A 56,524-nucleotide genomic window follows, 5' to 3' on the forward strand; every position below is an offset into this window, starting at 1 on the left:
CAGCGCCACCAGCGCAAGCGACAGACCAAAGTAGACGGGGGCGAGCAACCAGCGAGACGCGTACATTACGTTTTCGAGAAAGCGTTCCATATATTCCTGTCATGTAGCAAAACCGGGGAACAGTATATCTCAACATGGCAACATCAGATCAACATCCCTTAAACTTCCCCGGGGGTGATCCACGGGCGCTGATACTCGGGCCACACCAGCGCCACCAGCGACGGATAGGCTTCAAGGCTAAATTCCCGGAAGCACTGTCGCAGATTGAGGACATCCAGATCGGAATGCGGCACTTTTTCACCATTCAGGCAGCGTTTCTTTATCGTGTCGTAGTATTTATACACGGCGGAATTGAGATCGCTACAGCGACGCTGGGCATCAAATAGCCCGGGGGTTTCATTCAATTGCGCCATTGTCATTCGCTTTACCGTGGCGTGCAGGAAATCAATATATTCATGATTAACCCGCCAGTACCATACCGGCGTAATGGCATTCATCAGCGTGGAAAAATGATCTTCCCCCTCGTCTTTGGTTAACGGCGGGAGTGGAACGTCGGGAGAATGTTCTTCGGCACCGCGCGGCTTATTAAACTCGCGTATTAAAAAAAGTATGACCCCGGTGAGCAATAGCAGAGTAATAACAGAATAAAAAATACTGTTCATAAAATGGCTCCATTTTTTTTGATTTTAAAATTACCCCATGTTATTGTCAACGCGACCTGTCAATAAGAATAATTATACACCTGATAATAAAGGATAATGTGACATGCTTCCCGAGCATCTTGTCCCGCCGCGTTTTCATCTGTCTGCGTCAGGCCAGACGGAAGGATCCGCAGAAAACGCTAATAATTTCACTCAGGGAAAGAAAAACCTTCGCGATTACGAAGCCGATATTTTAATTAGCGCGGCATCTACCGGGCAATCTAAAAATATGCTGCTCGAAGAACACGATCGCCATTTTAAAGAACGCCTGTGTCGGGTGGCAAAAATTGAAACCTTTGCCCGTGTGATTAATACCTTACAGGCGGAAGGTGACATTGATGCCCAGACCTTAAGTAAAATATTGGCTGACACCACCAACCATATTAATGAAAATGGCAACGAAATTTGGCTTAATTTAATTACGCGAGAAAAATCTTCCCCGATTTTTTATTCTCTGGATGATGAACAATGATCAAAGATGTTGAAGATAACAATGTCTATCTGGCTTTGGACGATAATAAAAGCGATCAATTTGCCTTAAAGCAGAATCTTGCGGCACTGGTCGCGCATAAGAATGCGCTGCTGGAAAACGTGGCGCAGGAAGCGACGTCCATTCCTGCGGCGCTGGTTCGGTTGAAGTGGCAGAACCGTCGGGAAATGTACGCGCTGCAAATTAAGGAAGAAATTTACGGCGCGGTGATAAATGCCCTTATTCGGCAACGCCCTGAATTACATGACAAAATCATGAGGCGTCTGGAAAGCCACTGGCAACAACTGCTGGATCGCGAAACGGCGACGCTGCGCCTGACGCGTAAGCTTGCCGAAGGTCGCTACCGCACGCTGAATATCACCAGCGTCGCGCTGGATGAACAACTCGTCGTAAAGAAAACGTAGCCTGTCCGGGCGATCAGGATCGTCCTGGTTCCCCCCGCTTTCCCGCATAGCGTCTACCCTTAAGGTATGATTAACCTGAAGGGAGAAATGGCATGTCGACTCTACAAGACCCCACCACACAGTACTACACCGGTGAATATCCCCAACAGAAACAGCCCGCGCCAGGCGTACAGGCGAAAATGACCCCAGTGCCTGACTGTGGCGAAAAAAGCTACGTGGGCAGCGGTCGCCTTAAAGATCGTAAGGCACTGGTGACAGGGGGCGACTCCGGCATAGGACGGGCTGCCGCCATTGCTTACGCGCGTGAAGGCGCAGACGTGGCGATAAACTATCTGCCAGCGGAAGAAGAGGACGCGCAACAGGTTAAAGCCCTTATTGAAGAGAGCGGGCGCAAAGCGGTGCTTATTCCCGGCGATCTGAGCGATGAATCCTTTGCCCGCTCGCTGGTACATAAGGCGCGCGAGGCGCTGGGGGGTCTGGATACGCTGGCGCTGGTCGCCGGTAAACAGGTGGCGATTCCTGAAATTAAGGACCTGACAAGTGAACAGTTCCAGAAAACCTTTGCGGTGAACGTGTTTGCGCTGTTCTGGATCACGCAAGAGGCCATCCCGTTGCTGCCGAAAGGCGCCAGCATTATCACCACCTCGTCAATTCAGGCGTATCAGCCAAGCCCGCATCTGCTGGACTATGCGTCGACTAAGGCGGCGATCCTCAACTACAGCCGGGGTCTGGCGAAACAGGTCGCCGGGAAAGGGATCCGGGTAAACGTTGTCGCGCCCGGCCCTATCTGGACCGCACTGCAAATCTCGGGCGGTCAGACGCAGGATAAAATTCCGCAGTTTGGTCGGCAGACGCCCATGAAGCGCGCTGGTCAGCCCGCGGAACTGGCGCCGGTCTATGTCTATCTGGCGAGTCAGGAATCAAGCTATGTGACCGCAGAAGTACACGGCGTGTGCGGCGGTGAGCATTTAGGCTAGTAGAGTACGGTAAACCATTGGCCTGATACGCGACGCGCCATCAGGCCATAAAAAAGCCGGGTAGCGGCTTTGCCTTACCCGGCCTACTTCTTCAGTCAGCGAAAAGCGCCGGTTATTTCGCCTTCGCGACCTCTTCCCCGACCAGGCCAATCTTCAGATACCCCGCCTGATGCAGCGTATCCATGACCTTCATCATGGTTTCGTAGTTCACGGTTTTGTCCGCGCGGAAGAAAATCGTGGTGTCCTTCTTCCCTTCCGTCAGGGCGTTAAGCTCCGCAATCATACTTTCTTCGGTCACCGGATCGTTACCGATAAACATGCTGTTGTCGGCTTTCACTGACAGATACACCGGTTTTTCCGGACGCGGCTGCGGCGTGCTGGAAGATGCGGGCAGATTCACCTTCACATCCACCGTCGCCAGCGGGGCCGCCACCATAAAGATGATCAGCAGCACCAGCATGACGTCGATAAACGGCGTCACGTTGATTTCATGCATTTCACCGTTATCGTCCAGGTTTTCGTTAAGACGCATTGCCATGAAACGTTATCCTACACGTAATTTCTGCGCGGTACGTACCGGATGCGCGGAGGCGCTTGCATCCAGGTCCAGGTCGCGGCTTTGCAGCAGCAGCACCTGCGCGGCGATATCGCCGAGCGTTGCTTTCAGACCGCCAATCTGACGGGCGAAAATGTTATAGATGACGACGGCTGGAATCGCAGCAACCAGACCAATCGCGGTCGCCAGCAGCGCTTCAGCGATACCCGGCGCGACCACAGCAAGGTTAGTGGTTTGCGTTTGGGCGATACCGATGAAACTGTTCATGATACCCCATACGGTACCGAACAAACCGACAAACGGGGAGATCGCCCCGATGGTCGCCAGGTAACCATTTCCGCGTCCCATCTGACGTCCTGCCGCCGCAACGCGACGCTCAAGGCGAAAACCGGTACGCTCTTTGATCCCTTCGTTGTCTTCGCTGCCTTCAGACAGCTCCAGCTCGTTCTGCGCTTCGTTGAGCAACTGGGTACTCAGGCTTTTCGCGCCGAACTTAGCGGCAATATCGCTTGCCTGATCCAGAGAGCGGGCTTCCGCCAGCAGTTGCTGTTCACGCTTCAGGCGACGCTTCTGGGAGAAGAAATCCACGCTTTTACTGAAGAAGATAGCCCAGGTGACCACTGACGCCAGAATCAGACCAATCATCACGCACTTCACTACGATATCGGCGTGCTGATACATACCCCAGACGGAGAGATCCGTCTGCATCAAATTATTACCCACTCTGTATCTCCAGGACGCAAATCACAAAATCTGAGCATAATAATATCAAAACGACGTCGAATTGATAGTCGTTCTCATTACTATTTACATAGTGCCGCACCTTTGGTTTCTTTTCCTTGCGCTTACGCAGTAAAACATCACGAGCGGAGAATTTGGGAAAATATTGTGCTTTATATAAGAGGACGGGATGCGCATTTTGTCATTCGTGGTAGTTTAGACATCCAGACGTATAAAAACAGGAAAAACTGACATGGCAGATAAGCAACTGGAGACCCGACTGGTCAGCGCGGGACGCCGTAAGAAGTACACTCTCGGCTCCGTCAACAGCGTGATTCAGCGCGCCTCATCGCTGGTCTTCGACACCGTTGAAGCCAAAAAACACGCCACCCGTAACCGTGCAAACGGCGAACTGTTTTACGGACGTCGCGGCACGCTCACGCATTTCTCACTCCAGGAAGCGATGTGTGAACTGGAAGGCGGCGCCGGATGCGCGCTGTTTCCCTGCGGCGCTGCGGCGGTCGCCAATACCATTCTGGCGTTTGTGGAACAAGGCGATCATGTGCTGATGACCAACACCGCCTATGAACCGAGTCAGGATTTCTGCCGCAAAATCCTCGGCAAACTTGGCGTGACCACCAGTTGGTTCGATCCTCTCGTCGGCGCGGATATCGCAAAGCATATTCAGCCCAACACCAAAGTGGTGTTTCTGGAGTCGCCCGGCTCCATTACGATGGAAGTGCATGATGTTCCGGCGATCGTCAGCGCGGTAAGACGCGTCGCGCCGGAGGCCATCATTATGATCGATAATACCTGGGCGGCGGGGATCCTGTTCAACGCGCTCGACTTCGGCATCGACATCTCTATACAGGCCGCGACAAAGTATCTGGTTGGTCATTCAGACGCGATGATCGGCACGGCGGTCGCTAATGCCCGCTGCTGGGATCAACTGCGTGAAAACGCCTATCTGATGGGACAAATGGTCGACGCCGACACCGCTTATATCACCAGTCGCGGACTGCGCACGCTCGGCGTGCGTCTGCGTCAGCACCATGAAAGTAGCCTCAGGGTTGCCGAGTGGCTGGCCGCGCACCCCCAGGTGGCGCGAGTGAATCACCCGGCCCTGCCCGGGAGCAAAGGTCATGAATACTGGAAACGAGACTTTACGGGCAGCAGCGGGCTGTTCTCGTTTGTGCTGAACAAAAAGCTGACCAACGAAGAACTCTCCGCCTATCTCGATCACTTTAGTCTGTTCAGCATGGCCTACTCGTGGGGCGGCTTTGAGTCGTTGATTCTGGCGAACCAGCCGGAACAGATTGCGGAGATCCGCCCGCAAGGCAACGTCGATTTCGACGGCACGCTCATCCGTTTGCATATTGGTTTAGAGAATGTTGACGATCTGATTGCAGATTTAGCCGCCGGTTTCTCCCGCATCGTATAATATTGACGCCAATGGACATGAATGCAGACACATCGACCGAAATTGTCTGCATTTGTTGCGCCTCGGATCAAGGCATCCGGGCCTGTAAGGGAGTATAATGGGTAAATTAAGCGCCCATTCCGTTCGGCTCAGGGGCGTAAACGCTGTTCCACAGGAAAGTCCATGTCTGTCATTCAAGATATTATCGCTGCGCTCTGGCAACACGATTTTGCGGCGCTGGCGGATCCCCATATTGTTAGCGTCGTCTACTTTGTGATGTTCGCCACGCTGTTTTTAGAAAATGGCCTGTTACCGGCCTCATTCTTGCCTGGCGACAGTTTGCTGCTGCTGGCGGGCGCGCTGGTTGCGCAAGGGGTGATGAGCTTTGTCCCGACGCTGTTCATACTGACGACCGCCGCCAGCCTGGGCTGTTGGCTGAGCTATATTCAGGGACGCTGGCTGGGCAATACCAAAACGGTAAAAGGCTGGCTGGCGCAGTTGCCGGCGAAATATCACCAACGCGCGACCTGCATGTTCGACCGCCACGGCCTGCTGGCGCTGCTGGCTGGCCGTTTTCTGGCCTTCGTGCGTACCCTGCTGCCAACCATGGCGGGCATTTCCGGGCTTTCCAATCGCCGCTTCCAGTTCTTTAACTGGCTGAGCGGGCTGCTATGGGTCGGCGTGGTCACCAGCTTTGGCTACGCGCTGAGCATGATCCCGTTTGTGAAGCGTCACGAAGACCAGGTGATGACTTTTTTAATGATCCTGCCGATCGTCCTGTTAGCAGCGGGTTTACTGGGCACGCTGGTCGTGGTGATCAAAAAGAAATACTGCAACGCCTGAATGCTGAATGCCGGATAGCGCTTCGCTTATCCGGCGTGGAACAGGCAGGTTAACTTCCTTGTAAAGTGCGGATCCGCGCCGCATCTTCTCCCGGCGTGACGCCGAAGTAGCGCTTAAACTCGCGGCTGAACTGCGACGCGCTTTCATAACCCACCCGCATCGCCGCCGCGCTGGCCTTCATACCGTCATGAAGAATCATCATCCGGGCCTTATGCAGCCGATACGTTTTCAGGTACTGCAACGGTGATGTGCTGGTCACCGACTTAAAGTTATGGTGAAACGCCGACACGCTCATATTGGCCTCCGCCGCCAGTTGCTCGACGTTCAGGCTCTCGGTGTATTTGTTCTCAATGCGCTTTATCACCCGGCTGATCAGGCTGAAATGGGTTTGTCGGCTCACCAGCGCCAACAGCGCGCCGCCACGTGGTCCGGTCAGCACGTGATACAGGATCTCACGGATAATCTGTTTCCCTAAAATACGCGCGTCGAGCGGTCGCTCCATCACGTCCAGCAGGCGTTCCGCCGCGCACAGGATCTCATCAGACAGCGTTGCAGAGTTAATCCCGCTTGCCGCCATCGACGGCTGAAAACGTTCATCCTCGCCGATGTCCATCAGCAGTTCCTGTAGCTGCAGCATGTCGACGTTAATGCGAATGCCAGCCAGCGGCACCTCCGGCGTCGCATAGGTTTCACATTCAAACGGCAACGGCACCGTCAGCAGCAGATATTCATTAGCGTCATAACGGAAAACGCGCTCGTTGATATAACCAATTTTATGGCCCGAAAAGAGAAATATGATGCCGGGATCGTACATCACCGGCGTGCGCGGCCCCGGCTCAGTGCCGTACAGCAGGCGGATGTCCGGCAACCGCTCCCCCTGGTTTTTCTCACTATCTTTCAGATGTTTAATTTTATCTGTCAGCAACAGACAAATCTCTTCACGGTTCATGACGGCTTATTTTCGCAACGAGTATCGATGAATTGATTGTGCGCAAATTTAGTGTTTTTCTCCAGCGTTCTGGAGGAATAGGCAAAACATTGGCAGAAATGAGCATTGAGAGGCAGCGTGGGGACGCCCACAATGTTTCCATCAGGCAGACCGACGCCTGCCCTCTTTTTACCCACATAAGGGAACGAGCAATGAATAACTTTAATCTGCATACCCCAACCCGCATTCTGTTTGGTAAAGGCGCGATTGCCGACCTGCGCGATCAAATCCCACAGGACGCGCGTGTCATGATCACCTATGGCGGCGGCAGCGTGAAAAAGACTGGCGTGCTGGCTCAGGTTCAGGATGCGCTGAAAGGCATGGACGTGCGTGAGTTTGGCGGCATTGAGCCAAACCCGTCTTATGAAACCCTGATGAACGCGGTGAAAATCGCCCGCGAAGACAAGGTTACCTTCCTGCTGGCGGTGGGCGGCGGTTCGGTGCTTGACGGCACCAAATTTATTGCCGCAGCGGCACACTATCCGACAGACATTGACCCGTGGCGCATTCTGCAAACCAGCGGCAGCGAGATTAAAAGCGCCATCCCGATGGGCTCCGTGCTGACGCTACCCGCCACCGGTTCTGAATCCAACAAAGGCGCGGTGATTTCGCGCAAAACTACCGGTGACAAACAGGCGTTTCATTCCGAACACGTGCAGCCAGTCTTCGCCGTACTGGATCCGGTATACACCTACACCCTGCCGCCGCGCCAGGTGGCGAACGGCGTAGTTGATGCCTTTGTCCATACCGTTGAGCAATACGTGACTTATCCGATTGACGCCAAAATTCAGGATCGCTTTGCGGAAGGCATCCTGCTGACGCTGATCGAAGACGGTCCGAAAGCGCTGAAAGAGCCGGAAAACTACGATGTGCGCGCCAACGTGATGTGGGCGGCGACGCAGGCGCTGAATGGTTTGATTGGCGCAGGCGTACCGCAGGACTGGGCCACCCATATGCTCGGTCACGAACTGACGGCGATGCACGGTCTCGATCACGCCCAGACGCTGGCGGTGGTGCTGCCCGCGCTGTGGAATGAAAAACGCGACACCAAACGCGCCAAACTGCTGCAGTATGCTGAACGCGTGTGGAACATCCGCGAAGGGTCTGACGCTGAACGTATTGATGCCGCTATTGCGGCGACGCGCAACTTCTTCGAGCAGCTTGGCGTACCGACACGCCTTTCCGGCTACGGCCTGGACGGCAGTTCTATCCCGGCGCTGCTGGCGAAGTTAGAAGAGCACGGTATGACGCAACTCGGTGAAAATAAAGACATTACACTTGACGTCAGCCGCCGTATTTACGAAGCCGCGCGCTAAGCTTTTTTCGCCTCTGCCTTTCGTTTTTGGACATTTCGTCCAGACTTAAGTCACACCGCATCACCGGAGGCTTCCTCCGGTGATGAGCACATGAAGGAGGAAAAATGGCAAACCAAACCGTAATTAAGCTTCAGGATGGCAATGTAATGCCCCAGTTGGGGTTAGGCGTATGGAAAGCCGGTAACGACGAGGTCGTCTCCGCCATTCATAAAGCACTGGACGTCGGCTACCGCTCAATAGACACCGCCGCCGCATACAAAAATGAAGACGGCGTGGGCAAAGCATTAGCCAGCGCTGGCGTTCCTCGCGATGAACTGTTCATCACCACCAAGCTGTGGAATGACGATCAAAAACGTCCGCGTGAAGCCCTGCAGGAGAGTCTGGAAAAACTTCAGCTCGACTACCTTGATCTGTATCTGATGCACTGGCCGGTTCCGGCAATCGATCATTACGTTGACGCCTGGCAGGGTATGATCGATCTGCAAAAAGAGGGGTTAATCAAGAGCATCGGCGTCTGCAACTTCCAGGTCAATCATCTGCAACGACTGATCGATGAAACGGGCGTCACGCCGGTGATCAACCAGATCGAGCTGCACCCGCTGATGCAACAGCGCCAGCTTCACGCCTGGAATGCGACGCATAAAATCCAGACGGAATCCTGGAGTCCGCTGGCGCAGGGCGGCGAAGGCGTTTTCGATCAGAAAATCATTCGCGATCTCGCAGACAAGTACGGTAAAACCCCGGCGCAGATTGTTATCCGCTGGCATCTGGACAACGGCCTGGTGGTGATCCCGAAATCGGTCACCCCGTCGCGTATTGCCGAAAACTTTGACGTCTGGGATTTCCGCCTTGATAAAGACGAACTGGGCGAAATTGCCAAACTGGAGCAAGGCAAGCGGCTCGGTCCCGACCCGGATCAGTTCGGCGGCTAATTTTCCTTCCCAGCCCGGTATTCTGCCGGGCTTTTTCTGCGCCTATGACCCGAACGAGCAGGCCATCTCACCGGGTGTATCCGGGACTCTGCAAACAACCTTTAACACGTCGCCCTCAAGCTCGAACGGCCCACCGACGCCCCCGCCGGTCTCCGCTTCGTATGCCTTACCGTTGGCATTCACCTGCAGCGAGGTAGCGTAAAACCAGTCCATTGGGCCTATCGGCAGAAAAAAGGCCCATTCGTGTTGGGGCGGAAAGGCAAAACGCCCCTCTTTATCTGATAAGGTCGTCACCGGCTTCTCAGCATGGCTCGCCAGTACGACTGTTGCACCGCTAACTGGCTTGCCGGCGCTGTCGATCAGCCGTCCTTCCACTTCCGGCTGCGTCTGGCGATGTATCATGCAACCAGATTGCAGCAAGGCGATCGCAATTATCCCTGCCAGCATCCCTGCTTTCATCTCTGCGTCTCCGCCCTATGGGCCACGGTTTTCCTGGCCCGACAAACGCGCGTCATCGGGCACTCAGATTAACGCCCCGCGACCTTGCCGCGTTTTTTGTTCGCCGCCGGGGTCTGACGCTGATGCGACACTGGCGTATGCTTGGTCAACGCCGGACGAGTATGCCGGTTCTGACGACGCGCCTCGCGCATCTCTTCGATCGTTGGCGCCGGAACCAGACATTCGCGACGCCCGCCGATCAGATGCTTTTTGCCCATCTCTTCCAGCGCCTGACGGATTAACGGCCAGTTAGCCGGATCGTGATAGCGCAGCAGCGCTTTATGCAGACGGCGCTGCTTATCCCCCTTCGGCACCACCACATCTTCACTCTTATAGCCAATTTTACCCAGCGGGTTTTTGCCGGTGTAATACATGGTCGTCGAGTTAGCGAGCGGCGACGGATAGAAGTTCTGCACCTGATCGAGACGGAAGCGATGTTTCTTCAGCCACAGCGCCAGATTCACCATATCTTCATCGCGCGTACCGGGGTGTGCAGAAATAAAGTACGGGATCAGATACTGTTCTTTGCCCGCCTGTTTCGAATAGAGATCGAACAGCTCTTTGAAGCGGTCATAGCTGCCCATGCCCGGCTTCATCATCTTCGACAACGGTCCTTCTTCGGTATGCTCCGGCGCAATCTTCAGATAGCCGCCAACGTGATGGGTCGCCAGCTCCTTGATATAGCGCGGATCTTCCACCGCAATGTCATAACGCACGCCGGAGGCGATAAGGATCTTCTTGATGCCTTTCAGATCGCGGGCGCGGCGATACAGATTGATTGTCGGCTCGTGATTGGTGTCCATATGCGGACAAATATCCGGATAAACGCACGACAGACGGCGGCAGGTCTGCTCCGCGCGCGGCGACTTACAGCGCAGCATGTACATGTTGGCCGTCGGCCCGCCGAGATCGGAGATCACGCCGGTAAATCCCGGCACGGTGTCGCGGATCGCTTCAATCTCATTGATGATTGAATCTTCAGAGCGGCTCTGAATGATGCGCCCTTCGTGTTCTGTAATTGAACAGAAAGAACAGCCGCCGAAGCAGCCGCGCATGATGTTGATGGAAAAGCGGATCATCTCATAGGCCGGAATGCGGCTGTTGCCGTAGGCCGGATGCGGCACACGTTTGTACGGCAGCGCAAATACGCTGTCCATCTCTTCGGTCGAGAGAGGAATAGCCGGCGGGTTGATCCAGATATAACGATCGCCATGCTTTTGCATCAGCGCGCGCGCGCAACCCGGGTTGGTTTCATGGTGCAGAATGCGCGAGGCGTGAGCGTAGAGGACTTTGTCACCCTTCACTTTTTCAAAGGAGGGCAGCAGCACGTAGGTTTTTTCCCACGGCTTCGGGCGCGGCGGCTGCACGGTGACGGCTTTCGCCTCCTGCTTTTTCGGCGCGACCGGCTTATTGTCCGCACACGGCAGGTCTTCTCCGTACGGATGCGGAATTGGGTCGATTTTTCCCGGCGTGTCGAGACGGGTCGAGTCGACACCGCTCCAGCCCGGCAGCGCTTCTTTTACCATAATCGCGGTATTACGCACATCGCGGATCTGGTCGATGGTTTCGCCCATTGCCAGACGATGCGCCACTTCCACCAGCGGACGCTCGCCGTTGCCAAACATCAGCATGTCGGCTTTGGCGTCCACCAGCACCGAACGGCGTACGGTATCAGACCAGTAGTCATAATGGGCGGTACGGCGCAGGCTGGCCTCGATGCCGCCGAGGATCACTGGCACCTCTTTCCACGCCTCTTTACAGCGCTGGGTGTAGACCAGCGTGGCCCGGTCCGGACGCTTACCCGCCACATTATCTGGCGTATAGGCGTCGTCATGGCGCAGACGGCGATCGGCGGTGTAGCGGTTGATCATCGAGTCCATGTTGCCCGCGGTCACGCCGAAGAACAGATTCGGTTTGCCCAGACGCATAAAGTCGTCTTTGCTGTTCCAGTCCGGTTGGGCGATGATGCCCACGCGGAAGCCCTGCGCTTCCAGCATACGGCCACAAATCGCCATGCCGAAGCTCGGGTGGTCGACATACGCGTCGCCCGTCACCAAAATAATGTCGCAGCTATCCCAGCCAAGTTGATCCATTTCGTCGCGAGACATCGGCAAAAAAGGGGCTGGACCAAAGCAGGCCGCCCAGTACTGAGGCCAGGAGAAGAGATCTCTGTCTGGCTGGATCAGGGATATTGCGCTCATATTGCTTCCAAAAAATGGTAAAAAAATAATCAAAGGCCGGGGATTATAAGCCGGAACGAAAGAGAAATCGAAAGGTATTCACTCGCCCGGAAGGGCGAGTGGGTGACGCGTCACGGCGCCGGGTTGACCAGAATCTGGCCGATAGAGCCGCGATCGGCCATCTCCAAGGTCTGGCTGTTAAAGTAGAACGGGAAATGCGCCCAGGACGGCTGGCCGTAGTACACCAGCAGCTCAACCTGACCGTCTACCCAGACGGTATCTTTCCAGCCGCGATCTTCCGGGAACGGCATCGCGCCGTTAACGTTACGCACCAGGAAAGAGACGCCTTCAATGTGGAACGACTGCGGCATGTCGGCGCGCACCGTCCAACGCTCCCAGGTGCCCTGCTGCGCGGTGATATCAATGCGGTTTACATCCCACAGTTGACCGTTAATCCCCGGATCGTCTCCCAGGCTGATATCGCGGCTGCGAATCGGCGCGCCGCCCAGGATTTCCGTCGGCAGCAGGCGCATCGGCAGGCTGTCGGTGACCAGCGGCAGCAGCCCGGTCGGGCGCAGCGTTAACACCAGCGTGGACACCAGAATACTGGACGGCTCGAAGAAACCGCGGATCCGGTCGACGATGCTTGCCGCTTCGCCGCAGGTGATCGACACTTCATCACCGTTGGTCATGTCGACAAGAATCTCACGGCGCTCGCCCGGCGCCAGCGATAGCTGTTTCACCGACACCGGCGCGGGCAAAAATCCCTGATCGCCAGAGATAACGTGCAGCGCGCGCCCATCGCTCATTTGCAGCTGATAGCGGCGCGCGTTGGAGGCGTTCAGCAAGCGCAAACGTACCCAACCGCGAGAAACGTCTACGTATGGGCTTTGCGCGCCATTCACCAGCAGCGTATCGCCGATGAAACCGCCGCTTCCCGGTTCACTGTATTCCGGCGTACCGAAGTTATCCAGCCGCTTATCCTGAATGATGATCGGAAAATCATCCACCCCGTAATGATTGGGGATAGGCAGCGTTTTACTGACCTCATCTTCCACCAGCCACATACCGGCCAGGCCGTTGTAAACCTGCTGAGCGGTACGGTTTGGCGTATTGGCGTGATACCACAGCGTGGCGGCGTTCTGACGAACAGGCAACACGGGCGCCCAGTCGGCATTCGGCGACATCATCCGCGCCGGCCCTCCCATCAACGGTCCTGGCACCTGTAATCCGGCGATGGTCATAGAGACGTTTTCGGTCAGACGGTTACTGTAGATAAGCTTAACGTCATCGCCTTTCCAGACGCGGATCGTCGGGCCAAGATAGCGTCCGTTAATACCCCATACCGGCGCGCGCGTCCCCTGGGTAAAAGACCAGTGGGTACGCTGTAAGGTCATAAATAACGGCTGACCGCGGCGGGACTCCAGCAGCGGCGGAACGGGCAGCGGCTGTTGCTGACCGGCAGCATTTGCCCTCAGCGGAACTGCACCTGCGCACAGTGCGATCCCCGATGCCTGAATGAACTGACGCCGACTGAGTGACATATAAGCTCCCTGTAAAACTGGCTAAACGACGGGCAGAAAAAGGAGGCCTGTTCTCTGCAAAATAACGCGTGCTTAATTAAACTTTTCCGGCAGCTTCCCGCCCGGCGACTTCTTTATCGAGTTCTGCAATCTTTTGTTCCATCAGCGAACGGCAATGGGCGGCCAGCTCGCGAACCTGGTCTTTACCGTACTGGCTCACATCCACCGGCGGCAGCATCTCGACAATCACCAGACCATTCTTCAGACGATTGAGGTTAATCTTATTTGAGGTATTCGAAACGCACACCGGAATAATCGGTACGCCTGCGGCAATGGCGGCGTGAAACGCGCCCGTTTTAAACGGCAGCAGCCCACGACCGCGGCTACGGGTCCCTTCCGGGAACATCCAGATAGAAATACGGCGCTTTTTGAAATGGTTCACCACTTCGGCAATCGTGCCGTGGGCTTTGGCACGGTTGTTACGGTCAATCAACAGGTTACCCGTCAGCCAGTAAAGCTGGCCGAAAAACGGGATCCACAGCAGGCTCTTTTTTCCCACCGTAACGGTTGGCGGCTGCACAATATTCGCTGCGGTCACCATATCGTAATTATTCTGGTGATTCGCAATATAGATGGCGTTGCCGTAGCTTTCGGCATCGGCAGGTTTGCGGCATTCGACTTTCAGGCCAAACACCGGCGCCAGGCGACCAAACATATGCCCGAATGTCGCGACGTGTTTTGGATTACGCGGGCTGAAAAGGCAGTAAATCGATCCAAAAACACAAACCAGAATGGAGTAAATAACGGTAATAATAAAACGAAAAATAAATAGCATAACAACCTCTGAAGGCCTAAGAGCCCGGGATTCTACGTCACCTGCTATCAGGTTAGGGTATTGTTGATGTGGCTCTCTGGAAAACTGTATTGTTAATCGCTATTCACGAATAAACAACGGTTTTACGGGAAATTTTAATGTACATCCGGCCCAGCGGCAGCGTTAAAACCGCAGGCCGGAAAAGTATTAACAACGCCATCCGCTACGACGGACGGGCCTGACGGCGACGCATTGCGTCTTTTCAGGCCCGACCGCGTTTCAGGCGTTAAAAAACCTCTTACTCTTCGCTGTCGCCCTGGCTTGCGCGACGCGGCGAATCAATCTCAACGTGATCGATACGCTGGAGACCGCGCATCAGCGTACCGCGACGACCGCGCTCGCCGGTCACCTTCTGCAACTCTTCCGGACGCAGCTTGATTTTGCGCTTCCCGACATGAATGGTCAGAGTGCTTTGCGGCGGTAGTACGTAGAGGTGCGCCAGACCGTCGTCCCCTTTCGCCGCTTCCGCCGACGGGATGTTGATGATCTTATTGCCTTTACCTTTGGACAACTGCGGCAGATCGCTCACCGGGAACATCAGCATCCGTCCGGCCTGGGTGATCGCCAACAGCATATCGCTTTCGTCGCTGATCACCACCGGCGGCATAACGTGAGCGTTTTCCGGCAGCGTAATCAACGCTTTACCGGCACGGTTGCGCGCCACCAGATCGTTAAAGGTGCAGACAAAACCGTAGCCCGCGTTCGATGCCATTAGCAGCTTCTGATCGTCGCCTTCCATCAGCATGTGCTCTACGGTCGCGCCCGGCGGCAGCGTCAGCTTACCGGTCAACGGCTCGCCCTGACCGCGCGCCGACGGCAGCGTAATCGGATCAATGGCGTAGCTTCGCCCGGTTGTGTCGATAAACACCACCGGCTGGTTGCTCTTGCCCTTCACGTCCGATTTGTAGCTGTCGCCCGCTTTATAGTTCAACCCCTGGGCGTCGATGTCATGACCTTTGGCGCTACGCACCCAACCCATCTGCGAAAGTACGATAGTTACCGGCTCGGACGGCAGCATATCGTGCTCGCTCATCGCCTTCGCTTCTTCGCGCTCGTGCAGCGGCGAACGACGATCGTCGCCGTAAGCGTCTGAATCCGCCTGCAGCTCTTTTTTCAGCAGCGTATTCATCTTCCGCTCAGAAGCGAGGATCCCCTGTAACTGATCGCGCTCTTTCTCCAGTTCGTCCTGCTCGCCGCGGATCTTCATCTCTTCCAGTTTGGCGAGATGACGCAGTTTCAGCTCAAGGATCGCTTCGGCCTGGGTTTCGCTGATGCCAAAGCGCGACATCAGCGCTGGCTTCGGCTCATCTTCCGTACGGATGATCTCGATCACTTCGTCGATATTGAGAAACGCCACCAGCAAACCTTCGAGGATATGCAGGCGCTTCAGGACTTTCTCCAGACGATAGTTCAGGCGGCGACGCACGGTATCACGGCGGAACGCCAGCCACTCGGTAAGGATCTCCAGCAGGTTTTTCACCGCCGGGCGACCGTCCAGACCGATCATGTTCAGGTTAATGCGGTAGCTTTTTTCCAGATCGGTGGTGGCGAACAGGTGGTTCATCACCTGCTCCATATCCACGCGATTAGAGCGCGGCACGACCACCAGTCGGGTTGGGTTTTCGTGATCCGACTCGTCGCGCAGGTCATCGACCATCGGCAGCTTTTTATTGCGCATCTGGGCGGCGATTTGCTCCAGCACCTTGGCGCCGGAAACCTGATGCGGCAGCGCGGTAATCACCACCGCGCCGTCTTCTTTGGTCCACACCGCGCGCATACGTACCGAACCGCGGCCATTTTCGTAAATTTTACGAATTTCAGCGCGGGATGTGATGATTTCCGCTTCGGTCGGGAAGTCCGGCCCCTGAACGATATCCAGCAGTTGATCCAGCGTGGTCTTTGGCTGCTCGATCAGGGTAATCGCCGCTTTCGCTACTTCGCGCAGGTTATGCGGCGGGATATCCGTCGCCATGCCGACGGCGATGCCGGTGGTGCCGTTCAGCAGGATGTTCGGCAGACGCGCAGGCAGCATTTTGGGCTCCTGCATCGTGCCGTCAAAGTTTGGCACCCAGTCGGCGGTCCCCTGTCCCAGTTCGCTCAGTAAGACTTCGGCATACTTCGACAGACGCGATTCGGTATAACGCATCGCCGCAAAGGATTTCGGATCGTCCGGCGCGCCCCAGTTCCCCTGACCGTCAACCAGCGGGTAACGGTAAGAAAACGGCTGCGCCATTAGCACCATGGCTTCATAACAGGCGCTGTCGCCATGCGGATGGTATTTACCCAGCACGTCGCCGACGGTACGGGCGGATTTTTTAAATTTGGCGCTGGCATTCAGCCCCAGCTCGGACATCGCGTACACGATGCGACGCTGTACGGGTTTCAGACCATCACCAATAAACGGCAACGCACGGTCCATGATGACGTACATGGAGTAATTCAGATAAGCGTTTTCCGTAAATTCATGCAGCGCAAGGCGCTCTGCCATATCGCTCATTAATCGTGATTCCTCAACTGTAAGCCCGCCAGATACCCGGTATCTTTTCAGGCAATATTGCCGCAGATACTACCTTATCTGGCGCGTTGAGTCACAAAGAAAAGGGCCGCGAAAGCGGCCCTGATGGGGATTATTTGCTGACTTTCCTGATTTGCTTCACGTCAATTTCAACGGAATTCCAGTCTTTATCCACTTCACCCTGAATTTCGACGGTATCCTGCGGGGTGACGGTCAGGCCGTTCCAGCGTTTATCGTCAATATCAACGTTGATGGTGCCGGTGGCGTCCTTGAACAGATAGAGGTCATCGGAAACACGCTCAACGATGTTCCCGCGCAGGGTAACCCAGGTATCGTCACGCAGCGATTTTGCGCTTTCTACGGTTGCGCTACTGCCGTTCGGTCCGACGAAGCCACCGCCCTGCGTCTGCGTTTGTGTGGCCGATGGACCGGAAAAACCGCCCTGCTGAGCTGCCAGAACCGGTGCGGAGCTGAGTGCCAGAACGGCAAAGATAGCTGCTAATTTTTTCACGATCGTTTCTCCCTTTCATGTCATTTCATGTCCATTACATAAGTTAATCCTTAACAAGTTCTTAAGCCAAAAAAAAGACATTTTTTTACTGTACATCGCGGGCGACCTCGGGGTTTACTTGCCGTGATGAAGGCGGATCCAGGGAAGAAAAGATGCGGATTTTACTGGTTGAAGACGACGCGCTGATTGGCGACGGCATCAAAGCGGGGTTGAGTAAAATGGGGTTTAGCGTCGACTGGTTTACCGAAGGGCGCCAGGGAAAAGAGGCGCTTTACAGCGCGCCTTACGACGCGGTCATTCTCGACCTGTCGCTGCCAGGTATGGACGGGCGCGATATTCTGCGCGACTGGCGCGAACAGGGTAAACGCGAACCGGTACTGATTCTGACCGCGCGCGATGCGCTGGCGGAGCGGGTTGAAGGTTTACGCCTCGGCGCGGACGATTATCTCTGCAAGCCCTTTGCGCTGATTGAGGTCGCCGCCAGGCTGGAAGCGCTTATGCGCCGCGCCAGCGGGCAGGCCAGCAGCGAACTCCACCACGGTCAGGTGACGCTGGATCCCGGCGGTCTGACCGCCACGCTGGCGGGGGAAAACTTAGCGCTCAAGCCAAAAGAGTTCGCGCTGCTGGAATTGCTGATGCGTAATAAAGGCCGGGTGCTGCCGCGAAAACGTATCGAAGAAAAACTGTATAACTGGGACGAAGAGGTCACCAGCAACGCCGTTGAGGTTCACGTTCATCATCTGCGCCGTAAGTTGGGTAGCGATTTCATTCGCACCGTGCACGGCATCGGTTACACGCTCGGTGAGGCATAACGGTGACAAAACGGCTCAGCCTGCGGGTCAGGCTCACACTCATCTTTTTGATACTGGCGGCGGTGACCTGGGGAGCATCGAGTTTCGTCGCCTGGAAACAGACCACCGACAATGTGGACGAGCTGTTTGACACGCAGTTGATGCTGTTCGCCAAACGGCTGATTACGCTGGACATTGATGAACTTAAGGCCTCCGAGCGGATGGCCCATACGCCAAAGACATTTAAACACGGCCATATCGACGATGACGTTCTGGTGTTCGCCGTTTACACCCTCGACGGCAAAATGGTGCTGCACGATGGCGACAACGGTCAGTACATCCCCTACAGCTACCGCCGGGAAGGGTTTGACAATGGACGACTGATCGGCGACGACGATCTCTGGCGTTTTGTCTGGCTGACGTCCGCCGACGGTAATTACCGCATTGTGGTGGGTCAGGAGTGGGAATACCGCGAAGACATGGCGCTGGCGATCGTCAGCGCGCAGCTCATCCCCTGGCTTATCGCCCTGCCGCTGATGCTGCTGCTGTTGATTATGCTACTGCATCGCGAACTGAAACCGCTGAAAAAGATGGCCCGGACGTTAGGTTTACGCGACCCGGAATCCAACGAGCCGCTCAGTTCACAGGGCGTACCAAGCGAAGTGCGTCCGCTGATCGACTCGCTGAACCAGCTTTTTACCCGCACGCACGACATGATGATGCGCGAGCGGCGCTTCACCTCGGACGCGGCCCATGAGCTGCGCAGTCCGCTGGCAGCGTTGCAGGTGCAAACCGAAGTGGCGCAACTGTCTGACGATGACCCGCAGGCGCGGAAAAAGGCGCTACTCCAGTTGCATACTGGCATCGACCGCGCAACCCGCCTGGTCGATCAGCTCCTGACGCTTTCCCGGCTCGACTCGCTGGATAATCTGCAGGACGTCACCACGCTTGCGCTTGATGACGTCCTGCAGTCTGCGGTGATGGACATTTACCATCCGGCGCAACAGGCGAATATCGATGTGCGCCTGCACCTCGTCGCGCACGATGTAAAGCGCACAGGTCAGCCGCTACTGCTCAGCCTGCTGGTGCGCAATCTGCTGGATAACGCCATTCGCTACAGTCCGCAGGGCAGTATTGTCCAGGTCACGCTGCGGCATAATGGTTTTTCCGTCAAAGACAACGGCCCTGGCGTTACGCCAGAGGCGCTGGACCACATTGGCAAGCGCTTTTACCGCCCCCCGGGGCAGCGCGTTACCGGCAGCGGCCTGGGCTTATCGATTGTCCGCCGCATCGCCACGCTGCACGGCATGACGGTGGCGTTTGGCAATGCACCCGACGGTGGGTTCGAAGCCACGGTGAACTGGCGATAGCGGATTGTTGCGTCAGAAGCAAAAGACTTTGCACATTTTGCTCATTTCACCGCGCCGTTTTGCGGCGTAAAATGGCCCTCAAACGCATTTTCCAGAGGGTAAAAAATGAGCAACATTCTGATCGTCAACGGCGCGAAAAAATTCGCCCACTCTAATGGTCAACTTAACGACACCCTGACCGAAGTCGCGGACGGCACGCTGCGCGACCTCGGGCATGATGTTCGCATCGTTCGCGCTGACGGCGAGTACGATGTAAAAGAAGAAGTGCAGAACTTCGTCTGGGCTGACGTGGTGATCTGGCAGATGCCGGGCTGGTGGATGGGCGCGCCGTGGACGGTAAAAAAATATATCGATGATGTGTTCACCGAAGGCCACGGTACGCTGTACGCCAGCGATGGCCGTACCCGCTCCGACGCATCGAAGAAATACGGTTCCGGCGGTCTGATTCAGGGCACCAAATACATGCTCTCTCTGACCTGGAACGCCCCGATGGAAGCCTTTACCGAGAAAGATCAGTTCTTCCACGGCGTGGGCGTTGACGGCGTGTATCTGCCGTTCCACAAAGCGAACCAGTTCCTGGGCATGACGCCGCTGCCGACTTATATCGCTAATGACGTCATTAAAATGCCGGATGTTCCGCGTCACATTGCAGAATATCGCGAGCATCTGAACGCAATTTTTGGTTAACTAGTCGTCTGGAATTAGAAGGAGTTAACCATGCTTACAGTTATTGCTGAAATTCGCACCCGTCCGGGTCAACATCACCGCCAGGCAGTACTGGATCAGTTTGCGAAAATCGTTCCTACCGTCCTGAAGGAAGAAGGCTGCCACGGCTATGCGCCGATGGTGGATCACGCCGCGGGCGTGAGTTTTCAGACCACTGCGCCTGACTCAATCGTGATGATTGAGCAGTGGGAAAGCATCGCGCATCTTGAAGCGCACCTGCAAACCCCGCATATGAAAGCCTATAGCGAAGCGGTAAAAGGCGACGTGCTGGAGATGAATATCCGTATTCTCGAATCCGGCATTTAAGCGTCTCCTGCGTCACGCCGGGTCGACACACCATCGCGACCCGGCGATTTTTTTACGGCAGCGCCCTTTTCAGTCTGCGCACCGCTTCTTCCAGTTCATTCTTCGTTGGCGTGGCAAAAGAGAGTCGCAGCGTGCGCTTGTCCGGGTTATCGCTATAGAAAAACTCCCCCGGAACATACACGACCTTTTCCTCCAGCGTACGGGAAAGCCAGGCCGTGGTGTCGACGTCGTAACGGAAGGTCCCCCACAGGAACATCCCCCCCTGCGGCATATGGAAAGTAATATGTTCGCCCAGTTCACTGCGCATCATATCGGCGAGGAAATAGCACTTCTCACGATAAGCCTGACGGATCACCGTAATCTGCTCTGCTAAGCGTCCCAGCGACAGATAGCTGGCCGCCAACGCCTGTGAGTGCGCGCTGGTATGCAGATCGGTCGCCTGCTTCACGATAGTCGCCTTCTGCCCCATCCATTCCGGCAACACCACCCAGCCCACGCGCAGCCCCGGCGCCAGAATTTTGGAGAAGGTCGACGTATAAATGACCTGCTCCGGGCAACCGGCTTGCGCCGCATGCTGGAAGAGGGTTGTGTAGGACTGGCCGGTAAAGTTGATTTCACCGTAAGGATCGTCTTCGATAATCACAAAGTTGTGCTGTTTCGCCAGTTGCACCAGCTTCTGGCGACGGTCATCGCTCAGCACCACTCCGCCCGGATTGCCAAAGGTAGGAACGACATACAGGGCTTTGATGGTATGGCGCTGCAACAACTGCTCCAGCTCGTCAACGATCATGCCGTCTTTGTCTGTACCGACAGAGAGGATATTCGCCTGCGACAGCTGCAATACCTGTAGAGCGGCAAGGTAGGTCGGGCGCTCAACCACCACTTTATCGCCCGGATTAATCAACGTTCTGACCAGAATATCCAGCGACTGTTGAGACCCGTTGGTGATCAGAATTCGCTCCGGCGCGGCATGAATCCCGCGCCCCAGGCAAAGCTGGCTGATGGCCTCACGCAGCGGAGGATATCCCTCGCTCAGACCGTACTGAAACGCGTCCAGAAACTGCGTCGCCATCATTTTTTGGGTGGCGAGTTCAAGACCGGTTTTGTCGAACAGTTCAGGACTGGGAATTCCGCCGCCGAGGGAAATGACGCCGGGCATTTTGCTATGTTTTAATAATTCGCGGATCGCCGACGGTTTTAACGCGTCGACGTTTCGGGCGAGATGTGTGTTGTTCATTCTGTTTCCTTATCACGTAGTTCGGCGTCCATCCCCGGTATCAGCTATCCACCTGTCGATACCCGCCAGATTACGTTCCTGCACACCCGCGTTCTCGCCTTCGTTTGAGCGTAATAGACCTCTCTGTCTGGATCAATAAGATATTCTCCGCGTCAGGGATTGCCTGACGCGGAAAGGGCTTACCAGTACAGCTTCCAGCACTGGGTGAAACGCATCAGCGCTTCCACATAGAAATAATCCCCCCAGCTCGCGCATTCATCGACGCCCTTATGACTGGAGAGATGATATACCGAATGCTTCAGCAGGCCGTTGCCCTTCTCGTCCTTCGCCATCACATAATGCGCCGTCAGCGAGGACATAATACCCATCGCCCACTGCTGATAGCGTTCACGATCCGGATCGGTAACCGGCAGATGCTTGATCAGCTCCAGCAGGCCGCAAACCGCAATGGCCGCCGACGAGGCGTCGCGCAGCGCGTTGGTTCCCACCAGCGCCAGATCCCAGTGGCAGACGGCATCTTCCGGCAGACGGTTGAGGAAATAGTTCGCCAGCTTTTTCGACAGCGAGACCATCTCTTTATCGCCGGTGTAGATGTAGCTCAACAAGAAGCCGTAAATGCCCCACGCCTGCCCGCGCGACCAGCAGGAATCGTCGGCGTAGCCCTGCTGTGTGTTGCCATAGCGCGGCGCGCCGGTTTTGACATCCATGTAGTAGGTGTGAAATGTCGAAGCATCTTCACGAATCAGATATTTCGCCGCCTGCGCCACGTGCGCTTTTGCCGCCTCGGCAAAACGCATGTCGCCCGTCTGCTCGCTCGCCCAGTAGAGCAACGGCAGATTCATGTTGCAGTCAATGATCATGCGTCCGGCCTGCTCCGGATCGTTAAGATCGCCCCATGCCTGGATGATCCGCGCCTTTTCGTGGAAGCGCTCAAGGAGCGCCTCTGCCGCCATCAGTGAAAAGCCGCGGGCGTCGCGGTTGCCCGTCAGCCGCCAGGCCGCCACGCAGGACAACGTATACAGAAAGCCAAGGTCATGGGTGTTGGTGTCATGACGTCCGGCAATCCGCAAACCGAATGAGCGCACGTGCTTTTCCGCCATCTCGCGGAACTTCGCGTCGCCGCTCATCTCCCAGGCCAGCCAGAGTTGCCCGGTCCAGAAACTGGTGGTCCACTCAACGTTGTCCGTTAACGGGTAAAAACCTTTGACGCAGGTCTCGGCGGGGAATTTATCACCGAATTCCGTTAAATGACGGCTAATCAGCTCAAGGACATGCTGCCGCGCACTGCTCATTTGATCCTGAAATGCCCCCACATTGACCGGGCTGCCAGGAAATTCGCGCAACGTTTCCTCAACGATATGATTTAACATTTTTCGGTTCCTTTTGACGTAATTTATCTTGAAGCGTTATTTTCAGCGATATCCAGCGCGGCAGTATTCCGGCGCTTACTTTGACATGCCGATAAGGTAAAGGCGGAAATCAACGTAAAGGTCAGAGCAATAACGCCCATAATGATATAGGTTTTCTCAAAACCAATACGGTCATACATTAATCCAGCGGGCGAGGAAACGACCACGTTGCCGACGTACAGCATCGCCTGATAGCCCAACAAATACATGGTCGCATTGACGCGTTTATCAAAATGTTCCGCGATATATTTAAATACCGATACCAGCAGCAAACAAATTTCCAGACCGTACAGCGGCTTAAGAATGGAAATAAGCAGATGGGAATCGCAGATTCCGGAAATAACCAGTCGCGCCCCGACCACTCCCCCGACAATCAATAACCCGCGTTTCGCGCCAATGGCATTCACGAACAGAGGAATGACCATATACATCACAAATTCCATGCCCGACTGTACGGTGCCGAGATAGCCAAACACGGCATTTCCTTCATTAACATCCGAGAAGAAGGTGACGAAATAGCGCGAAAACTGCTGTTCGGCGATAAACATCATCCACGCCACGCCCGCGACATACAGGCAGAAAGCCCAGAATTTACGGTTACGCAACAGCGCGTAAACGTCCGCCGGAACGATCTTATCTTTCGTCAGGACGTCCGCCGCGTTAGCCGCGTTGACGTTGACCTTCAGGCTCAACAGGACGATCAGCATCACCACCGACGCCACGCTGCCAAGAATAAAGTTATAAGCCGGCGAGAGGTTAAACAGCAGACCGGAAAACGAGGACGCGACAGCCCAGCCGAGGGAGCCCCACATACGGATCTGACCGAACTCCATTCCGTTAAGACGGCTGTAGCGATCCGAATAGGATTCGCAGGCCGCCACGCCAGCGTACCAGGCAAAGCTCAGGTAGATTGCGCCGATAATAATCCCCAGCATCGTATTGGACATCAACAGCGGCTGGTAGACGTAAATAAAGAACGGCGCCATTAACGCAGACATGATCACCACAAAATAGAGCAGATATTTGCTCATGCCGATCTTATCGAGAATATAGCCGTAAATGGGTTTAAGAATGACTGAAAATATGCCATTCACGGCAAACACGGTGCCGATTACCGTTCCACTGAGCTGTGCTTTTTGTCCTAACCAAATAGCCAAAAGACCAATACTGGCTGACCAGGTAAAGAAGTAGAGGAATATAAAGCTACTAATTTTGTAATATTCCACTCTGTTATTAAGTGAGAGTTTATTCATATCATCCTCGCCGACGCACTGGGCGCCAGTTTTTATAAAATGAACGACAGTTGACGTGAGCTTCCAGGTTCGCGAATAACGACCTGGTCTGTGTTTATTTCCAGTTGCGGAACAGCCGCATCGCTTTTCTGCTGAGCCGACACTGCGCAGCACAGCCAGGTTTCTCCCGGGGTAATTGTTGTTAACAGCAGGGGGATGGACGCGCACTCTGCGAACATAATGCTGCTGTTCGGCGGCGTGACGACGCTGTCCGGTTGACGACGGATCGCTGGCGACAGATCGACAATCGCGCTGCTGCCGTTGCTGGCGTTGATTTCGCAGCCGCGTTCGTTTACCCGATGATCCGCTTTCATCACCGCAAATCCACCTTCCGCCGTCTGTAAGGTACGGGCGCTGTGGATACGGTGCAGGCGAATATGCCATTCACCAAACGGCGCCAGCCAGGTGTCGATAATGACGTCATGCCACGGCGACCAGCGCGAAAAGATGACGTTTTCACGTACGCTGACCGCGTCGCAACCCCGTCGACCGCGATAATAGTTGTCGCCGTCCGCCAGCAGCAGCATGGAGTCGCACGCCGCGTGTTTCAGGCCATAGCGTCCGCGTTCGAGGGTGAAACCAAAGCGGCTGGAGTAAGCAAATTTGGTGTATTTGGCTTCGGTGTTGACGTAGTTGTTCAACTCAAGTTGGCCGGAGGTCAACAGGGTGACATGTTGCGAACGCTCGCTGTGCTGCAAAATTTGCCCGGCGTGCGGGACGGTCCGCGTTTCGCTAAGCGCAGGAAGCGGCAGTTCCTCCGCTTGCCAGAAAGGATGCGTTGACGGCAGGGCGAGGATTAAAAATACCTTCAGCGCCCAGTAAGGGGAACCGGGCGAGTTGTAGTCCTCGCACATGACCAGATTCGGGTAGGCAAAACCCAGCGTCAGGATACCCTCACGATCGAAAATCGACTGCTGTTGCCACCAGCGCAGATGGCGCAGAATGATCCCTTTCACCACACCCGGAGAGAACACGTCGAGCCCGGCAAACGCCACTGCGCTCCAGAACGCCACCATTGCAAAGCGGTAGGTCAGGCTGCGCCCGAATGGCACCGACGCGCCGTCCGCCGCCGACATGTAGATAAAATCCTGCGCAAACAGCCGCGACCGTTCGCGCAGCGTCGCGGCACGTTCAACGTCATCCGGACTGAGGGTGGCGTATAGCAGGCCGTAAAAATGGAAGGCCATTGAGATGTAATAATCTTTCGGCCGCCCGGGACCGTCGGAATACCAGCCGTCGCCGAGGTAATAGGCTTCCATCATGGCAAAACGGCGATCAATCGCAGCCTGATCGAACGGTAAACCGGCGCGCTTGAACCCGAGCTGCACGATGATGGCAAAGTAGTTCCAGTTACTGTCGGGCATTTGCGCGTCAGTGATTTGATTCAGCCAGCGATGAAGATTTTCCCGTTCGTCAACGCTGAACGCATCAGTCAACCGCGTCTGCAATAGCGCAAGACCCAAACCGTAAGCGGCCATTTCAACCAGGCGCTGATCGTAAGGGCCTGTATCGCCCCAGTACTGAGAGCTATGCGGATCGGTGCCCAGCTTAATCGCCTGAATATACTTCTCTGCGAACGACACTTCCGCGCCGCCCGCCAGCAACGGAAACAGCCCCCACAGCGCGCGGGAAAGCCCCTCCATGCAGGCGATATCCACGCTGTAATGCGCGCAGGTATTGCCCAGCGAAAACTGCGCCTTCCCCGCCGGAAACTGCTTGTCCAGCGCACGTAAGATGTCATTAACGGCGCGCGTTACGTCTTCGCGTGATGACAAAGGATTTGATGTTTCTTCAGCAGCCGTCCACATAGCCTGTCCTCCAGATTAAGTGGACAAATCATAGTGAATCGCTGATAAGCGGAAATGTTATCTCAGTCACACCGTTATCACCGAAGTAAAACAGTGATTGAGAAAATTTAAAAATAGGGTTTATAAACAAATCCAGGACGATCAAAATTTAAATCTGTTGCACTATGAACGCACCGCTTAATGAAGAACGCCTGGAGTTGATCACCCTGAACGATGCCATTGCCTCGTTCAGTCGCCTGTTTGCCAATACAGTGCGGTATCACCACTGGCATCAGTGTCTTGAGGTGTTGTACGTAGAGGAAGGATTTGGCGTGGTGATTGTCGATCACAAGCAATACACCATGCGTCCAGGGAGGATGTTCTTTTTCCCGCCCTTTACGCTGCATAAAATTATGGTTGATGAACGGGCCCGGGATGGCTACCGGCGCACCATTATCCATCTCGATCACCATGCGGTGCTGAAGGCGTTACGCGACTTTCCGCATAACCATCAGCGTCTGCAAAACCTGAGTCTGCGCGGCGGCGAAGCCTGGGTGACCGACGCGGCGGATATTCATCCGCACGTCGATTTTCTTTTCAGTCGCTACGAAAAAATGGCCGTCCGCAAGCCGCTCAATACGGAACAGGTCTCTTGCCTGTTGCTCAGTTTATTAAGCCTGTTACCCGAGGATAACGTCAATTTGACAGCGACAGACAGCGGAATCGCCAGCCAGGTGATGTTTTGGCTTGATGAAAATTACCGGCACAAATTCCGGCTCGATGCGCTGGCGGCAGAGGTGGGGAAATCGAAAAGCTACGTCTCGCGCCGCTTTCATTATGAGACGGGCGAAAGCATTCTCGACTATCTCAATACATTACGGTTACGAAAAGCGTGCGAGGCGCTGCTACACAGCAACGCCAGCGTGCGTGATATCGCCCGACAGGTGGGCTTTTCGGACGTGACCTACTTCATCAGCGCGTTTGGCAAGGGAATTGGCGAGACGCCGTTGCAGTACCGGAAAAAACACGCCACCTGATGTTACCGCCGTCATCCGGTACTCTTAGCTTTACCGGATGGCGGCGGCGTAACGGGCTTTGCGCAAAAGCGAACAACTATGCCTCAATATCCGCGAGATCGCCCTTTTCCTGCAACCAGTTGCGACGGTCTTCAGAACGTTTCTTCGCCAGCAGCATATCCATCACCGCGTTGGTACGCTGGTCATCTTCATCGCTGATGGTGAGCTGCACCAGACGGCGGGTGTTCGGGTCCAGCGTTGTCTCACGCAACTGCATCGGGTTCATTTCACCCAGACCTTTAAAGCGCTGAACGTTTGGCTTGCCTTTCTTACGCTTGAGCTGTTCCAGCACGCCCGCTTTTTCTTCTTCCGTTAAGGCGTAATAGACCTCTTTGCCGAGATCGATACGGTATAACGGCGGCAGCGCAACGTAGACGTGACCCTGCTTCACCAGCGTCCGGAAGTGCTTCACAAACAGCGCGCAGAGCAACGTGGCAATGTGCAGACCGTCGGAGTCGGCGTCCGCAAGGATACAGATCTTGCCGTAGCGCAACTGGCTGAGATCGTCACTGTCCGGATCGATGCCGATCGCCACCGAAATGTCGTGGACTTCCTGAGAGGCCAGCACCTCATCCGAGGAGACTTCCCAGGTGTTGAGGATCTTACCTTTAAGCGGCATGATCGCCTGATATTCACGATCGCGCGCCTGCTTGGCCGAACCGCCCGCTGAGTCCCCTTCGACGAGGAACAGCTCGGTACGATTCAGATCCTGAGCGGTACAGTCCGCCAGTTTCCCCGGCAGCGCCGGACCGCTGGTCAGCTTTTTACGCACCACTTTTTTCGCCGCGCGTAGACGACGCTGAGCGCTGGAGATCGCCATTTCCGCCAGCAGTTCCGCGGCCTGGACGTTCTGGTTCAGCCACAGGGTAAACGCATCTTTCACCACGCCGGAAACGAACGCCGCGCACTGACGCGACGACAGGCGCTCTTTGGTTTGACCGGCAAACTGCGGATCCTGCATCTTCACGGAAAGCACGTAGGCGCAGCGATCCCAGATGTCTTCTGCCGACAGCTTCACGCCGCGCGGCAGAATATTGCGGTATTCGCAGAATTCGCGCATCGCGTCGAGCAGCCCCTGACGCAGACCGTTTACGTGCGTCCCGCCCTGCAGGGTCGGGATCAGGTTGACGTAGCTTTCGGTCAGCAGTTCGCCGCCTTCCGGTAGCCAGAGCAGCGCCCAGTCGACCGCTTCCGTATCGCCTTCGAAATTACCGATAAACGGTTTTTCCGGTAGCGTCGGCAAGCCGTTAACCGCCTCGCCGAGATAGTCGTTCAGACCATCCTGATAGCACCAGCGTTGCTCGCTGTTGTTGACCTCGTCCTTAAAGGTGATTTCCACACCGGGGCACAACACCGCTTTCGCCTTCAGCACATGCGTTAAGCGCGAAACGGAGAAACGTGGGCTATCAAAAAAGGTTTCGTCCGGCCAGAAGTGAACGCTGGTGCCGGTGTTGCGTTTACCGCACGTCCCGACAACCTGCAAATCCTGCACTTTCTCACCGTTTTCAAACGCAATGTTATACACCTGACCATCGCGGCGCACGTTCACTTCCACGCGCTTCGACAGGGCGTTCACCACCGAGATCCCTACTCCGTGCAGCCCCCCGGAGAACTGGTAGTTCTTGTTGGAGAACTTACCGCCCGCATGCAGTCGGCAAAGGATCAGTTCAACCGCCGGGACGCCTTCCTCAGGATGAATGTCGACGGGCATGCCGCGCCCGTCATCAATGACTTCCAGCGATTGATCGGCATGTAAAATGACGTCCACGCGTTTCGCGTGTCCTGCCAGTGCTTCATCCACACTGTTATCAATCACTTCCTGCCCAAGATGGTTGGGACGGGTGGTATCAGTGTACATCCCCGGGCGGCGGCGCACCGGCTCAAGCCCAGTGAGTACCTCAATGGCATTAGCGTTATAAGTTTGCGTCATGGTTTTAATAGCAGTTCGAAATGATTGTCAGCAACTGTGCAGTCCAAGGAAATCGACAATCTGGTTGAAATAATCTTCGAAGCCCGTGAATGCGTGGTTTCCACCTTCGATTACAGTCTGGCGGCAGGACGCGTAGTACGCCACTGCCTGGCGGTAATCCAGCACTTCATCCCCCGTCTGTTGCAGCAGCCAGATAAGGTCTGGCGCTTCCAGCGGGTCAATCTGCATGACTTTAAGATCGTAAATATGACGAGACTCTAGCACATATTGCTGCCCCGTGTAGGGGTTCTCGTTCTGGCCGAGGTAGTCGGTCAGCAGTTCGAAAGGCCGCACCGCCGGGTTGACCACGACAGCGGGCAGCATAAAGCATTGCGACAGCCAGGTCGCGTAGTAGCCGCCCAAAGAAGACCCGACGACACCCAGCGGTTCCCCACCGTGCTCCAGCACGATCGACTCCAGCATTTCTGCGGCATCGGCCGGGTATGGCGGCAGTTGCGGCACAATCATCTCAATGTCAGGATGCTGTGCGCACAGCCAGTCTTTGAGCAGACAGGCTTTCGCCGAGCGAGGCGAACTGTTGAAGCCGTGAAGATAAAGAAGCGTAGACATCAGTAGCCTTCTGACGCGGTGTCGGGGCGAAACTCAGTCCCCTCTAAACGACAGACGTCCGTATGTAGCGAACCGTCAGCAAACAGCTCCAGTGTACGCCAGCCAGGACCAATCGTGTCGAGGGTAAAGTTAGCGCAGTGCGGTTTGAACTGGACGCAGGTTGATGGCGTCGCCAGCAGGCGGCGGCCATTCCAGTCGAGATCCAGCTCCTGATGGATGTGTCCGCAAAGCAGATATTTCACGCGCGGGAAGTTCACCAGCACGCTGTCCAGCTCCGCGGCGTTGCGCAGACTGTGCTGATCCAGCCAGCTGCAGCCCGCAGGCAGCGGATGATGGTGCAGAAGCAGCAACGTATGACGTTCCGGCGCTTCCGCCAGCTTTTGCTCAAGCCACTCCAGCTGGAATTCGCTCAGTTCGCCGTGGGGTACGCCAAACACCTGGCTGTCGAGCAGCAGGATCTGCCAGTGTTCGCCAATCATCACGCGCTTGGCTGGCGAGATCCCCGCCTCCTGCAACGCGCTGTACATGGCTGGCTGAAAGTCATGGTTGCCTGGCAACCAGACGCAAGGCGCGCGAAAGCTGGCTATGCCTTCAGCAAAATGCTGATAGGCCGCCGCGCTTTGATCCTGCGCTAAATCCCCTGTCGCCACGATCAGATCGTATTCCTGCCCCTCGGCATGAATCGCTTTCAGCACGGCCTGGTAACTTTCCCAGGTGTTCACGCCTAACAGCGTTTCGTGCTTTTCGGCAAACAGGTGAGTATCGGTAATTTGTAAGATCCTGACCCTGGCCTCACCAGCCAGAGGAAGGTTTAACAGGCTTTCCAAATGGTGTCCTTAGGTTTCACGACGCTAGTAAACCGGAATCGCCATCGCTCCATGTGCTAAACAGTATCGCAGCCAGTCGGCTAAAAACTGATTAATTTGATGCTTTTCGTCGCGTTGGTGCAACTTTTTATTGGGATAATCATACCGCGCTTTGAAGCGAAAGATCTGCTGACTTGAACACACTTCAGCCACCATCGCGTCATGATAGAGGCGGACCGTCAGCGACGGCAGGCTCCAGTAGGTGATTGCCGGCGCCGTCTGCTCGATCGTAACAAGCGTAGTGTATCGGGTCGATTCAACAACCGTTAGCCGATATTGTGCGTTGCCCACCTGATAGCTTACTGTTTCGCCAGGCGCGTCATTGCGCGGCAGCAGTCGGCGTAGCTGTGAGAAATTGGTTTCGCACAGACGCATCATTTCAGGAAAGTCAGGTGTATAGCGCTTCATTTTTTCCACTCGTGTATTAACTCTTTATAGTGCAACTGCAACCATTGCAGGGCAATGACGGAAGCCGCGTTATCAATTTTCCCCTCTTCAACCCATTGATAAGCCTGCTCCCGGCTTACCACATGAACCCGAATATCTTCGTTTTCATCAGCCAGACCGTGAATCCCGTTCGCGGTCGTGGCGTCCACTTCACCCACCATAATTGACGAGCGCTCGCTGGTGCCCCCCGGACTTGCCAGATAACTGAGCACCGGTTTCGTCCGTTTCACCACGATGCCGGCTTCTTCCATCGCCTCACGGCGCGCGACGTCGTCGACGGTCTCGCCGTCTTCAATCATGCCGGCCACCAGTTCCAGTAACCACGGCGTGTCGCTGGTGTCATAGGCCGCAATTCGGACCTGCTCGACAAGCACCACTTCGTCCCGCTCAGGGTCAAAGGGTAGCAAGACTGCGGCGTGACCGCGCTCAAATATTTCGCGCCGCACCTCCTGGCTCATTTCACCGTTGAACAAGCGGTGGCGGAAGCGGTAAAGATCCATCGAAAAAAAACCGCGATATAGCGTTTCTCGTGCAATAATTTCTACATCGTTTTTGGTGAAAGTTACGGGCGAGTTGCCTGATTTACGCATTGTGCCGTCCTGTACCAATAGTGATTTAAATGTGAATTTCAAGGGCGTTTGACTGCTGTTTTAGCGACCTTGTGGTAAATTGGTGCAAATTAACGCCTGATGGCACATAACGCCAACTTTTTGCAGTGGCGGATTCTGCTAGAATCGGCAATTATTTTTCTAAAATTTGATCAGCGCTAAATACTGCTTCACAACAAGGAATGCAAATGAAGAAATTGCTCCCCATCCTTATCGGCCTGAGCCTGTCGGGGTTCAGCACACTGAGCCAGGCAGAGAACCTGATGCAAGTTTATCAGCAAGCACGCCTGAGCAACCCGGAACTGCGTAAATCCGCCGCCGATCGCGATGCTGCATTCGAAAAAATCAACGAAGCACGTAGTCCTTTACTGCCTCAACTGGGTCTGGGTGCCGATTACACCTACAGCAACGGCTACCGTGACGCGAACGGCGTGAACTCTAACGCCACCAGCGCTTCTCTGCAATTAACGCAGACCCTTTTCGATATGTCGAAATGGCGCGCGCTGACCCTGCAGGAAAAATCAGCGGGCATTCAGGACGTCACCTTTCAGACGGACCAGCAAACGCTGATCCTAAACACCGCCAGTGCCTACTTTAAAGTGTTGAACGCCATTGACGTTCTCTCTTACACCCAGGCGCAGAAACAGGCGATTTATCGTCAGTTGGATCAAACCACTCAACGTTTCAACGTGGGTCTGGTGGCCATTACCGACGTGCAGAACGCCCGTTCACAGTACGATACCGTACTGGCGAACGAAGTGACCGCGCGTAACGATCTCGACAATGCTGTCGAAGAACTGCGTCAGGTTACCGGCAACTACTACCCGGAGCTGGCGTCGCTGAACGTCGACAGCTTTAAAACCGACAAGCCGCAGCCGGTAAACGCCCTGCTGAAAGAAGCGGAAAACCGCAACCTGACGCTGTTGCAGGCGCGTCTGAGCCAGGATCTGGCGCGCGAGCAAATTCGCCAGGCGCAGGACGGCCATCTGCCGACACTGGATTTAACCGCCTCGACCGGCGTTTCCGACACCTCATACAGCGGTTCCAAAACCCGTGGCGCTGCCGGTTCGCAATATGACGACAGCAATATGGGCCAAAACAAAGTGGGCCTGAGCTTCTCTCTGCCGATCTATCAGGGCGGTATGGTGAACTCGCAGGTGAAACAGGCGCAGTACAACTTTGTCGGCGCGAGCGAACAGCTGGAAAGCGCGCACCGCAGCGTGGTACAGACCGTACGTTCGTCTTTCAATAACATTAATGCTTCCATCAGCAGTATTAACGCCTACAAACAGGCGGTTGTTTCTGCGCAAAGCTCATTAGACGCGATGGAAGCAGGTTACTCTGTGGGTACACGTACGATTGTTGACGTGCTGGATGCGACCACCACGCTGTATAACGCCAAGCAGCAATTGGCGAATGCGCGTTATAACTACCTGATCAACCAGCTCAATATCAAATCCGCACTGGGTACGCTGAACGAGCAGGATCTGGTGGCGCTGAACAACACGTTGGGCAAACCGATTCCGACCAGCCCGGACAGCGTAGCGCCGGAAACCCCGCAGCAGGACGCCGCCGTGGATAACTTTAACGGTAACGCCACTGCCGTACAGCCAGCGTCAGCCCGGACGACCTCCGGCAGTAACCCGTTCCGCAATTAAGACGGCCTTTCGCTTATCGGGCCTACCGCTACGTAGGCCCGATAAGGCGCAGCCGCCGATCGGCACAAAATCGCTGCTGAACGTAAGACAACGTAAAGATCCCACGATTCAGCCGCATTCCTGCCCCTTCTCGCTTCATTTTCAACCACTCATCCTCTATCCTGAGCAGTAATTACCACTGGGTCCTGGAAGACGACAATGAAACGGACAAAATCCATCAAACACGCTGCGTTCCGCAAAAGCTGGAGCGCGCGTCACCTGACGCCTGTGGCGTTAGCCGTTACCGCTGTGTTTATGCTGGCGGGATGTGAAAAGAGCGACGAAACCGTATCGCTGTATCAGAATGCGGATGACTGCTCGGCAGCCAATCCGGGTAAAAGCGCGGAGTGTACTGCAACCTACAACAACGCGCTGAAAGAAGCCGAACGTACCGCGCCGAAATACGCGTCCCGCGAAGACTGCGTGGCCGAATTTGGCGAAGGCCAGTGCCAGCAGGCGCCAGCCCAGGCCGGTATGGCCCCTGAAGGACAGGCGCAAGCGCAGCAGTCCAGCGGCAGCTTCTGGATGCCGTTAATGGCGGGTTACATGATGGGTCGGATGATGGGCGGCGGCGCAGGTTTCGCGCAACAGCCGCTGTTCAGCTCGAAAAACCCGGCCAGCCCGGCATACGGTAAATATACCGACGCAAGCGGCAAAAACTATGGCGCCGCCACGCCAGGTCGCAGCATGACGGTGCCAAAAACCGCCATGGCGCCGAAGCCTGCCACCACTTCGACCGTCACGCGCGGCGGCTTTGGTGAATCTGTCGCCAAACAGAACACCATGCAGCGTAGCGCCAGCGGCACCTCCACGCGTTCAATGGGTGGCTGATCCGCATGGAAAGAGTCAGTATCACTGAGCGCCCGGACTGGCGCGATAAAGCCAACGAATATGGGTTCAATTTTCACACCATGTACGGTGAACCGTACTGGTGTGAAGAGGCATACTACAAGCTGACGCTGGCGCAGGTTGAAAAGCTGGAAGAGGTGACTGCCGAACTGCACCAGATGTGCCTGAAGGTGGTCGAAAAAGTGATCGCCAGCGACGCGCTGATGACCAAATTCCGCATTCCCAAGCATACCTGGGGCTTCGTTCGTCAGTCCTGGCAAACGAGCCAGCCCTCGCTCTATTCACGCCTCGATCTGGCGTGGGACGGCACCGGCGAACCTAAGCTGCTGGAAAACAACGCCGATACGCCGACTTCGCTGTATGAAGCCGCATTTTTCCAGTGGATCTGGCTTGAAGATCAGCTCAACGCGGGTAACCTGCCGCAAGGTAGCGACCAGTTTAACAGTCTCCAGGAAAAACTTATCGCGCGTTTCGCCGAGCTGCGCGAGCAGTACGGTTTTCAGCTTCTGCATCTCACCTGTTGCCGGGACACCGTTGAGGATCGCGGAACCATTCAGTATCTGCAGGACTGCGCCGCAGAAGCGGAAATCGCCACCGAATTCCTCTACATCGAAGATATCGGGCTGGGCGAGAAAGGCCAGTTTACGGACCTGCAGGATCAGGTGATCGCCAACCTGTTCAAGCTGTATCCGTGGGAATTTATGCTGCGTGAGATGTTCTCTACCAAGCTGGAAGACGCAGGCGTTCGCTGGCTGGAGCCGGCCTGGAAGAGCATTATTTCCAACAAGGCGCTGCTGCCGCTGCTGTGGGAAATGTTTCCTGACCATCCGAATCTGCTGCCTGCGTACTTCGCAGAGGACGATCATCCGCAAATGGAAAAATTTGTCGTGAAGCCGATCTTCTCGCGTGAAGGCGCTAACGTCTCCATCATAGAGAACGGTAAAACGATCGAAGCGGTGGAAGGCCCTTACGGCGAAGAAGGCATGATCGTGCAGCAGTTCCATCCGCTGCCGAAGTTTGGCGACAGCTATATGCTGATCGGTAGTTGGTTGATCAACGATCAGCCTGCCGGGATCGGCATACGTGAAGACCGCGCGCTGATCACTCAGGATCTGTCCCGCTTCTACCCGCATATCTTTGTCGAATGATTAAGGGTGCCGGATGAGAGCGCAAAGCGCCTTATCCGGCCTGACCCACCTGTACCGACAGCATACTCAGACTGCCCATTTCGATCCCCTCTACGGGAAGGGTCACTGGCTCTTTACCATCCCATGCGCCCAATACATACAGTAACGGCAGGAAGTGATCCGGGGTTGGATTCGACAGCGGACCGCCTTCGTGGTCAAGATAGTTGACCAGCGGATGCCGTTCTGTCGGTCCCTGCCAGGTCAGATTCGCTTTAACAAAATCATTGAACGAGGTCGCCCACGGATAAGGCGCGTCGTCACCGTGCCAGCGGACAGTGCGCAAGTTATGCACCACATTACCACTGGCTAGCAGCATAATTCCTTCGTCACGCAGCGCCGCCAGCTTACGTCCAGTCTCAAAATGCCAGGCCGCCGGTTTGGTGCTGTCGACGCTCAACTGCACCATGGGAATATCGGCATTCGGATACATTTTGATCAACACGCCCCACGAACCATGGTCAAAACCCCAGGCCTCTTTATCGAGCGTAACCGGCACCGGCGCCAGAAGCTCCACCAGCCGCTGTGCCAGTTCCGGCGAACCGGGAGCCGGATAATGCGTGTCGTACAGCGCCTGCGGAAAACCGCCAAAATCATGAATCGTCTTTGGCGCGTCCATTGCGGTCACGCCAGTACCGCGCGTGTACCAGTGAGCGGACACCACCACAATCGCTTTCGGACGCGGCAGACGCTCCCCCAGTTGCTGCCAGGCGCGGGTATACAGATTATCTTCCAGCACGTTCATGGGGCTGCCGTGCCCCAAAAACAAAGCTGGCATACGAATTGACGACATGATGATATCCTTACTCAGGGAGTCATTTTATGAGTCTTACCATACGCTCTTTCGATATATGAAGAACTCAGATAACCATGATGATGATCATCAGTTATTTTGAAGGTCAGGTGAATTTTTAAGGAGTTATTGATGTCAGTACCTTTACTTCTGACCTTACTGGCGGGCGCCGCCACGTTTATCGGCGCGTTTTTAGGCGTCCTGGGCCAGAAACCCTCAAACCGTCTGCTGGCGTTTTCACTCGGATTTGCCGCCGGGATCATGCTGCTCATCTCTTTAATGGAGATGCTGCCTGCGGCACTGGCCGCGGAAGGCATGTCGCCGCTTCTCGGCTACGGAATGTTTATTATCGGCCTGCTGGGCTATTTTGGCCTCGACCGTCTGCTACCACACGCTCATCCCCAGGATCTGGTACAAAAAACAACGCAGCCGCTTCCAGGTTCGATTAAGCGCACCGCTGTCCTGCTGACGCTCGGTATCAGTTTGCACAACTTTCCGGAGGGCATCGCCACTTACGTTACCGCCAGCAGTAACCTCGACCTTGGATTTGGCGTGGCGCTGGCCGTTGCCTTGCACAACATTCCTGAAGGGCTGGCGGTAGCCGGTCCGGTATACGCCGCGACAGGCTCGAAGCGAACGGCCGTTTTCTGGGCAGGCATTTCCGGCATGGCCGAAATTCTGGGCGGCGTCCTGGCATGGCTGATTCTCGGCAGCCTGGTTTCGCCTGTGGTCATGGCCGCCATTATGGCTGCAGTGGCGGGCATTATGGTGGCGCTGTCGGTCGATGAGCTGATGCCGCTGGCAAAAGAGATCGATCCAAATAACAACCCCAGTTACGGCGTTCTTTGCGGCATGTCAGTGATGGGGCTAAGCCTCGTCGTCCTTCAGACGATGGGGCTGGGATAAAGCAGAAAGAGCAGGAAGCGACTATTCCTGCTCTTTAGTCAGAACACGCGTTTGTTCGTCCCGACGCAGCAATGTATTACGAATTTCCAGCAGCGCATCTCTGTCCTGGCGAAACGCTTTGCAATAACGCTTCATATGGCAGAAATAGCCCACCACGACCAGTACAATTAGCACAATCCAATACCAGGCAATAAACATCCTTTTCCCTTTAAATTTAACATTAACAGATATTTAGCGTTAAAATTAACATACCTATTTTTAGGTATATTTATATACTGGCACAGTATGAAATCGAAATGATGATTTCGATCATAGAGAAAAAGGTTGGGTGTTTATTAACCGATAAGAAGGGCAAATAAGGGAAATTTGCCGGATAAGGTGCTTTAACCACTATCCGGCAAGGAGGTATTAGCTGGCTTTACGTTCGTGGGCCTGACGGTATGCCACCAGGTCTTCGATCGTCACTACCGCCATATTGTGTTTATTGGCAAAGTCGATACACTCCGGCGCGCGCGCCATGCTGCCATCATCATTGGTCAGTTCACACAGCACGCCCGCAGGTTTGAAACCAGCCAGCGTCACCAGATCGATGGTCGCTTCAGTGTGGCCGCCACGGGTCAACACGCCGCCAGGCTGAGCACGCAGCGGGAAGACGTGTCCCGGACGATTCAGATCGGAAGGCTTCGCGCCATCGGCAATCGCCGCGCGCACGGTGGTGACGCGGTCAGCGGCGGAAACGCCGGTGGTCACGCCTTCAGCGGCTTCAATGGTCACGGTAAAACCGGTGCCGTAAGCGCTGGTGTTATTTTCCACCATCATCGGCAGATCGAGCTGCTTGCGGCGATCTTCGGTGATGCACAGGCAAACAATACCGCTGCCGTGACGAATGGTCAGCGCCATTTGTTCAACGGTCATGGTTTCTGCCGGGAAAATCATATCGCCTTCGTTTTCGCGATCTTCATCGTCAAGCACCATCACACCGCGGCCTTCGCGCAGCGCAGTCAGCGCATGTTCAACACGTTCGAAAGGCGTACCAAAAGAGGAAAGTAGCGTCTGATTCATGGTAAAAAAACCTCACTAAAATTATGGTTACCAGAATCAGGGCAGTCTTAGGAGTACCGACAAGCGGCAAAAAAATAACGTGAGCGGGTCCGTGCCCGACTGGATCGTTACTCTCTCCCATCCGGACTTTAACCGTCGGCCCCGGAATTACACCGGATCTGCTGACCTTCAGATTCGCATCTGAAGCGCTCGCGGGCTTTCAGCCGGTACTTCAACTTTCACGCCGCTGCAGGATAAACTGCAACGCGAAAAATGATGAACATCGCTGATTTACCGCCGGTGGGGAATTTCACCCCGCCCTGAGAATAAGCGGAATAACTATAACGCTATTGATTACCTTCATCAACGCCTTTACCCGCATAAGCTTCACACAATTCTGGTTTATGCCTTGCGCATATCGCACTACAATGTGCTTTAACACTTACCAGTTCAGGGAAACCACTATGATTGACCCGAAAAAAATTGAGCAGATCGCTCGCCAGGTTCACGAGTCGATGCCGAAAGGGATCCGGGAGTTCGGGGAAGATGTCGAGAAAAAGATCCGTCAGACGCTGCAGTCTCAGTTGACGCGTCTCGATCTGGTGAGCCGCGAAGAGTTTGACGTGCAGACGCAGGTGCTGTTGCGTACCCGTGAAAAGCTGGCGCTGCTGGAACAGCGGTTGAGCGAGCTGGAAGCGCGTCAGAGCGGTATCAGCGACGAAGTCAAACCCGCGCCTGCCATTCCGCCGGTAGAACCGCAGGAGTAAAAACAGCAACGGGCCGCAAGGCCCGTTGAGTCGTTTAGTGTTCCACTTCTAATTTTCTCGCTTGCATCGCCTGCTGACAGTAGTGTGCATAGCGTTTGCAAAACCAACTGCGGTGCTCCTCATCCATATTGCCTGTCACGGCCTGGATATCCACCGGGCGACCTTCAGCCTGCATTCTGGCAAAACTGCGCGCCAGGAAATCAAAATTGTTCAACGAATAAACCGTGTTGTTCATCAGCATACCCTCCAGTTTGTGAAACTCTGCTAAGGCCATATGCTTTTTCTGATTTCAGTATTTACCCGTCCCGGTGACGGGTTTGTACATAATGTGCGCAATTAAGATGCCGGATATCACACTTTGGCAAGTTACCCGCCAGCGTGGCGTTTATCCGGCGCAGGGCAGCGCTTTTAGTTATCGCTCTCTTTCTGGATTTTTTTAATGATATTGGTGGTTGAGCAACCGTCTTCGAAGTTCAGTACCAACACTTCGCCGCCGTTGGCCCACACTTCTTCGCTGCCGGCGATCTCTTCTGGCTTATAGTCGCCGCCCTTCACCAGCAGATCCGGCAAGATCCCCGCAATCAGGCGCTGCGGCGTGTCTTCTTCAAACGACACCACCCAGTCCACTGCTTCCAGCGCGCCGAGTACGATCATGCGCTGCTCAAGCGGGTTCACCGGCCGCGTTTCGCCTTTCAGGCGTTTGGTTGACGCATCGCTGTTCACCGCGACAATCAGGCGATCGCCCAGTTTGCGCGCATTCGCGAGATACGACACATGCCCTGCGTGCAGAATATCGAACACGCCATTGGTCATCACCACTTTTTCACCACGTTTACGCGCGGCGGCGACGGCGACCTTCAGTTCGTCTTCGGTCATCACGCCAAAGCCCGTTTCCGCACGGCCACGCACCGCGTTTTCCAGTTCGATCGGCGAAACGGTAGACGTCCCCAGCTTACCGACCACGACGCCTGCCGCCGCGTTGGCAAAGAAACAGGCTTCTTCCAGACTGTTGCCTGCGGCAAGCGTAGCAGCCAGTACGCCAATCACGGTGTCGCCAGCGCCGGTCACGTCATACACTTCCTGCGCCTGGGTCGGCATATGCAGCGGCGCCTTGCCTGGCTGCAGCAGCGTCATCCCCTGCTCGGAGCGGGTCACCAGCAGCGCGGACAGTTCAAAATCAGCGATCAGCTTCATGCCACGCTCAACAATGTCTTCTTCGCTTTTACATTTCCCGGCCACCGCTTCGAACTCAGAGAGGTTCGGCGTCAGCAGGGTCGCGCCGCGGTAGCGCTCAAAATCGGTGCCTTTCGGGTCGATCAGTACCGGAACGCCCGCTTTACGCGCCAGCGCAATCATCTGCTGAACGCTGGCCAGCGCGCCTTTGGCGTAGTCGGAGAGCACCAACGCGCCAATGGAACTCAGCGCCTGGTTAATACGCTCGTGAAGCGGTTGCGGATCGACGCCCTCGAAGCCTTCTTCAAAATCCAGACGAATCAGCTGCTGGTTACGCGAAAGCACGCGCAGTTTGGTGATAGTGGGATGGGTCGGTACAGAAACAAAGTCGCATTTCACATTCACATCGGCCAGCGTTTTGCTCAGCGCACGCGCCGCATCGTCTATACCGGTTAACCCGACCAGACGGGAGTTTGCCCCCAGAGAGGCAATATTCATCGCCACGTTCGCCGCACCGCCCGGACGCTCTTCGATGGTATCCACTTTGACCACAGGCACCGGCGCTTCCGGCGAAATACGGCTGGTTGGCCCATACCAGTAGCGATCCAGCATGACATCGCCAACAACCAAAACTCCTGCACGTTCAAACTCTGGCAGCGTTACTTTCATTCCTGTCTCCTGAGAGATTCAAAATTTGCGCGCGATAATAGCACACTTCAAACGGCGACCAGCCACTTCCGCCAGCTTGCCCGCACCAGCGCGCGTTCGGCTTCAAAGCAGGTTTGCGCCACATGGCCCGGCAGTTCCTGTAAGGCCAGGTGATGCAGCTCATCGCGCAGCGTGGTATAGGCGCGGGTCAGCGCCATCGCCTCCTGCTCATCCATAATGTCGTTCTGCGCTAACAGCTCCAGTATCCGCACGTTATCCGACCAGCGCGTCAGCTTCGGTTTGTCGTGTGCATAGCGCAGCACCAGATACTGCGTAATAAATTCGATGTCGGTGATCCCGCCTTCATCTGCTTTGATGTCAAAACGATCGCGATGTTTATTGCCCAGATGAGCACGCATTTTTTCGCGCATTTCGCGCACTTCGGTTTGCAACGTGGCGCCGTCGCGCGGCAGGGTCACGATCTCGCGGCGTACTGCGTCAAACTGTGCGGTGAGCTGCGGGTCGCCGTAGACCACGCGGGCGCGGACCAGCGCCTGATGTTCCCAGGTCCAGGCCTCGTTTTTCTGGTAATCCGCGAAAGCCTCGGCGGAGGTCACCAGCATCCCCGCCGCGCCGGACGGGCGCAAACGCGCGTCCACTTCATACAGAATGCCGGAAGACGTCCGCGTGCTGAACAGGTGCATAATGCGCTGCGCCAGGCGCAGATAAAACTGTCGTCCGTCGATTTCGCGATCGCCGTCGGTCATTACGTCAACCGGACAGTCGTGCAGGAAGATGAGATCGAGATCGGAACTGTAGCCCAGTTCCCAGCCGCCCAGTTTACCGTAGCCTACCACCGCGAAACCGCGCCCTTCGCGATCCGCCAGATGTCCCGGCTGTCCGTAGCGCGCCACCATCTGTAGCCACGCCTGCTGCACCACGGCGTCTATCATCGCTTCCGCAAGCCAGGTCAGGTGATCGCTGACCTTCATCACCGGCAGCGTTCCGGCGATATCCGCGGCGGCAATACGCAGCAGCTGCGTCTGCTTAAACTGGCGCAGCGCCTCCAGTTGCTGTTCTTCGTCATCTTCCGGCACGCGCAGCAGATACTGCCGCAGTTCATCACGGTAGGCGTCGGTCGCGGTGGGCTGGTAGAGCGTGTTCGGGTCAAGCAATTCGTCGAGCAACAGCGGGTAACGGGCAAGCTGGCTGGCGACCATCGGCGAGGCGGCGCACAGAGAAATGAGATGCTTCAGCGCGCCGGGGAATTCGCTCAGCAGCTCGAGATAAGTCGTGCGCGTGACGATCCCCACCAGCAGCGGCGTGATGCGTGACAGCGGGACGGAGGCATCCTGACGGACGCAGACATCGCTCAGCAGATGCGGCATCAGATGATCAAGCACCTGTCGCCCACGCGGCCCAATGGTGCGTTTATCAAGCTCTTTACGGAAGTCGGTAATCAGCGCCAGTACCCGGGTCCGGTCTTCGTCGGTCAGGTGAGCCAGGACCGGCGGCGTGTCGTCTTCCTGTAGCGCGTCCTGCCAGAGCTCGCGCCATTGCTCCGAAAGCGTATCTTCCTGCGTTTCGCTTTCATCATCGCCAATCAGTTCATTAAAGACGCGACGGACATTGGCCATATGCGCGTCCAGGATGTCGGTCAGTTGCTGCCAGTCATCCGCATTCATCCCCCACGCCAGACGCGCGCGGTTCAGTTCATCGCCCGGTAACGTTTGGGTCTGTTCGTCGTTAATGCTTTGCAGCAGGTTTTCCAGACGGCGGAGGAACAGATAAGCCGAGCGCAACTGGCTCGCATCGTTATCCGGCAACAAATGCAGCGCGGCGATGGCCTGTAAAGTGGGAAGCAGAGCGCGGGACTGCAACGACGGTTCGCGCCCGCCGCGAATAAGCTGGAAAACCTGAACGATAAATTCAATTTCACGAATACCGCCCGCGCCGAGTTTGATGTTGTCTTTCAGCCCGCGACGACGCACTTCCCGGGCAATCATGCCTTTCATGTTGCGCAGTGACTGAATCACGCTGAAATCAATGTAGCGACGGAACACGAACGGACGCAACATGGCGCGCAGTTCGTCAACGTAGCGGCCCTCTGTCTCGCCCATGATACGCGCCTTCACCATCGCGTAGCGTTCCCAGTCACGCCCCTGCTCCTGATAATAATCTTCCAGCGCGGCAAAGCTCAGTACCAGCGGACCGCTGTCGCCAAACGGTCGCAGGCGCATATCCACCCGATAAACGAAGCCGTCCTGCGTGGGCTGATCGAGCACTTTGATCAGCCGCTGGCCCATGCGGGTGAAGAACTGCGCGTTATCCAGCTCGCGACGCCCACCCCGGGTGGCGCCGTGTTCCGGCCAGGCGAAAATGAGATCGATATCCGAGGAAAAATTCAGCTCGCCGCCGCCCAGTTTGCCCATGCCTAAGATCAGCAGCGGCTGTGGGATGCCCTCCGGGTTACACGGCGTCCCCCACTCACGGCAGCAGGCGTCATACAGCCAGTCGCGCGCGCTGACAATCAACGTCTCCGCCAGTTGGCTGAGCTGCTGTAAAACCGCAGTATCTTCAATCAGCGAGAGCGCCTGCGCCCAGGCTATCCGCACCATAATACGACGACGAAACAGGCGCAGCTCCCGCATTAGCGCCGCTTCGTCATTCACCTCAGCCAGCGCCGTGTGTAGCCATTCGCCGTAGCGCTGCCATTCGTCCGCCTGCGGCGGCGCATTTTCCAGCCCGCTCAGCCAGTGGGGATGGGCAATAACGCTGTCCCGCACAAAGTCGCTGAATGTGAGCACTGACTTCGCTTGTACGCTAAGCGTAGCGTCAGGCAATTGTTCAGCAACGGTTTGCCAGTACTGCTGTAACGGTGAAGAAAGCGGCTTCATGAAAGAGTTCCTTGTAACGTTGCCGGATGGCGGCGTTCGCCAGAGCCGGCCTACAACGACGCAGCGCCAACAGGCAATCACTTCTGCGTTCGGGAATGACGCGGTTTACCGTTTTCCGCTGTGCAACCAGAACGGCGCCTGGTTTATCGCTTCATTGCGGAAATGTTCAATTTCAATACGCTGTCGGGTGGCGATGGCGTGATGCAGCCCCTGCCAGTTTTCCAGCCACGCCTGCGCCACTACAGCATCGTAATACCCGGCCAGCAGTAGCACAGTGTCGATATCGCGACGTAACCGCGGCAGTTGATCCTGATACTGGTCGCCTAACGGCTGAGCAAACACGCTTTTCAGTTCAGCGGCGGTACGTGAAAGATGGATATCCGCGAAACGCTTAAAGGAATCGGCCATTTTGGCCTGTGCTTTAGCATCCAGAAACGGCTGCCAGGCTTTGGTGACCAGCCACTCCGTCAGCGCCAGTTTTGCCATTGCGGTTTGCGGGGTATACACCGCCGTCACGGCAGAGACCGCCGAGGCCAGGGTAGCCTCAGACTGAGTTAACAAATCTCGTAAGTGAGTGCTCGCTTTACGCGGAACGATACCACCGAACAGGGTAAGCGTATGGCGCACCAGCCCCATCGCCGCAGACACCTCCGCTTTCGCCGACTCCACGCCGCGCAGCCACAGTTCCTCGTGGTACTGCCACTGCGCTAAGGCCAGCTCCATCGCCGCTTCCAGCCCCTGCTCAACGCTGGCTTTTGCGGGCAAGGTCAGTACTGTGGTCGGTTTGATCTCGCGCCGGGCGTTTCCCTGAGCCAGGTGATAACCTCGCGCCGCCTTACTCAGGCTGCCCTGACGCAGTCCCGCCTGGCTCACCAGTTGATTAGCCAGCTTCAGCACCGCCCGGGTGTCGCCGCTCAGCAGTTCAAGCTCCAGCTCGCAAAGAGGTTCGGTAAATTCGCCGGCCTTAACCTCTCCGAGATCGAGCGCAATTTCAATCTGGCTGCCGTCAATTTCCAGCAGCCATTTCTCGCGATCAAAATCGGTACTGAACAATGGCTGCACGCGGGAAGCGAGATCGGCAGGCAGCTCGCCGTTCGGCCACACTGTCTTCGGAAGTTGCGCTAAATCGAGCGTAGGTTCGCTAAGCGGAATATTATATTCCGGACGCTGATGCAAACCGCCGACCACCCGCCCGGCGATTTTCAGGGTCATTTCATAGCGGCCATTCTCGCCGCGAATGCGTAACCCCATATCGTGGCTGCGTAGCCAGTTATCCGCCGTCTCGTAGTAAATGTTCAGCAGCTTGCTGGGCGCGTGATGTTCGCCGCCAAGCGTATTCAGATGGTCGCGCAGTGCGTCAACCGCATCGTGATTAACGATAAATTTTAATTCGATTTCCTGAGCCATGGCCTTGTACTTAGGGTTATGTCACAGTTGAAGGGATCGACTGCGAACTTCGTGCGTTACTGAGTGTCAGTAGATAGTATTTTGCGCCAAATTGCCATGCAACGAGCAATTTGACGGGCGTAAAAGTTTGACGTAGTGGCGAAGCTGACACAGATGATTCCGATTGATGTCGAATGCTTTGCGTAGAGACACTGATCCCACTACTATCGTTCCACTTTCTATGACAATAACGACAGCCTGATGCCAAAATTACGCCTGATTGGACTAACTTTACTTGCACTTAGCGCCACTGCCGTCTCCCACGCAGAAGAAACGCGCTATGTCTCTGATGAACTAAGCACCTGGGTCCGCAGCGGTCCGGGAGATAACTATCGCCTCGTCGGCACCATGAACGCCGGCGAACAGGTCACCTTGTTACAGACCGACAACAATTACGGCCAGGTCAAAGACAGCACCGGTCGCACTGCCTGGATCCCGCTGAAAGAGCTGAACACCTCGCCCAGCCTGCGCACCCGCGTACCGGATCTGGAAAATCAGGTCAAAACCCTGACCGATAAGCTGACCAACATTGACACCACCTGGAATCAGCGGACAGCCGACATGCAGCAAAAGGTCGCGCAGAGCGACAGCGTGATCAACGGCCTGAAAGAAGAAAACCAGAAGCTGAAAAACGAGCTGATTGTGGCGCAGAAGAAGGTCAGCGCCGCAAATCTGCAGCTTGATGACAAGCAGCGTACCATCATCATGCAATGGTTTATGTATGGCGGCGGCGTGCTCGGTCTCGGCCTGCTGCTCGGTCTGGTGCTGCCGCATATGATCCCAAGCCGCAAACGCAAAGACCGCTGGATGAACTAAATCGCCTTCTCCGCCACACTGTCATATCATTAAGAAAGTGTATTTCTCAGGAGAGGTGGTGTGGCGTGAAGATTTATCTGGTCGGTGGTGCGGTTAGGGATACGTTGTTAGGGCTACCGGTCAAAGATAAAGATTGGGTGGTGGTAGACGCCACACCACAGCAAATGCTCGACGCGGGCTACCAGCAGGTAGGCCGCGATTTTCCTGTTTTTCTCCATCCTCAAACACACGAAGAGTACGCCCTTGCGCGCACCGAACGTAAATCCGGTTCCGGTTATACCGGATTCACCTGCTACGCGGCGCCGGACGTCACGCTGGAAGAAGACCTACAGCGCCGCGACCTGACCATTAACGCCCTGGCGCAGGATGATGACGGCGCTATCGTCGATCCGTATCACGGACGCGCCGATCTGAAAAACCGCCTGTTGCGCCACGTCTCGCCGGCTTTCAGTGAAGATCCGCTCCGCGTCCTTCGCGTGGCGCGCTTTGCCGCCCGCTATGCGCATCTCAGCTTTCGCATTGCCGACGAAACCATGGCGCTAATGCGCGACATGACCCACGCCGGAGAGCTGGAGCACCTGACGCCTGAGCGCGTGTGGAAAGAGACCGAAAACGCGTTAACCACCCGTAACCCGCAGGTCTATTTTCAGGTCCTGCGCGACTGTGGCGCGCTGCGCGTGCTGTTCCCGGAGGTGGATGCGCTGTTTGGCGTTCCCGCGCCAGCGAAATGGCACCCGGAAATCGATACCGGCGTTCACACGCTCATGACGCTGTCGATGGCGGCGATGCTCAGCCCGGAGGTGGACATCCGTTTCGCCACCCTGTGCCATGACCTGGGAAAAGGGTTGACCCCGCCAGCGCTTTGGCCGCGTCATCACGGTCATGGTCCGGCGGGCGTAAAGCTGGTGGCGCAGTTGTGTCAGCGTCTGCGGGTACCGAACGAAATCCGCGATCTGGCAAAGCTGGTGGCGGAGTTTCACGATCTCATTCATACCTTTCCGATACTGCAGCCTAAGACCATTGTAAAGCTGTTCGACGCGATTGACGCCTGGCGTAAACCACAGCGCGTGGAGCAGATAGCCCTCACCAGCGAGGCTGACGTTCGCGGGCGTACAGGCTTTGAAGCGGCGGATTATCCGCAGGGTCGTCTACTGCGCGAAGCGTGGCAGGTAGCGCAGTCGGTACCGACAAAAAAGGTTGTGGAGGCCGGATTTAAAGGCGCAGAGATCCGCGAAGAGTTGACGAAGCGGCGAATTGCGGCGGTCGCCAGTTGGAAAGAGACGCGCTGCCCGAAACCCGCCAGCTAAACGGCCCGTACCGGCAGCGCTACCGCTGACCGGCCTGTGGACAGACGTGCGTGGTTGGCCGGATAAGGCATAGCCGCCATCCGGCACGGTGAATCATCAGAAGAACACCACGTAAACCGCGGCTGCAACGATAAAGCGATAAATCGCAAACGGAATGAACGAGATTCGTTTGATCAGTTGCAGGAAGGTTTTAATGGCGATCAGCGCAACCACAAACGCCGTCACGAAACCGACGGCAAACATCGGAATATCGGCGGCGGTCAGGAACGACCAGCTTTTGTAGAGGTCCAGCACCGTTGCGCCCATCATCATCGGCACCGCCAGCAGGAACGAGAACTCCGACGCCGCATAACGGCTCACGCCCATCAGCATCCCGCCGGAAATGGTCGCGCCGGAACGGGAAAAGCCCGGCCACAGCGCCAGACATTGGAAGCAGCCAATCATAAACGCCTGTCGGTAAGTCATATCGTCCAGCCCCGGCGCGCGCGGTTCTTTCGGCTTCAGGCATTCGGCGGCAATCAACAGTAAACCGCCCACCACCAGCGCATACATCACGTTAATGGGGTTAAACAGTGATTTTATCGTATCGTGAAACACCAACCCGAGCACCACGGCGGGGATCATCCCAAGCAGAATGTGAATGAGCGTTAACCGCCCTTTACTTTCCCCTTCGCGCTGCAATGGTCGGCCAAAATGAATCCCGATCAGGCCGAACAACCGCCGCCAGAACATCACGACCACCGCCAGAATCGACCCAAGCTGGATCACCACTTCAAAGGTCTTTGCCGTATCACCCTCAAACCCCAGCAGATGGCCAACGATAATCATATGGCCCGTACTGGAAACCGGCAAAAACTCCGTCAATCCTTCGACCACACCCAAAATTGCCGCTATCAGCAGCGAGTGCATATCGCTCATCAATAAACCCCTAAATAGAAAAACTACCGCAAAAAAAAAGTTCCCGCTGTAAGACTCTTTTATATCCGTTTGGTTTAACAATGATGAAGTTAATTATTTTCCTTTCAGATTATGGCTACGCTCGACAATCACGCCCACGTTCGCCGCGCGCGCGACCGCGCCGGGCTTACTGAGCTTGATTCGCACCCACGGTGAATGGAAGCGTCCCAGCAGGAGATCCGCGACCTCTTCCGCGACGCGTTCCACCAGCGCAAAGCGCCTGCCTTCAACGTGCGCGATCACGGTTTCGGCGATATCCGCATAGCTCAGACAGTCGGCGACATCGTCGCTTTTTGCCGCTTTCCGGTTATCCCACGCCATTTCGATATCGAACACCAGCTTTTGCTCGATGGTCTGTTCCCAGTCGTAAACACCAATGGTGGTGATTACCGAAAGTTGCTCTATAAATACAATATCCATCACGACCTGCCCGCTTTTTGGCTAACCCGGATACCACTTCCGGCGAAATATGCGTATTATCCACAGAAGTAGCGTTTTACACGACATTTTCAAAACGGAACAGCTTATGAGTGCAATCGCGCCTGGAATGATCCTCATCGCGTACCTCTGCGGCTCCATTTCCAGTGCCATTCTGGTCTGCCGCATTGCTGGCTTGCCCGACCCGCGTAGCAGCGGATCCGGCAATCCTGGCGCGACCAATGTGTTACGAATCGGTGGCAAGGGAGCAGCCGCAGCGGTGCTGATTTTCGACGTCCTGAAAGGGATGTTGCCCGTCTGGGGCGCATACGCGTTGGGCGTAACCCCCTTCTGGCTGGGCCTGATCGCCATTGCCGCCTGTCTGGGCCATATCTGGCCGGTCTTCTTTGGGTTTAAAGGCGGGAAAGGCGTGGCGACGGCATTCGGCGCTATTGCCCCTATCGGCTGGGATTTAACCGGCGTGATGGCGGGCACCTGGTTGCTCACGGTGCTGCTGAGCGGTTATTCGTCGCTGGGCGCTATCGTCAGCGCGCTGATCGCGCCGTTCTACGTCTGGTGGTTTAAACCTCAGTTCACCTTCCCGGTTTCGATGCTGTCGTGCCTGATCCTGCTGCGCCATCACGACAACATTCAGCGACTGTGGCGTCGTCAGGAGACAAAGATCTGGACGAAGCTGAAGAAAAAACGCGAAAAAGATCCGCAATAGCGTTTTCACCTCGCCGGAAGGCTATCGGGTTCACCACGTCACCCGATATCCTTCATCCGGTCTGCCCAACCGCTGCTGACACCACGCCGCCAGAAACTCCACGCAGACCCGAAGCTTCACGCTGCGATATAGCGGCTCCTGATACACCGCCCAGATATTGGCGCTCTGCGCATAGTCCGGCAGCACCCGCACCAGTTTGCCGCTCGCCAGAAACGGCTGCACGTCCCACTCGGATCGCAGCATGATCCCCTTGCCCTCCAGCGCCCATTGCAGCACAATTTCCCCGCTGTTCGACGAGAGATGCCCGCTCACCTTGACCGATTTTTTCTCCTCGCCGTTTCCCAACTCCCATATTCCGTGCGTCATATCGCGCTCTTTCGTGATCAGGCAATCGTGACGGCTTAATTCCTGGAGGGTTGTCGGTTCTGAATATTTTTCGAGATAAGACGGCGCGGCGCACAATATTCTTTTATTCTTTGTTAACAAGTGTGCAATATAATAGTCTGGAATTACATCGTTAATACGAATATCGAGATCGATATTATCCTGCACCAAATCAATTTGCCGATCGAACAGTTCAAAATGCACCTGTAACTCAGGGTAATTGCGCATCAGCTCGGTAATAGCTGGGGCAATATGGCTACGCCCGAAACCAAAGCTACAGCCGATACGAATCATGCCTTCCGGACGGGTTTTAATTTGCGTCACCTCATCCACCAGAAGCTGATAGCGGGTCAACACCTCCAGCGCATGTTCATAACATTTTTGCCCACTCTCGGTCAGCGCCACGCCGCGTGCCGAACGATTCAGCAGCGTGGCGGCGAGAGTGGATTCCAGGATCTGCACCCGCTTGGTCACAAACGCCGGGGTTTGTCCGAGCGCCGCCGCCGCCGCGCTGAAGCTCCCCGTATGAACAATTTCAACCAGCACCTGCAGATCTTTCGCTAAAGGGTATGTGTTCAGCATATTCGGGCACCCATGAAGATAATACCGGCAGTGTAATTCCCTTACTGTCGCTATTCCCTGCCCTTGCTCAATTTTCGCTGATTTTTCACATCATGATTCACGAACTGTTAATTACATATACACAGTGGCAAAAAATATAAAGCCCTATTTTTAGTGGTAGTTTGTTTCCCAGAATGTCTTTCCAGACAAATAAAAGCACTGGAGTTGTCATGATGAGCAATGAAAATAAACAAAAAGCGATAAATACGCTGACGGAAATTGTCGCCGGGTTTACGGCAATGATTTCCACCCGGATGCCCGACGACGTCGTGGATAAATTAAAACAGCTGCGCGATGCTGAAACCTCGTCGATGGGAAAAATCATCTATCACACGATGTTCGACAACATGCAGAAAGCGATCGACTTGAACCGTCCGGCCTGTCAGGACACCGGCGAGATCATGTTCTTCGTCAAGGTCGGCTCCCGCTTCCCGCTCCTGGGCGAACTGCAGGCCATTCTGAAGCAGGCCGTGGAAGACGCGACCGTGAAAGCCCCACTTCGTCATAACGCGGTGGAAATTTTTGACGAAGTCAACACCGGCAAAAACACCGGCAGCGGCGTGCCGTGGGTGACATGGGACATTATCCCCGACGGCGACGACGCCGAAATAGAAGTCTATATGGCAGGCGGCGGCTGTACCCTGCCGGGGCGCTCAAAAGTGTTGATGCCGTCCGAAGGCTACGAAGGCGTTGTTAAGTTCGTGTTTGAAAATATCTCCACGCTGGCGGTAAACGCCTGTCCGCCGGTGCTGGTGGGCGTGGGGATCGCCACTTCCGTAGAAACCGCCGCGGTATTGTCGCGCAAAGCGATTCTGCGCCCCATCGGCACCCGCCATCCAAATCCCAAAGCGGCTGAACTGGAACTGCGTCTGGAAGAAGGATTGAACCGTCTGGGGATCGGCCCGCAGGGGTTAACGGGCAACAGCTCCGTCATGGGCGTACACATTGAATCCGCCGCGCGTCACCCCTCGACTATCGGGGTGGCCGTCTCCACCGGCTGCTGGGCGCACCGTCGCGGTACGCTGCTGGTGCATGCCGATCTCTCCTTCGAAAACCTGTCTCATACCCGGAGCGCGCTATGAAAAAGATCCTGACGACCCCGATCAAGGCCGAAGACCTGGAGGATATCCGCGTTGGTGATGTGATCTATCTGACCGGCACGCTGGTCACCTGCCGCGACGTCTGCCATCGCCGCCTGATCGAACTCAAGCGCCCGATCCCTTACGACCTGAACGGTAAAGCCATTTTCCACGCCGGGCCGATCGTGCGCAAAAACGGTGAAAAATGGGAGATGGTTTCCGTCGGCCCGACCACCAGCATGCGCATGGAGGCGTTTGAAAAAGAGTTCATCGAGCAGACCGGCGTCAAACTGGTGGTTGGCAAAGGCGGCATGGGGCCATTAACCGAAGAAGGCTGCCAGAAATTCAAGGCGCTGCACGTGATTTTCCCCGCAGGCTGCGCGGTGCTGGCAGCCACGCAGGTGGAAGAGATAGAGGAAGTCCACTGGACGGAACTCGGCATGCCGGAATCCCTGTGGGTGTGTCGGGTGAAGGAGTTCGGTCCGCTGATCGTCTCTATCGACACCCACGGCAATAACCTGATCGCCGAGAACAAAAAGCAGTTCGCCGAGCGTCGTGGTCCGATCGTCGACGAAATTTGCGAGCACGTTCACTACATCAAATAACCCTTCCGGAGAGGCGCCCCGCCTCTCCCTCTTCGCAGGGATACGACAATGGCACCTTTAGCTGGTTGGTGGCGATACCTGGCTCCGCTGGTGGTCATCGCCATTATTGCTGTTTTGCCCGTCCCCACCGGTCTTGAGAACCACACGTGGCTCTATTTTGCGGTCTTTACCGGCGTCATTGTGGGACTGATTCTGGAACCTGTTCCCGGCGCGGTGGTGGCGATGATCGGCATTTCGACGATCGCCGTCCTCTCGCCGTGGTTGCTGTTCAGCCCCGAACAGCTGGCGCAGGACGGGTTTAAATTCACCGCCAAAGCGCTATCGTGGGCGGTATCTGGTTTTTCTAATTCAGTTATCTGGCTGATCTTTGCCGCTTTTATGTTCGGTACGGGCTATGAAAAAACCGGGCTGGGGCGACGCATCGCGCTATGGCTGGTGAAAAAGATGGGGCACCGCACGCTGTTTCTCGGCTACGCGGTCATGCTCTCTGAGCTGATCCTCGCGCCTGTTACGCCCTCAAACTCCGCGCGCGGCGCCGGGATTATCTACCCGATAATCCGTAATCTGCCACCGCTGTATCATTCGCAGCCGAATGACGCCAGTTCGCGCTCTATTGGTTCCTACATCATGTGGATGGGGATCACCGCCGACTGCGTCACCAGCGCCATTTTCCTCACCGCGATGGCGCCAAACCTGCTGCTGATTGGCCTGATGAAGGGCGCGGCGCACACGGCGCTAAGCTGGGGCGACTGGTTCTTAGGAATGCTGCCGCTGAGTATTTTGCTGGTTCTGCTGGTCCCGTGGCTTGCTTATGTGCTGTACCCGCCGGTGCTTAAGTCCGGCGATCAGGTGCCGCGCTGGGCAGAAGCGGAGCTGAAGGCGATGGGCCCGCTGAGCACGCGTGAGAAAAAGATGTTAGTGCTGATGGTCGGCGCGCTGGTGCTGTGGATTTTCGGCGGTGACTACATTGACGCGGCGATGGTTGGCTACAGCGTGGTGGCGTTAATGCTGGTGCTGCGCATTATCTGCTGGGATGACATCGTTAGTAATAAAGCCGCATGGAACGTCTTTTTCTGGCTCGCGTCACTGATTACTCTTGCGACCGGGCTGAACAATACCGGCTTTATCCGCTGGTTTGGCAACCTGCTGGCAGGCAGCCTGAGCGGTTATTCCCCGACAATGGTGATGGTCGCGCTGATCGTAGTGTTTTATCTGCTGCGTTATTTCTTCGCCAGCGCCACGGCGTACACCTCCGCACTGGCGCCAATGATGATCGCCGCCGCGCTGGCGATGCCGGACATTCCGCTCCCCGTATTTTGCCTGATGGTCGGCGCGGCGATTGGTCTGGGTAGCATTCTTACCCCGTATGCTACCGGCCCCAGCCCCATCTACTACGGTAGCGGTTATTTGCCGACGGCTGACTACTGGCGGCTGGGGGCGATTTTTGGCCTGATCTTCATGCTGCTACTGATCGTCACCGGTTTGCTCTGGATGCCTCTCGTTTTGCTTTAACCCCCGTTGGGGCGGCCGGGCTGCCGCCCCCTTTTTTCTGATTTCCCTCCTTTCCCATAAGCGTCTCATATGACCGCTTTACCGCCGTGCTGAGGCATACTTTTTGCCATGCACCTATCTTTAAACTGACAGGGGAACGCTCTGGACACGGTTGCGCACGAGACACTCATTCGGGGCTGGCAGGCCGAACTGGACCTGCGGTTTACCCGTGCCGCGCACAAAACGGTGCTCACCTCAGCGCGTCACGTTGGTCCGTTAGCCGTTCAACGACCGTTTTACCCGGAAGATGATGTTTGTCATCTTTATTTGCTTCACCCACCTGGCGGTATTGTCGGCGGCGATGAACTGCACATTTCCGTCACCCTTGACGCCCACAGCCACGCGTTAATCACCCAGCCCGGCGCGGGAAAGTTTTACCGCAGCGCAGGGCAACTGGCGCAACTGCGTCAGGATTTCACCCTTGCGCCGCACGCCACGCTGGAATGGCTGCCGCAGGATACGATCCTGTTTCCCGGCGCTCGCGCCAGCCTGCGCACCGTGTTCCATCTGACAACCGAAAGCCAGCTGCTCGGCTGGGATCTGCTCTGCCTGGGTCGCCCGGTAATGCAGGAAACGTTCAGCCACGGCACGCTGGTCAACCGGCTGGAAATCTGGCGCGACGGCATACCGCTGCTTATCGAAGGCCTGAAAATTCGCGGGGGCGATCTTTCCGCCGTCGCGAACCAGCCGTGGTGCGGCACGCTGTTTTGCTATCCGGGGACAGAGGCGATGCTGGACGGAGCCCGTGAACGGCTTATGCCGCTTGGCGAATACGCAGGCGTGACGCTCGTTGACTCGCTGCTCACCGTACGCTTTCTGGCGGCAGACAACCTGCTTATCCAACGCGCGATGCGCGATATCTGGCGCTTTTTACGTCCGCTGTTAACTCACAAACAACCGCATCTGCCGCGTATCTGGCAGACCTAAGAGACACCGATGGAACTGACTCCCAGAGAAAAAGACAAGCTGTTGCTCTTTACCGCCGCGCTGGTGGCAGAACGCCGTCTGGCGCGCGGCCTGAAGCTGAATTATCCGGAATCGGTAGCGCTGATCAGCGCCTTCATTATGGAAGGCGCACGCGACGGCAAAAGCGTGGCCTCGCTGATGGAAGACGGCCGCCATGTGCTCACCCGCGATCAGGTGATGGAGGGGGTACCGGAGATGATCCCGGACATCCAGGTAGAAGCAACGTTTCCGGACGGATCCAAGCTGGTGACCGTCCACAATCCGATCGTGTAAGGAGAGGTTATGATTCCAGGCGAATACCGGATCGCGGCAGGAAATATTGCGCTCAATCACCAGCGCGAGACCTGCACTCTCGTGGTGGAAAACCACGGCGATCGCCCCGTTCAGGTTGGATCGCATTACCACTTTTTCGAAGCTAACCCCGCCCTGCGCTTCCCGCGCGAGGCGGCGCGCGGATACCGCCTGAATATCCCCGCCGGCACCGCGGTGCGCTTTGAACCGGGGCAAAAGCGAGAAGTCGAGCTGGTGCGCGTGGCAGGCGCGCAGCGTATTTTTGGCTTTCGCGGCGAGGTCATGGGCGCGCTGGAGGTCAACAATGGCTGAGATCTCCCGGCAAGCGTATGCCGATATGTTTGGCCCCACCACCGGCGATAAAGTACGTCTGGCGGACACAGATTTGTGGATCGAAGTGGAAAACGATCTCACCACCTATGGCGAAGAGGTGAAATTCGGCGGCGGTAAAGTGATCCGCGACGGTATGGGCCAGGGACAGATGCGCGCCGACGCCTGCGTGGATCTGGTGATCACCAACGCGCTGATCGTCGACCACTGGGGGATCGTTAAAGCGGATATCGGCATCAAAGACGGCAGGATCTTCGCCGTCGGCAAAGCCGGTAATCCGGACATTCAGCCTGACGTGACGATCCCGATCGGCGTCGGGACGGAGGCGATCGCCGGAGAAGGTAAGATCGTCACCGCTGGCGGTGTCGATACCCATATTCACTGGATCTGTCCGCAGCAGGCGCAGGAGGCGCTGGTTTCCGGCGTGACGACGATGATCGGCGGCGGTACAGGACCGGCGGCGGGCACCAACGCCACCACCTGTACGCCCGGCCCCTGGAACATCGCCCGGATGTTGCAGGCCGCGGATACTCTGCCGGTCAATATCGGTCTGCTCGGCAAGGGAAATGGCTCCAATCCGGATACGCTGCGCGAGCAGGTGACTGCCGGGGCGATCGGCCTGAAAATTCATGAAGACTGGGGAGCGACGCCTGCGGCTATCGACTGCGCGCTGACCGTCGCCGACGAAATGGATATTCAGGTGGCGCTGCACAGCGACACCCTGAACGAGTCCGGCTTTGTCGAAGACACGCTGGCGGCTATTGGCGATCGCACGATCCATACGTTTCACACCGAAGGCGCGGGCGGCGGCCATGCGCCGGATATCATCACCGCCTGCGCGCACGCCAATATTCTGCCGTCATCAACCAACCCAACGCTGCCTTACACCGTGAATACTATCGATGAGCATCTCGACATGCTGATGGTGTGCCACCATCTCGACCCCGATATCGCCGAAGACGTGGCGTTTGCCGAGTCACGCATTCGGCGCGAAACCATCGCCGCCGAGGACGTGCTGCATGACATTGGCGCGTTTTCGCTGACCTCGTCGGATTCCCAGGCGATGGGCCGCGTCGGCGAAGTGATCCTGCGCACCTGGCAGGTAGCGCACCGGATGAAAGTACAGCGCGGCTCGCTGGCGGAAGAGCGCGGCGATAACGACAACCAGCG

Annotated in this window: 57 protein-coding genes and 1 riboswitch (2 of these 58 running past the window's edge); of the genes, 27 read left to right on the forward strand and 30 right to left on the reverse strand. The window is 56.0% G+C overall.

The annotated features are described in order from the left end of the window. Together CSE01S_RS13120 and CSE01S_RS13125 are read right to left on the reverse strand one after the other, a co-directional pair. On the reverse strand, positions 1-90 hold the 5' portion of the coding sequence (locus tag CSE01S_RS13120; protein WP_042289198.1) for a TIGR00645 family protein. 408 nt of this gene lie to the left of the window's left edge; 90 of the gene's 498 nt are visible here — the first part of the coding sequence; the start codon lies at positions 88-90; the stop codon falls past the left edge of the window. Positions 91-158: 68 nt separating this feature from the next. Continuing rightward, complete coding sequence (locus CSE01S_RS13125; RefSeq protein ID WP_042289202.1) at positions 159-662, reverse strand: ESA_00282 family adhesion-associated protein; 504 nt, start codon at positions 660-662, stop codon at positions 159-161. Between the two features lie 103 nt (positions 663-765). Between CSE01S_RS13125 and CSE01S_RS13130 the strand changes: the two genes are divergently transcribed. The 3 genes from CSE01S_RS13130 to CSE01S_RS13140 all read left to right on the forward strand — a co-directional run bounded on the left by CSE01S_RS13130 (position 766) and on the right by CSE01S_RS13140 (position 2,572). Further along, a complete protein-coding gene (locus CSE01S_RS13130) occupies positions 766-1,173 on the forward strand; it encodes a hypothetical protein (protein ID WP_042289205.1) in 408 nt (135 codons plus the stop codon). Continuing rightward, positions 1,173-1,595 carry a hypothetical protein gene (locus tag CSE01S_RS13135; RefSeq protein ID WP_042289740.1) on the forward strand — a complete coding sequence of 141 codons (423 nt, stop codon included), beginning with the start codon at positions 1,173-1,175 and terminating at the stop codon, positions 1,593-1,595. Before CSE01S_RS13130 ends, CSE01S_RS13135 begins: the two co-directional genes overlap by 1 nt. Before the next feature lie 92 nt (positions 1,596-1,687). Then, on the forward strand, positions 1,688-2,572 hold the full coding sequence (locus CSE01S_RS13140) for an SDR family oxidoreductase (RefSeq protein ID WP_042289206.1): 885 nt from the start codon (positions 1,688-1,690) through the stop codon (positions 2,570-2,572). A 112-nt stretch (positions 2,573-2,684) separates the two neighbouring features. Here CSE01S_RS13140 and exbD read toward each other — a convergent pair whose 3' ends face one another. Together exbD and exbB are read right to left on the reverse strand one after the other, a co-directional pair. Next, the gene (gene exbD, locus CSE01S_RS13145) at positions 2,685-3,110 is read right to left on the reverse strand and encodes a TonB system transport protein ExbD (protein WP_042289208.1); all 426 of its coding nucleotides are present in this window, start codon (positions 3,108-3,110) and stop codon (positions 2,685-2,687) included. A gap of 6 nt (positions 3,111-3,116) precedes the next feature. Then, a complete protein-coding gene (gene exbB, locus CSE01S_RS13150) occupies positions 3,117-3,851 on the reverse strand; it encodes a tol-pal system-associated acyl-CoA thioesterase (protein ID WP_042289210.1) in 735 nt (244 codons plus the stop codon). A 250-nt stretch (positions 3,852-4,101) separates the two neighbouring features. Here exbB and metC point away from each other — a divergent pair, with 250 nt between their 5' ends. Both metC and yghB read left to right on the forward strand, forming a co-directional pair. Continuing rightward, positions 4,102-5,289: a cystathionine beta-lyase gene (gene metC, locus CSE01S_RS13160; protein ID WP_042289214.1), complete on the forward strand. Its 1,188-nt coding sequence runs from the start codon at positions 4,102-4,104 to the stop codon at positions 5,287-5,289. Between the two features lie 162 nt (positions 5,290-5,451). Beyond that, the gene (gene yghB / locus CSE01S_RS13165) at positions 5,452-6,111 is read left to right on the forward strand and encodes a DedA family general envelope maintenance protein YghB (RefSeq protein ID WP_042289216.1); all 660 of its coding nucleotides are present in this window, start codon (positions 5,452-5,454) and stop codon (positions 6,109-6,111) included. Between the two features lie 49 nt (positions 6,112-6,160). Here the strand turns inward: yghB and CSE01S_RS13170 are convergent, their stop codons facing one another. Then, the gene (locus tag CSE01S_RS13170) at positions 6,161-7,060 is read right to left on the reverse strand and encodes an AraC family transcriptional regulator (protein WP_042289217.1); all 900 of its coding nucleotides are present in this window, start codon (positions 7,058-7,060) and stop codon (positions 6,161-6,163) included. A gap of 191 nt (positions 7,061-7,251) precedes the next feature. On the opposite strand from CSE01S_RS13170, the gene yqhD reads away from it, so the two are divergent. Further along, the gene (yqhD, locus tag CSE01S_RS13175) at positions 7,252-8,415 is read left to right on the forward strand and encodes an alcohol dehydrogenase (protein WP_042289220.1); all 1,164 of its coding nucleotides are present in this window, start codon (positions 7,252-7,254) and stop codon (positions 8,413-8,415) included. A 104-nt stretch (positions 8,416-8,519) separates the two neighbouring features. After that, positions 8,520-9,347, forward strand: coding sequence for a 2,5-didehydrogluconate reductase DkgA (gene dkgA / locus CSE01S_RS13180; RefSeq protein ID WP_042289222.1), 828 nt, complete (start codon positions 8,520-8,522; stop codon positions 9,345-9,347). A gap of 42 nt (positions 9,348-9,389) precedes the next feature. Here the strand turns inward: dkgA and CSE01S_RS13185 are convergent, their stop codons facing one another. From CSE01S_RS13185 to CSE01S_RS13210, 6 genes are all read right to left on the reverse strand, one after another. After that, positions 9,390-9,749, reverse strand: a complete 360-nt coding sequence (locus CSE01S_RS13185; protein WP_233422707.1) for a carboxypeptidase-like regulatory domain-containing protein — start codon at positions 9,747-9,749, stop codon at positions 9,390-9,392. A 125-nt stretch (positions 9,750-9,874) separates the two neighbouring features. Further along, positions 9,875-12,046, reverse strand: a complete 2,172-nt coding sequence (locus CSE01S_RS13190) for a YgiQ family radical SAM protein (RefSeq protein WP_042289236.1) — start codon at positions 12,044-12,046, stop codon at positions 9,875-9,877. A 110-nt stretch (positions 12,047-12,156) separates the two neighbouring features. Next, a complete protein-coding gene (ftsP, locus tag CSE01S_RS13195; RefSeq protein WP_042289238.1) occupies positions 12,157-13,569 on the reverse strand; it encodes a cell division protein FtsP in 1,413 nt (470 codons plus the stop codon). 76 nt (positions 13,570-13,645) lie between these two features. Further along, entirely contained in the window at positions 13,646-14,383 is a 738-nt protein-coding gene (gene plsC, locus CSE01S_RS13200; protein ID WP_042289239.1) for a 1-acylglycerol-3-phosphate O-acyltransferase, read from the reverse strand. 277 nt (positions 14,384-14,660) lie between these two features. Beyond that, positions 14,661-16,919 (reverse strand): DNA topoisomerase IV subunit A, encoded by a 2,259-nt coding sequence (gene parC / locus CSE01S_RS13205; protein WP_042289242.1) that lies wholly within the window; start codon positions 16,917-16,919, stop codon positions 14,661-14,663. Positions 16,920-17,049: 130 nt separating this feature from the next. Further along, positions 17,050-17,448, reverse strand: coding sequence for a YgiW/YdeI family stress tolerance OB fold protein (locus CSE01S_RS13210; protein ID WP_042289243.1), 399 nt, complete (start codon positions 17,446-17,448; stop codon positions 17,050-17,052). Between the two features lie 152 nt (positions 17,449-17,600). On the opposite strand from CSE01S_RS13210, the gene qseB reads away from it, so the two are divergent. The 4 genes from qseB to CSE01S_RS13230 all read left to right on the forward strand — a co-directional run bounded on the left by qseB (position 17,601) and on the right by CSE01S_RS13230 (position 20,641). Further along, the gene (qseB, locus tag CSE01S_RS13215; RefSeq protein ID WP_042289246.1) at positions 17,601-18,260 is read left to right on the forward strand and encodes a quorum sensing response regulator transcription factor QseB; all 660 of its coding nucleotides are present in this window, start codon (positions 17,601-17,603) and stop codon (positions 18,258-18,260) included. Continuing rightward, a complete protein-coding gene (gene qseC / locus CSE01S_RS13220) occupies positions 18,257-19,609 on the forward strand; it encodes a quorum sensing histidine kinase QseC (protein WP_042289247.1) in 1,353 nt (450 codons plus the stop codon). The genes qseB and qseC overlap by 4 nt, the downstream gene beginning before the upstream one ends. Before the next feature lie 105 nt (positions 19,610-19,714). Beyond that, positions 19,715-20,296 carry an NAD(P)H-dependent oxidoreductase gene (locus tag CSE01S_RS13225; RefSeq protein WP_042289251.1) on the forward strand — a complete coding sequence of 194 codons (582 nt, stop codon included), beginning with the start codon at positions 19,715-19,717 and terminating at the stop codon, positions 20,294-20,296. A 30-nt stretch (positions 20,297-20,326) separates the two neighbouring features. Then, positions 20,327-20,641 carry a putative quinol monooxygenase gene (locus tag CSE01S_RS13230; protein ID WP_042289259.1) on the forward strand — a complete coding sequence of 105 codons (315 nt, stop codon included), beginning with the start codon at positions 20,327-20,329 and terminating at the stop codon, positions 20,639-20,641. A gap of 52 nt (positions 20,642-20,693) precedes the next feature. Here the strand turns inward: CSE01S_RS13230 and CSE01S_RS13235 are convergent, their stop codons facing one another. The 4 genes from CSE01S_RS13235 to CSE01S_RS13250 all read right to left on the reverse strand — a co-directional run bounded on the left by CSE01S_RS13235 (position 20,694) and on the right by CSE01S_RS13250 (position 26,387). Next, positions 20,694-21,878, reverse strand: coding sequence for an aminotransferase-like domain-containing protein (locus tag CSE01S_RS13235; protein ID WP_042289264.1), 1,185 nt, complete (start codon positions 21,876-21,878; stop codon positions 20,694-20,696). Positions 21,879-22,057: 179 nt separating this feature from the next. Beyond that, positions 22,058-23,248 (reverse strand): glycoside hydrolase family 88 protein, encoded by a 1,191-nt coding sequence (locus CSE01S_RS13240; protein WP_042289266.1) that lies wholly within the window; start codon positions 23,246-23,248, stop codon positions 22,058-22,060. A gap of 23 nt (positions 23,249-23,271) precedes the next feature. Then, positions 23,272-24,540 (reverse strand): oligosaccharide MFS transporter, encoded by a 1,269-nt coding sequence (locus CSE01S_RS13245; RefSeq protein WP_042289268.1) that lies wholly within the window; start codon positions 24,538-24,540, stop codon positions 23,272-23,274. Between the two features lie 32 nt (positions 24,541-24,572). After that, a complete protein-coding gene (locus CSE01S_RS13250) occupies positions 24,573-26,387 on the reverse strand; it encodes a DUF2264 domain-containing protein (protein WP_042289270.1) in 1,815 nt (604 codons plus the stop codon). Between the two features lie 164 nt (positions 26,388-26,551). Between CSE01S_RS13250 and CSE01S_RS13255 the strand changes: the two genes are divergently transcribed. Beyond that, on the forward strand, positions 26,552-27,403 hold the full coding sequence (locus CSE01S_RS13255) for a helix-turn-helix transcriptional regulator (RefSeq protein WP_042289273.1): 852 nt from the start codon (positions 26,552-26,554) through the stop codon (positions 27,401-27,403). 76 nt (positions 27,404-27,479) lie between these two features. Here the strand turns inward: CSE01S_RS13255 and parE are convergent, their stop codons facing one another. From parE to nudF, 5 genes are read right to left on the reverse strand one after another with little or no spacing between them, the layout of a single operon-like run. Further along, entirely contained in the window at positions 27,480-29,372 is a 1,893-nt protein-coding gene (gene parE, locus CSE01S_RS13260; RefSeq protein WP_042289275.1) for a DNA topoisomerase IV subunit B, read from the reverse strand. Between the two features lie 27 nt (positions 29,373-29,399). Then, entirely contained in the window at positions 29,400-29,981 is a 582-nt protein-coding gene (gene yqiA / locus CSE01S_RS13265) for an esterase YqiA (RefSeq protein ID WP_042289277.1), read from the reverse strand. Then, positions 29,981-30,808 carry a 3',5'-cyclic-AMP phosphodiesterase gene (gene cpdA, locus CSE01S_RS13270; protein ID WP_042289280.1) on the reverse strand — a complete coding sequence of 276 codons (828 nt, stop codon included), beginning with the start codon at positions 30,806-30,808 and terminating at the stop codon, positions 29,981-29,983. The genes yqiA and cpdA overlap by 1 nt, the downstream gene beginning before the upstream one ends. A 24-nt stretch (positions 30,809-30,832) precedes the next feature. After that, positions 30,833-31,255, reverse strand: coding sequence for a DUF1249 family protein (locus CSE01S_RS13275; RefSeq protein WP_012907621.1), 423 nt, complete (start codon positions 31,253-31,255; stop codon positions 30,833-30,835). Further along, entirely contained in the window at positions 31,252-31,884 is a 633-nt protein-coding gene (gene nudF, locus CSE01S_RS13280) for an ADP-ribose diphosphatase (protein ID WP_042289285.1), read from the reverse strand. The genes CSE01S_RS13275 and nudF overlap by 4 nt, the downstream gene beginning before the upstream one ends. Positions 31,885-32,084: 200 nt before the next feature. Here nudF and tolC point away from each other — a divergent pair, with 200 nt between their 5' ends. The 3 genes from tolC (at position 32,085) to CSE01S_RS13295 (ending at position 35,596) form a co-directional block, all read left to right on the forward strand. Next, positions 32,085-33,560 carry an outer membrane channel protein TolC gene (gene tolC, locus CSE01S_RS13285; protein ID WP_082636857.1) on the forward strand — a complete coding sequence of 492 codons (1,476 nt, stop codon included), beginning with the start codon at positions 32,085-32,087 and terminating at the stop codon, positions 33,558-33,560. A 198-nt stretch (positions 33,561-33,758) separates the two neighbouring features. Continuing rightward, the gene (locus CSE01S_RS13290; protein ID WP_042289288.1) at positions 33,759-34,430 is read left to right on the forward strand and encodes a DUF1190 family protein; all 672 of its coding nucleotides are present in this window, start codon (positions 33,759-33,761) and stop codon (positions 34,428-34,430) included. 5 nt (positions 34,431-34,435) lie between these two features. Beyond that, positions 34,436-35,596, forward strand: a complete 1,161-nt coding sequence (locus CSE01S_RS13295; RefSeq protein WP_042289291.1) for a glutathionylspermidine synthase family protein — start codon at positions 34,436-34,438, stop codon at positions 35,594-35,596. Between the two features lie 31 nt (positions 35,597-35,627). Here CSE01S_RS13295 and ygiD read toward each other — a convergent pair whose 3' ends face one another. Continuing rightward, complete coding sequence (ygiD, locus tag CSE01S_RS13300; protein ID WP_042289293.1) at positions 35,628-36,425, reverse strand: 4,5-DOPA-extradiol-dioxygenase; 798 nt, start codon at positions 36,423-36,425, stop codon at positions 35,628-35,630. A 132-nt stretch (positions 36,426-36,557) separates the two neighbouring features. On the opposite strand from ygiD, the gene zupT reads away from it, so the two are divergent. Then, positions 36,558-37,331: a zinc transporter ZupT gene (gene zupT, locus CSE01S_RS13305; RefSeq protein ID WP_042289295.1), complete on the forward strand. Its 774-nt coding sequence runs from the start codon at positions 36,558-36,560 to the stop codon at positions 37,329-37,331. A gap of 21 nt (positions 37,332-37,352) precedes the next feature. Here zupT and CSE01S_RS13310 read toward each other — a convergent pair whose 3' ends face one another. Both CSE01S_RS13310 and ribB read right to left on the reverse strand, forming a co-directional pair. After that, the gene (locus CSE01S_RS13310; protein WP_042289298.1) at positions 37,353-37,529 is read right to left on the reverse strand and encodes a hypothetical protein; all 177 of its coding nucleotides are present in this window, start codon (positions 37,527-37,529) and stop codon (positions 37,353-37,355) included. A gap of 210 nt (positions 37,530-37,739) precedes the next feature. Continuing rightward, entirely contained in the window at positions 37,740-38,393 is a 654-nt protein-coding gene (ribB, locus tag CSE01S_RS13315) for a 3,4-dihydroxy-2-butanone-4-phosphate synthase (protein WP_042289301.1), read from the reverse strand. Positions 38,394-38,498: 105 nt separating this feature from the next. Next, a riboswitch (FMN riboswitch) is annotated at positions 38,499-38,704 on the reverse strand. A gap of 132 nt (positions 38,705-38,836) precedes the next feature. On the opposite strand from ribB, the gene ubiK reads away from it, so the two are divergent. After that, positions 38,837-39,139: a ubiquinone biosynthesis accessory factor UbiK gene (ubiK, locus tag CSE01S_RS13320; protein WP_042289303.1), complete on the forward strand. Its 303-nt coding sequence runs from the start codon at positions 38,837-38,839 to the stop codon at positions 39,137-39,139. A gap of 34 nt (positions 39,140-39,173) precedes the next feature. On the opposite strand, the gene glgS is transcribed toward ubiK, so the two are convergent. The 4 genes from glgS to CSE01S_RS13340 all read right to left on the reverse strand — a co-directional run bounded on the left by glgS (position 39,174) and on the right by CSE01S_RS13340 (position 45,264). Beyond that, the gene (glgS, locus tag CSE01S_RS13325) at positions 39,174-39,380 is read right to left on the reverse strand and encodes a cell surface composition regulator GlgS (protein ID WP_082636864.1); all 207 of its coding nucleotides are present in this window, start codon (positions 39,378-39,380) and stop codon (positions 39,174-39,176) included. A 167-nt stretch (positions 39,381-39,547) separates the two neighbouring features. Beyond that, positions 39,548-40,981 carry a bifunctional D-glycero-beta-D-manno-heptose-7-phosphate kinase/D-glycero-beta-D-manno-heptose 1-phosphate adenylyltransferase HldE gene (gene hldE / locus CSE01S_RS13330; protein WP_042289305.1) on the reverse strand — a complete coding sequence of 478 codons (1,434 nt, stop codon included), beginning with the start codon at positions 40,979-40,981 and terminating at the stop codon, positions 39,548-39,550. A 47-nt stretch (positions 40,982-41,028) separates the two neighbouring features. Beyond that, positions 41,029-43,857: a bifunctional [glutamate--ammonia ligase]-adenylyl-L-tyrosine phosphorylase/[glutamate--ammonia-ligase] adenylyltransferase gene (gene glnE / locus CSE01S_RS13335; protein ID WP_042289308.1), complete on the reverse strand. Its 2,829-nt coding sequence runs from the start codon at positions 43,855-43,857 to the stop codon at positions 41,029-41,031. A gap of 105 nt (positions 43,858-43,962) precedes the next feature. Continuing rightward, positions 43,963-45,264: a CYTH domain-containing protein gene (locus tag CSE01S_RS13340; protein ID WP_042289310.1), complete on the reverse strand. Its 1,302-nt coding sequence runs from the start codon at positions 45,262-45,264 to the stop codon at positions 43,963-43,965. A gap of 240 nt (positions 45,265-45,504) precedes the next feature. Between CSE01S_RS13340 and CSE01S_RS13345 the strand changes: the two genes are divergently transcribed. Then, positions 45,505-46,119 carry a TIGR04211 family SH3 domain-containing protein gene (locus CSE01S_RS13345; protein WP_042289312.1) on the forward strand — a complete coding sequence of 205 codons (615 nt, stop codon included), beginning with the start codon at positions 45,505-45,507 and terminating at the stop codon, positions 46,117-46,119. A 65-nt stretch (positions 46,120-46,184) separates the two neighbouring features. After that, entirely contained in the window at positions 46,185-47,426 is a 1,242-nt protein-coding gene (locus CSE01S_RS13350) for a multifunctional CCA addition/repair protein (protein WP_042289315.1), read from the forward strand. Positions 47,427-47,522: 96 nt separating this feature from the next. Here the strand turns inward: CSE01S_RS13350 and bacA are convergent, their stop codons facing one another. Both bacA and folB read right to left on the reverse strand, forming a co-directional pair. Next, on the reverse strand, positions 47,523-48,344 hold the full coding sequence (gene bacA, locus CSE01S_RS13355) for an undecaprenyl-diphosphate phosphatase (protein ID WP_042289318.1): 822 nt from the start codon (positions 48,342-48,344) through the stop codon (positions 47,523-47,525). Between the two features lie 93 nt (positions 48,345-48,437). Continuing rightward, the gene (gene folB, locus CSE01S_RS13360; RefSeq protein WP_042289321.1) at positions 48,438-48,803 is read right to left on the reverse strand and encodes a bifunctional dihydroneopterin aldolase/7,8-dihydroneopterin epimerase; all 366 of its coding nucleotides are present in this window, start codon (positions 48,801-48,803) and stop codon (positions 48,438-48,440) included. A gap of 106 nt (positions 48,804-48,909) precedes the next feature. Between folB and plsY the strand changes: the two genes are divergently transcribed. Then, positions 48,910-49,527, forward strand: a complete 618-nt coding sequence (gene plsY / locus CSE01S_RS13365) for a glycerol-3-phosphate 1-O-acyltransferase PlsY (RefSeq protein WP_042289743.1) — start codon at positions 48,910-48,912, stop codon at positions 49,525-49,527. Positions 49,528-49,557: 30 nt separating this feature from the next. Here the strand turns inward: plsY and ttdR are convergent, their stop codons facing one another. Continuing rightward, positions 49,558-50,493, reverse strand: a complete 936-nt coding sequence (gene ttdR, locus CSE01S_RS13370) for an L-tartrate utilization transcriptional activator TtdR (RefSeq protein WP_042289324.1) — start codon at positions 50,491-50,493, stop codon at positions 49,558-49,560. Positions 50,494-50,702: 209 nt separating this feature from the next. Here ttdR and ttdA point away from each other — a divergent pair, with 209 nt between their 5' ends. The 7 genes from ttdA to ureC all read left to right on the forward strand — a co-directional run. Continuing rightward, the gene (gene ttdA, locus CSE01S_RS13375) at positions 50,703-51,614 is read left to right on the forward strand and encodes a L(+)-tartrate dehydratase subunit alpha (RefSeq protein WP_120714909.1); all 912 of its coding nucleotides are present in this window, start codon (positions 50,703-50,705) and stop codon (positions 51,612-51,614) included. Next, positions 51,611-52,216 (forward strand): L(+)-tartrate dehydratase subunit beta, encoded by a 606-nt coding sequence (gene ttdB, locus CSE01S_RS13380; RefSeq protein ID WP_000722944.1) that lies wholly within the window; start codon positions 51,611-51,613, stop codon positions 52,214-52,216. Before ttdA ends, ttdB begins: the two co-directional genes overlap by 4 nt. Before the next feature lie 48 nt (positions 52,217-52,264). Next, complete coding sequence (locus CSE01S_RS13385; protein ID WP_042289328.1) at positions 52,265-53,728, forward strand: anion permease; 1,464 nt, start codon at positions 52,265-52,267, stop codon at positions 53,726-53,728. Positions 53,729-53,869: 141 nt separating this feature from the next. Then, a complete protein-coding gene (locus CSE01S_RS13390) occupies positions 53,870-54,694 on the forward strand; it encodes an urease accessory protein UreD (RefSeq protein ID WP_217997762.1) in 825 nt (274 codons plus the stop codon). 9 nt (positions 54,695-54,703) lie between these two features. Beyond that, positions 54,704-55,006 carry an urease subunit gamma gene (locus CSE01S_RS13395; RefSeq protein WP_042289336.1) on the forward strand — a complete coding sequence of 101 codons (303 nt, stop codon included), beginning with the start codon at positions 54,704-54,706 and terminating at the stop codon, positions 55,004-55,006. Between the two features lie 9 nt (positions 55,007-55,015). After that, positions 55,016-55,336, forward strand: a complete 321-nt coding sequence (locus tag CSE01S_RS13400) for an urease subunit beta (protein WP_042289337.1) — start codon at positions 55,016-55,018, stop codon at positions 55,334-55,336. Beyond that, a protein-coding gene (gene ureC / locus CSE01S_RS13405) for an urease subunit alpha (RefSeq protein ID WP_042289339.1) crosses the window boundary here: on the forward strand, positions 55,329-56,524 show its 5' portion. The gene runs 508 nt beyond the window's last position; only the first 1,196 of its 1,704 coding nucleotides appear in the window; the start codon lies at positions 55,329-55,331; its stop codon lies off the right edge, out of view. Before CSE01S_RS13400 ends, ureC begins: the two co-directional genes overlap by 8 nt.

Origin of the sequence: Citrobacter sedlakii NBRC 105722 (assembly GCF_000759835.1) — a bacterium.
Lineage (GTDB): Bacteria > Pseudomonadota > Gammaproteobacteria > Enterobacterales > Enterobacteriaceae > Citrobacter_A > Citrobacter_A sedlakii.

Coding starts and splice junctions, on each gene's coding strand:
- CSE01S_RS13125 (WP_042289202.1), bottom strand. CDS start 662: ATGAACAGTATTTTTTATTCTGTTATTACTCTGCTATTGCTCACCGGG.
- CSE01S_RS13130 (WP_042289205.1), top strand. CDS start 766: ATGCTTCCCGAGCATCTTGTCCCGCCGCGTTTTCATCTGTCTGCGTCA.
- CSE01S_RS13140 (WP_042289206.1), top strand. CDS start 1,688: ATGTCGACTCTACAAGACCCCACCACACAGTACTACACCGGTGAATAT.
- exbD (WP_042289208.1), bottom strand. CDS start 3,110: ATGGCAATGCGTCTTAACGAAAACCTGGACGATAACGGTGAAATGCAT.
- metC (WP_042289214.1), top strand. CDS start 4,102: ATGGCAGATAAGCAACTGGAGACCCGACTGGTCAGCGCGGGACGCCGT.
- yghB (WP_042289216.1), top strand. CDS start 5,452: ATGTCTGTCATTCAAGATATTATCGCTGCGCTCTGGCAACACGATTTT.
- CSE01S_RS13170 (WP_042289217.1), bottom strand. CDS start 7,060: ATGAACCGTGAAGAGATTTGTCTGTTGCTGACAGATAAAATTAAACAT.
- yqhD (WP_042289220.1), top strand. CDS start 7,252: ATGAATAACTTTAATCTGCATACCCCAACCCGCATTCTGTTTGGTAAA.
- dkgA (WP_042289222.1), top strand. CDS start 8,520: ATGGCAAACCAAACCGTAATTAAGCTTCAGGATGGCAATGTAATGCCC.
- CSE01S_RS13185 (WP_233422707.1), bottom strand. CDS start 9,749: ATGATACATCGCCAGACGCAGCCGGAAGTGGAAGGACGGCTGATCGAC.
- CSE01S_RS13190 (WP_042289236.1), bottom strand. CDS start 12,046: ATGAGCGCAATATCCCTGATCCAGCCAGACAGAGATCTCTTCTCCTGG.
- ftsP (WP_042289238.1), bottom strand. CDS start 13,569: ATGTCACTCAGTCGGCGTCAGTTCATTCAGGCATCGGGGATCGCACTG.
- plsC (WP_042289239.1), bottom strand. CDS start 14,383: ATGCTATTTATTTTTCGTTTTATTATTACCGTTATTTACTCCATTCTG.
- parC (WP_042289242.1), bottom strand. CDS start 16,919: ATGAGCGATATGGCAGAGCGCCTTGCGCTGCATGAATTTACGGAAAAC.
- qseB (WP_042289246.1), top strand. CDS start 17,601: ATGCGGATTTTACTGGTTGAAGACGACGCGCTGATTGGCGACGGCATC.
- CSE01S_RS13225 (WP_042289251.1), top strand. CDS start 19,715: ATGAGCAACATTCTGATCGTCAACGGCGCGAAAAAATTCGCCCACTCT.
- CSE01S_RS13230 (WP_042289259.1), top strand. CDS start 20,327: ATGCTTACAGTTATTGCTGAAATTCGCACCCGTCCGGGTCAACATCAC.
- CSE01S_RS13235 (WP_042289264.1), bottom strand. CDS start 21,878: ATGAACAACACACATCTCGCCCGAAACGTCGACGCGTTAAAACCGTCG.
- CSE01S_RS13240 (WP_042289266.1), bottom strand. CDS start 23,248: ATGTTAAATCATATCGTTGAGGAAACGTTGCGCGAATTTCCTGGCAGC.
- CSE01S_RS13245 (WP_042289268.1), bottom strand. CDS start 24,540: ATGAATAAACTCTCACTTAATAACAGAGTGGAATATTACAAAATTAGT.
- CSE01S_RS13250 (WP_042289270.1), bottom strand. CDS start 26,387: ATGTGGACGGCTGCTGAAGAAACATCAAATCCTTTGTCATCACGCGAA.
- CSE01S_RS13255 (WP_042289273.1), top strand. CDS start 26,552: ATGAACGCACCGCTTAATGAAGAACGCCTGGAGTTGATCACCCTGAAC.
- parE (WP_042289275.1), bottom strand. CDS start 29,372: ATGACGCAAACTTATAACGCTAATGCCATTGAGGTACTCACTGGGCTT.
- yqiA (WP_042289277.1), bottom strand. CDS start 29,981: ATGTCTACGCTTCTTTATCTTCACGGCTTCAACAGTTCGCCTCGCTCG.
- CSE01S_RS13275 (WP_012907621.1), bottom strand. CDS start 31,255: ATGAAGCGCTATACACCTGACTTTCCTGAAATGATGCGTCTGTGCGAA.
- nudF (WP_042289285.1), bottom strand. CDS start 31,884: ATGCGTAAATCAGGCAACTCGCCCGTAACTTTCACCAAAAACGATGTA.
- tolC (WP_082636857.1), top strand. CDS start 32,085: ATGCAAATGAAGAAATTGCTCCCCATCCTTATCGGCCTGAGCCTGTCG.
- CSE01S_RS13290 (WP_042289288.1), top strand. CDS start 33,759: ATGAAACGGACAAAATCCATCAAACACGCTGCGTTCCGCAAAAGCTGG.
- CSE01S_RS13295 (WP_042289291.1), top strand. CDS start 34,436: ATGGAAAGAGTCAGTATCACTGAGCGCCCGGACTGGCGCGATAAAGCC.
- ygiD (WP_042289293.1), bottom strand. CDS start 36,425: ATGTCGTCAATTCGTATGCCAGCTTTGTTTTTGGGGCACGGCAGCCCC.
- zupT (WP_042289295.1), top strand. CDS start 36,558: ATGTCAGTACCTTTACTTCTGACCTTACTGGCGGGCGCCGCCACGTTT.
- CSE01S_RS13310 (WP_042289298.1), bottom strand. CDS start 37,529: ATGTTTATTGCCTGGTATTGGATTGTGCTAATTGTACTGGTCGTGGTG.
- ribB (WP_042289301.1), bottom strand. CDS start 38,393: ATGAATCAGACGCTACTTTCCTCTTTTGGTACGCCTTTCGAACGTGTT.
- ubiK (WP_042289303.1), top strand. CDS start 38,837: ATGATTGACCCGAAAAAAATTGAGCAGATCGCTCGCCAGGTTCACGAG.
- glgS (WP_082636864.1), bottom strand. CDS start 39,380: ATGCTGATGAACAACACGGTTTATTCGTTGAACAATTTTGATTTCCTG.
- hldE (WP_042289305.1), bottom strand. CDS start 40,981: ATGAAAGTAACGCTGCCAGAGTTTGAACGTGCAGGAGTTTTGGTTGTT.
- glnE (WP_042289308.1), bottom strand. CDS start 43,857: ATGAAGCCGCTTTCTTCACCGTTACAGCAGTACTGGCAAACCGTTGCT.
- CSE01S_RS13340 (WP_042289310.1), bottom strand. CDS start 45,264: ATGGCTCAGGAAATCGAATTAAAATTTATCGTTAATCACGATGCGGTT.
- CSE01S_RS13345 (WP_042289312.1), top strand. CDS start 45,505: ATGCCAAAATTACGCCTGATTGGACTAACTTTACTTGCACTTAGCGCC.
- bacA (WP_042289318.1), bottom strand. CDS start 48,344: ATGAGCGATATGCACTCGCTGCTGATAGCGGCAATTTTGGGTGTGGTC.
- folB (WP_042289321.1), bottom strand. CDS start 48,803: ATGGATATTGTATTTATAGAGCAACTTTCGGTAATCACCACCATTGGT.
- plsY (WP_042289743.1), top strand. CDS start 48,910: ATGAGTGCAATCGCGCCTGGAATGATCCTCATCGCGTACCTCTGCGGC.
- ttdR (WP_042289324.1), bottom strand. CDS start 50,493: ATGCTGAACACATACCCTTTAGCGAAAGATCTGCAGGTGCTGGTTGAA.
- ttdA (WP_120714909.1), top strand. CDS start 50,703: ATGATGAGCAATGAAAATAAACAAAAAGCGATAAATACGCTGACGGAA.
- ttdB (WP_000722944.1), top strand. CDS start 51,611: ATGAAAAAGATCCTGACGACCCCGATCAAGGCCGAAGACCTGGAGGAT.
- CSE01S_RS13385 (WP_042289328.1), top strand. CDS start 52,265: ATGGCACCTTTAGCTGGTTGGTGGCGATACCTGGCTCCGCTGGTGGTC.
- CSE01S_RS13395 (WP_042289336.1), top strand. CDS start 54,704: ATGGAACTGACTCCCAGAGAAAAAGACAAGCTGTTGCTCTTTACCGCC.
- CSE01S_RS13400 (WP_042289337.1), top strand. CDS start 55,016: ATGATTCCAGGCGAATACCGGATCGCGGCAGGAAATATTGCGCTCAAT.